This window comes from Paraburkholderia sp. BR10872, assembly GCF_040965835.1.
Lineage (GTDB): Bacteria > Pseudomonadota > Gammaproteobacteria > Burkholderiales > Burkholderiaceae > Paraburkholderia > Paraburkholderia nodosa_A.
In genome coordinates, this window is sequence record NZ_JBFRCN010000003.1 from 227,880 (window position 1) to 270,688 (window position 42,809).

Below are 42,809 nucleotides of genomic sequence, written 5' to 3' on the forward strand. Positions count from 1 at the left end.
ACGCGCTCACCCAGATCGACACGATGCTGTCCGCACGTTGCCCGCCATAGGTGCGCGCGCCGCGCTGCGCCCCTGCGAAGCCCGCGATCAGCGTCATGAGTGCCATGAGCGGCAGCACGACGTACCAGCGGTTGAACGCGAACACCCAGCCGAGCACGTAGCCGATCGCAAGCAGCTGCACGACGGTGCGCACGGCGGCCCACGCCAGCTTGCGTTCGAGATCGAGCTTGAGCAGCACGGAGACCGCGCCGTTGACGAACACGAGCAGCGCCGCAATGGCGACGTCGCCGATGCCGAGGTTCTGCAGCACGCCCGGGCTCATTGTGCGGCTCCCTGTGTGAATGCCGCGCGCGTGGCGGGTTCTTCGAGCACACCTGCGCGCATCGTCAGATGCCGTGCGCCTACGCGCTGTGCCTGGGCGGGATCGTGCGAGACCCAGACCGTGGCGCGCGCCGTGCGCGCTTCGTCGAACCAGCCCGCGACGAGTGCTTCGACGGCGCGCGCCGATTCGGGGTCGAGAGACGCGGTCGGCTCGTCGAGCAGCAGCGCTTCGGGGTCGAGCTGGAGCACGCGCACGAGCGCCACGATCTGCGCTTCGCCGCCCGAAAGCTCGGAGGTGTCGCGCGCGAGGAAGTCGCTGGAACGGCCGGTGGCGGCGAAGAGCGCGCCGACGCGTGCCGGGTCGAATCGCGCGTCGCGGTATACCGCTAGCGTATAGGGGTAGCGCAGATTGTCCTCGACGCTGCCGTCCAGCAGCGCGGGCCGCTGCCGCAGGTACGCAATATGCCGCCGATAGTGGACAATGCGCCCGCGAGTGACCGGTTCGCCGTGCCAGCGCACGTCGCCGCCGTCGAGCGGGTCGAGCAGCGCGAGCGCGCGCAGGAACACACTCTTGCCGGAGCCGGACGGTCCCGTCAGCACGGCGCGCTCGCCCGCTTGCAGGGCGAAATCGGTGGGCTGCAGCAGCCACTGGCCGCGTTGCGCATCGCGCCGGGCGACCCGGTGCGCCTCGACGAGCGGCGCGCCATCAGTTTGGGGCGGGGGAAGCGGGTTGTGCTTGAGCATCGAAAGATTGCAAACAGGGTCGGCATACAGGTCGTGCGAGGCAGACATGCCGATGTAACCGGGCACGCTGACTGCTCTTGCGGTATTGCAACATAGCAGGCCATACAACAACGCATAACGTGGAGTACGCATGACGTCATCGCAGCCCAAGCCTTTCCGCCTTGGCCGCACGCTCGCCAGGATCATCGCATGGCTCGCCGCGGTTGTCGTCGTGTTGATTGTCGTGCTCGTCGTTTTCATCCTGACGTTCGACTGGAACCACGCCAAACCCTACGTGAACGAGAAGGTCACCGAGGCCATTGGGCGGCCGTTCGCAATCGAAGGCGACCTCAAGGTAGGCTGGCAGCGGCCGCCCGGCGAAACGGGCTGGCGCGCGTGGGTGCCCTGGCCGCGTTTTTCCGCCACGCAGATCCAGATTGCCAATCCCGACTGGACCAGGTCCCCGCAGTTCGCCACGATCGACGAGATCGACTTCGAGGTGGCCGTGCTGCCGCTGCTCGCGCACGACATCGTGATTCCGGCGATCAATCTCGTGAATCCGTCGATCGACGTCGAGCGCCTCGTCGACGGGCGCAACAACTGGACCTTCAAGCTGCCCGCCTCGAGCGGGCCGTCGACGTGGCGGCTCGACCTGCACGACATCACGTTCGCGAGCGGCAATATCGCCGTGAGCGACCAGCAGACGAAAACCGACGTGAAGATCGGGGTGAGCCTGCTCGGCCACGGCATCCCGATCGGCAAGGTGATGGAGGAGCAGGCAGCGGCGTCGCGCCGGGGCTCCGAGCAGGTCATCGGACGTGCGGGCGCGAACCGGCTGACCCAGCAGGTCAACAAGGAGCAGGCTTCGGAGGCGGCGGCCGCCAGCGCCGCCAGCGCGGCCAGCGAGGCGAGCGGAGCGGCGGCTTCGGGCGTGCCGGCGGCCGCGAGTGTTGCCGGCGCAACCACGGGTACGTCGAGCGCAACAAGCGCGCCCGCAGCCGGCTCCCAGTCGCTCGCCGCGAGCGGCGCCAGCGGCGCTGTGGTGGGCTCGGGCGCGGCGCCCGCGCAGCCGCCCGTGAAACAGCCGTTTTACGCGATCGGCTGGACGATCAAGGGCACGTATGGCAAGACGGCGCTTTCGGGCGATGGCAAACTCGGCGGCGTGCTCGCCCTGCAGGACGCGAAGCGACCGTTCCCGATCCAGGCCGACGTGCGCGTGGGCGACATGCACATCGCGCTGGTCGGCACGGTCACCGACCCGATGCATCTGGCCGCCGTCGATCTGCGCCTGTGGCTGCAGGGGCAAAGCCTGGCGCATCTCTACAACCTCACCGGCGTGACGTTGCCCGAAACGCCGCCGTATGCCACCGAAGGCCGCTTCGTCGGCAATTTCAAGCGCGGTGCGAGCGTGTTCCGCTATGAGAACTTCACGGGCCGCGTCGGCGGCAGCGATCTGAACGGCACGGTGGTCTACGAACAACGCACGCCACGGCCGTTTTTGTCCGGTCAGCTGGTGTCGAACCTGCTGCAGTTCTCGGATCTCGCGCCGATCATCGGCGCCGACAGCAAAGCGAGCAAGGAAAAGCGCGGCGACACCGTGACCCAACCGGCCGATCGCGTGATTCCGGTCGAGCCGTTCCGCACCGACCGCTGGAACGCCATCGACGCCGACGTCAAGTTCACGGGCCGGCGCATCATCAAGCAGGGCAGCCTGCCGGTTCAGGATCTCTACACGCACGTCATGATGACGAACGGCGTGCTCGTGCTCGACCCGCTGCAGTTCGGCGTGGCAGGCGGCACGTTCGGCACGCGGCTGAACCTGGACGGCGGCGGCGCGCCGCTCAAGGCGCGCGGCACGCTGGAGGTGCGCCACCTGAAGCTCAAGCAGCTTTTCCCGAATTTCAAGACGATGCAGTCGGCGCTCGGCGAGATCAACGGCGACGCCTCGCTCACGGCGACCGGCAACTCGCCGGCGGCGCTCGCTGCGACCTCGAACGGCGAGGTGAAGCTGCTCGTCACGCAGGGCACGATCAGTATGCTGCTCATGGAGGCGGCGGGCCTGAACGTGGCGAACGTGGTCTACGAAAAGCTGTTCGGCTCGCGGGACGTGAAAATCAACTGCGCCGCGGCCGATTTCGTCGCCACCAACGGCGTGCTCGATCCGCGCGTGTTCGCTCTCGACACCGACGACGCCGTGATCGACATCGACGGCCCGATCGATCTGCGCGACGAGTCGATGAACATGAAGGTCCATCCGCATACCAAGGGCTTTCGCGTTTTCACGCTGCGCTCGCCGCTCTACGTGAAGGGCACCTTCAAGAACCCGCACGTGGGCGTGGATGCGACGGCGCTTGCGCTGCGCGGCGGGGCGATGATCGGGCTCGGGCTGATCAACCCGTTCGCTGCACTGATTCCGCTCATCGCGCCGAGCAACAACAAGCCGCTGCCGTGCGACACGCTGTTCGCGCAGATGCATCAGCATCCCGTGGCGCCGCCGCCGGGCCAGAAAATGCACGCGCTGCCGAAGCCCGACCTCGGCAGCGCCGGCACGGGCGCGAGCGCCGCTGCTGATAAGGGCGATAAGGGCGCGAAAGCGGGGCCGGCCACGCGCAACGCGCCGTCGCCCGCCTCGGCGGGTAAGCCGACGCAAGGGCAGGAGCCGCTCTACAAGGGAAGCTGACTCAGGAGGCTTAGGCGGAAAACCACTGCGCCGGGTCAATCGACCGGCGCAGTGGCATGGTGAATTTCGTTGGTAGCGCGCCCTAGCGCAACGAGCGCGGTGCGGTGTCGCCGGCGGCGTCCTGGCGGCGCGTCACGCGCCGTGTGGTCATGGTCGGACGCGCTGCGCCGAACTCGGGCAGGACCCGGCCGCGCGCGCGGCTCGCGAACACCAGAAAGCCGAAGCCGTCCGCCTCGTACCAGTAACCGCCGTTTTCGAGGCCTTCGATCGGCTGCTCGAGCGCGTGAGCGATCGATTCGATGCAGCGCTTGCGCAACTCGCTCGTGCCCGGATAGGGCGGCTGCGCACCGCGCACGCTGCACAGGAGCACGTCGAGCCCCGGCAGGATATGCGCATAGAGCACGGGCTCGTCCTGCGCGCGCGCACGCGCGATCTTGGTATCGAGTTGGCCGAACGGTTTGAAATGACTCAGCACGGCGAGAAATGACTCATCGCCGTCTGCCTTGACGCGTTTGCGCTTTTTCGGGAAGGACATAAAAATTCGCCTGAAAAAGGTGGATTGCAGTACACGCAGCGTTCCCATGCGACCACTCCCGGACTGGTGCGCCGCACGTCGATCCTTTATAGCACACGGATTTGCAGTGTTCATGAGGATAGAGATGGGGACGGTCCGCTTTGACGGCGCGCGGACCGCCTGAAGCGATCCGGCCTGCGCGGCGCGGTTTGCTGCCCCTGTTTCAAAACCCTCATCGCGTTCGCAAACGCCATGCCGGATCGCACGTCGCGCTCATGTAGATATCCCGGCGCTCTCTCGCTTGTCTCCGTCTCAATAATAGACCTGTGTGTGCGCTCGGTGTGGCGAATTGCCGCAAAAAAGCGGGTTTTCCACGACGGGAGGTGTGGGGTGTCACATACATTGTCATCCTGAAAAATCGCGCAGATAATGTTGCGGTTCTGGTGCCCGCGGTTGCCCCAGGGCGTCCTCAGCCAACTGGCATCGCGAGGGCGCACTCGGCGCGAGTACTTGCAAAACGCATTGCAAAAAGCATGGCGAAAAGCACGGCGCGCCGCCCGGACCCGCCACCGAACCGGACCGACATGAAACTCTTCGCCAAGGGGCTCTTGCTGATCGCGATTCCGAGCATCGTCGAACTGGCGCTGCTCGGCGTCGTGTTCGACACACAGGGAAAGGCCGCGCTCGCGGCCAAACGCGCCGAGAACACGCAGCAAATCCTTTGGCAAGCCAACAGTCTCGTCGACCCGTTGCTGCGCGAAGCCGCGCGCGTGCGCACCGGCATCGTGCTCGAAGACCCTTCCTTCATCGATCGTCACGCCGTCTGGACCGAGTTCTCCGATCGCATCACGCTGCTCGTGCGCATGGTCGCCGACAATCCGCCCCAGCTCGCGCGCGTCGAGCGCATGCGCGACGCCGCCTATGCATGGCGCAAGGAAGCGGGTGATATCGCCGATGCGCTGCGCACGGGGCATAGCGCGCCGTTTGCGCGCGCGGCGGCCAACGGCATGCCGCCCGAGATCGAGACGGTGCGCGAGGTGCTGGGCGAGTTCATCGCCGAGGAGACGCGGCTCGACGAGGCCCGCGCGGCAATGCTGCGCGAGACGCGCGAGCGCCAGCAGGACGCGCTGATTTTCGCCGTGGTGGGCTCGATGCTGATCTGGGCGTTCACGGCCATGGCGTTTGCGCGCAACGTGGGTGCGCGCCTCGCCGCGCTCGGGGCGAACGCCGAGCGTCTGGGCGATGGGGCGCCGCTCGCGCCGCCGCTCTCCGGCGACGATGAAATCGCGGCGCTCGATGCGGTGCTGCATCAGACCAGCGCGCGTCTGCGCGTGGCCGAGCGCGAACAGACCGCGCTGAAGGCGCAGCTGCAGGCGCGCGCCGCGGATCTCGCGAGCGCCAACGAGCATTTGCGCCAGGAGAGTCAGGACAACGAGATGTTCATCTACAGCGTGTCCCACGATTTGCGCTCGCCGCTCGTGAACCTGCAGGGTTTTTCGAAGGAGCTGCAGGTATCGTGCGACGACTTGCGCACGCAGGTCGTCGCGGCGGGGCTGCCCGAGCACGAATATCGCGCGATGGCCGAAGTGCTCGACGGCGATGTCGACGAATCGCTGAAGTACCTGCGTCAGGCGGTGGCGCGCGCGGCGGCCATCATCGACGCGCTGCTACGCATCTCGCGCGCCGGACGCCTCGAATACCGCTGGCAGCGCGTCAACGTCGCGCGGCTCGTCGAGCGCGTGCTCGGTGGCCTCGCCGAGGAACGCACGAAGGCCGCGCGTATCGAAGTGGGCGAGTTGCCGCCCGCGTGGGGCGATCCCGCCGCGCTCGAGCAGATCTTCGGCAACCTCATCGAAAACGCGCTGCAGCATCTCGATACCGCGCGCCCGGGCCGGGTCGAGATCGGCGCGCTGGAGGCCGGCGCGCAATCCGCCGGCGAACCCGGCAAAAGCGCGGGAAAGGACCCCGGAAAATCAGCGGGCGGAGCGCCTGGCGAACGTACGCGGACTTATTTTGTGCGCGACAATGGCGTCGGTATCGCGCAGGCTTATCTGCCGAAGCTGTTCCGCGCCTTTCAGCGGCTGCACGGCGGAGAATCGCCCGGGCAGGGCACCGGCCTCGCGCTCGCCAGGCGGATTGCGGAGCGGCATGGCGGGCGCGTCTGGGTCGAATCGACTGAGGGCGCGGGCTCGACGTTCTTCGTCGCGCTGCCGGACCAGCCGTTGCGTACCACATAGCGGGTATTCTGGCCCGCTGCGCGGCAAGCTTTCAACAAGCCTTAAAAAATTCATGCAGGTCGTAGGAGAGTCGAGATGACGAACGGGGAACAGGTCAGCATCGTGCTGATCGAAGACGACGACGGGCACGCCACGCTGGTCGAGCGTAACCTGCGGCGTTCGGGGATCTCGAACGGTTTTCTGCGCTTTCGCGACGGCCAGGAGGCGCTCGATTATTTTTTCGGCACCCCTGGCGATCACCCGGCTGCGCACGCGAACTGGCCGTCGCGCGACACACTCGGCAATTTCGTCGTGCTGCTCGACCTGCGTATGCCGCGTGTGGACGGCTTCGAGGTGCTGCGGCGCCTGAAAGCGGAGCCCGCCACGGCGTCGGTGCCGGTGATCGTGCTCACGACCACCGACGACCCGCGCGAAATCGAACGCTGCTATGAGCTCGGTTGCAACGTGTACATCACGAAACCGGTCGAATATGACGCGTTCATCGAGGCCGTTCGCCGGCTCGGCTTCTTTCTCCAGGTCGTCAAGCTGCCGCCGGGACATCGCTTCGTTCAGCCCCGGCAGGGCGGCGCCCGATAACGCACTACGCATGCATCAAGCATGGATTCATCACGCATTGGCAATCGAATGGAACAACGGCGGCAAGAACGGCGGCAAACCGGACCCGTGCCCGAAGGGACGCTTCGCGCATGACTGAGGAACCCACGATGCTGGACGGCGCGCGCGTGCTCGTCGTCGACGACGACGAAGGCATCCTGCGCCTCGCACGCAAATCGCTGCTGCGCGCCGGGGCGCGCGTGGACACCTGCACAGGTGTCGGGGAGGCGCGCGCGCTGCTCGCCGTGCAAACGCCCGACGTGCTGGTGCTCGACTATCAGCTCGACGGCGCGGAAACGGGCCTTGACTTCTTCCGCCGTCTGCGTGCCGACGACGTGCGCGTGCCGGCCATTCTCGTGACCGGTTTCACCGACGAGTCCCGCGTGATCGCCGCATTGCGCGCGGGCGTCTCGGACGTGGTGCCGAAATCGGGTGACTACCTCGACTATCTGCCTGAAGCCGTCGCGCGCGTGCTATCGCAGGTCGCGCTGCAGCGCGCCTCCGACGAAGCGCTGCTCCTGCGCGACCGCGAAGAGCACTATCGCACGCTCTCCGAAGCCTTGCCGCACCTCGTGCTCACCTGCGGCGCGGACGGCAATTGCGACTTCGTCTCGAAGCAGTGGCTCGACTACACGGGTCTCGACGCGGGCCAGTCACACGGTCTCGCATGGCTCGACGCCGTGCATGCCGACGACCGCGAAGAGATTCGCCACACCTGGCTCAAGGCCGTGAGCAGCGGCGCCGCCGATTATCGCCACGAGTTGCGGATTCGCCGCCACGATGGCGCTTATCGATGGTTCGATGTCCGAATCGTTCCGATGCGCGACCCGCGCGGCGGCGTGAACAAATGGTTCGGCAGTTGCACCGACATCGACGCACAGCGTGAAGCGACCCAGGAGCGCGAGCGCCTGCTCGCCTCGGAGCAGGCCGCGCGGCAGACCGCCGAAGAAGCCAACCGCGCGAAAGACCGCTTCCTCGCCATGCTTTCGCACGAGCTGCGCACGCCGCTCACGCCGGTGCTCGCGGGCACGCGTCTGCTGGAGCAGATCCCGGGCCTGCCCGATGCGGCGCGCGCGGGCGTGCTGATGATCCGCCGCAATATCGAGCTCGAGGCGCGTCTGATCGACGACCTGCTCGATCTCACGCGCGTGGCCAACGGCAAGCTGAGCCTTGCGCTCGAGACCGTCGATGTCCACGAGGTGATCGAGGCCGTGCTCGAGCTCTTCCATAGCGAAATCCAGATCAAACAGCAGGACGTCCACGTCGATCTGCGCGCGCAGCAGCATTACGTGCGCGGCGACCGTGCGCGCCTGCAGCAGATGCTCTGGAACCTCGTGCGCAACGCCGCGAAGTTCACGCCAGACGGGGGCCACATCTACGTGCGCACGCGCGACGAGCGCATGCAGGTAGAGATTGAGGTCGAGGATACGGGCATCGGCATTGCGCCCGAGCAGATCGGCAAGCTCTTTCATGCCTTCGAGCAGGGCAGCCACAATCTCACGCGCCAGTTCGGCGGACTCGGTCTAGGCCTTGCCGTGACGCGGGCGCTGACCGAGGCGCACGGCGGTAACGTGAGCGCGAAGAGCCCCGGCGCGCATTGTGGCGCGACCTTCACGATCGTGCTGCCGACTGCGGCGCGAGGCGAAGGGACGGCCGCGACCGCCGAGCTGCGCGGGCGGCACCCGGTGGTCGCGATGAACATCCTGTTGATCGAAGATCACGAGGACACCGCCGAGGTCATGTCGCAACTGATGCGCGCGGGCGGCCACGAGGTGGCGGTGGCGGGCAGCGTGGCCGGCGCGCTCGCGCTCACGGCCAGCATGGCCTTTGACCTCGTGGTGAGCGATATCGGCCTGCCGGATGGCTCGGGCATCGACTTCATCCGGGCGTTTCGTGCGCAATCAACGGCGCCCGCCGTTGCGCTCACCGGCTTCGGCACCGACGACGACGTGCGACGCAGCGTGGAAGCGGGCTTTACCGCGCACCTCACGAAGCCCGTCAACTTCGAGCAGCTCGAACGGCTCATTGAAGAGGCCGCAGCGGCGCGCAGCGCGGCGGCCGAGTCCGATTCCGCCGCGCCTCGTCCCTGACGCTGTCTCGATCCGGGCACAAAAAAGCCCGCGCGACCTTGCGGCGGCGCGGGCTTTTGTCTGGGCGCTCGTGCGGGCTTAGCGCGGATTGTTCTGCAACGAATCGCGGATCTCGCGCAGCAGCAGCACGTCTTCCGGCGTGGGCGGCGGCTCGGCGGGCGCGGCGGCTTGCGGCTGGCGCAGCTTGTTGATGAACTTCACCATCAGAAAGATGATGAACGCGAGAATGACGAAGTTGATCACCGCGGTAATGAACGAGCCATAGCCGAACACGGCCACGCCCGCGGTCTGCAGATCCTTGTACGACTCGGGGTTGCCTTTGTAGCTGGCCGGAATATGGCCGAGCCGAACGAACATGTTCGAGAAGTCGAGGCCGCCCGTGATCACGCCGATGACCGGCATGATGAGGTCTTTCACGATCGAGTTGACAATGCTCGAGAACGCACCGCCGATGATCACACCGACGGCGAGATCCATCACGTTGCCTTTGACGGCGAATTCCTTGAACTCCTGGACGATGCTCATGAGCGGGCTCTCCCTGAATGGTGCAGCACGGGGCTGGGGGCAATACGGCGTATTGGCGCAATCATAGCGAACGCATCCGTATCGCGGTAGCAATTTGACATTCCCTGACCTTTTGACGGGGACCGGCGACGGAGTCCCGGCGAACGCATGCGGCGTGCCCACCGCGCGTGCGCTGAGTTAGCGCGCAAGCGAGATCTGCTGGTGAAAGGTCGCTGGATCGGTGTTGGTGCCACACAGCAGCACGCCGACGCGTTTGCCTTGCAGCGTGTCGCGCAGCGGCCCGAGCAAGCCCGCCGTGGCGGTGGCGCAAGCAGGCTCGACGGCGAGTTTGAGTTGCTCGAAGAGCACGCGCATCGCGCTGCGCAAGGCGTCGTCGGAGACCGTAACGACGCGCTCGAGATGACGGCGGCACAGCGTATAGCTGTATTGCTCCGCATGCGGCGCCATGAGCGAGTCGGCGATCGAGTGCATGTGGGTCAGGCGCACCGTATGGTTCGCGGCGAAGCTGCGCGCCATCACGTCCGCGCCCTCGGGCTCGACGCCATACACGTGCACGCGCGGATTCGCGAGCCGCAGCGCGGTGGCGACGCCCGCTGCGAGCCCGCCGCCGCCGATCGGCACGACGACCGCGTCGAGATCGGGCGCCTGGGTGGCCCATTCGTAGCCGAGCGTGGCCGTGCCGAGCACCGTGCGATAGCCGTTGAAGGGATGCACGAAATAGCGTCCCTCGTCGGTCTCGATACGGCGCACGATCTCGAACGCCTCGCTGCTGTTGCCCGCCACGACGATTTCTGCGCCAAAGCGCTTGCACTGCGCGACGCGTGCCGCGCTCGCGGAGCGAAAGAGCACGACCTTCGCGCTGATGCCAAGGCGCATCGCCGCGTACGCCACTGCAATTGCGTGATTGCCGCCCGAAACGCACGTGACGCCCGCGTTGCGTTGCGCGGCGTCGAGGGCAAGCAGATGCGTGAATGCGCCGCGCACCTTGAAGGTGCCGCTCGACTGCAGCAGCTCGAACTTGAAGTTCACGAGTGTCGCTTCGAGCGTGGACAGATCGTGGCGGTCGAATACCGGCGTGCGCAGCACCCACGGCGCGAGCGCGAAATGCTGCGAGGCGATCTCGTCGAGCGTGGGGATCGCCTCACCGTCGATCGTGTGACTGGTGGGCAGCGGCGCGGCGGTGGACATGATGGTGCGCGTCCGACGTGGTTACTGTGCCAGGGCTTCGACGGACATGCCGTGCACGAGCTTGCGCAGGAAACCTTCGCAGGCCGCGAGCTGTTCGAGCGAGACGTATTCGTTCGGCTTGTGCGCCTGCTGGATGTCGCCGGGGCCGCACACCACGCTCGGAATGCCCGCGCGTGCGAACAGGCCCGCCTCGGTGCCATAGGCCACCTTGCGTCGCGCCTGATCGGCAGTGAGCGCGCGCACGAGCTGCGTGATCGCGGCCTGCTCGGTGGCGTCGAGGCCGGGGGCGGCGGCGATCTTCGTGAACTCGATTGCGCCCACCGCGTGCTCGCGCTGCATCTTCGGCACCAGCGTTTCGCGTGCGTACTGCTCGATGCGCGCGAAGATCGTGTCGGGGTCGAGCGTCGGCAGATTGCGGAACTCGAACGCGAAGCGGCATTCGGCGGGCACCGTGTTGATCGCGTTGCCGCCTTCGATCGTGCTCGTCTGCGCGGTCGTGAACGGCACGTCGTAAAGCTCGTCGAACGGACCGTTCGCGCGGAACTCGTCGGCCATGTCGCGGATGTAGCAGATGAGGCGCGCCGCGTACTCGATCGCGTTCAGGCCGCGCGGCGTGAGCGACGAATGAGCGGCCTGCCCGCGCACGCAGCACTGGTACGCGTTGATACCCTTGTGCGCGACGATGGGGCGCATGCTCGTGGGCTCGCCCACGATGCAGCCTTCAGGCTTCACGCCGCGCTTCACGAGTTCTTCGATCATGAGCGGCGCGCCTACGCAGCCTACTTCCTCGTCGAACGAGAGCGCGAGGTGCAAGGGCTTGGCAAGCTTCGTCTGCTGGATCTCAGGCAGGAGCGTGAGCGCCGCGCCGATGAAACCCTTCATGTCGCAGGTGCCGCGGCCATAGAGCAGCCCGTCGCGAATCTCGGGCTTGAATGGGTCGCTGTCCCATTTCTGGCCGTCCACGGGCACCACGTCGGTGTGCCCGGAGAGCACGATGCCGCCGTTCGTTTCGCCGTTGTGCGCGGGGATCGTGGCGAACAGGTTGGCCCATTTGCCGTCGCGGCCATAGGTGAGCGTCGATTCGATGCCGCGCGCGCGCAGATCGTCGCGCACGGTCTCGATCAGGCCGAGATTCGGATGGCGGCTGACCGTATCCATCGAAACCAGACGGGTGACCCAGGCAAGCGAGGCGGGAAGGGAGGCGGAAGGCGTGGACGACTGCGCTGTTTCAGCGGCGAGGGACATGTTGGACTCCAGCTTGCTTGTATTCTTCATCTTACCCAAAAAGAATACGGCAAGCCAAAGCCGCGAGCCGTATGGCGTCCCACGCAGCGGGCAACTGCGCTGCGCATGGCGCGCTGCAGCATGACGTGAAAACGCCCGCGCAGAGGGCAATCCGCGCGGGCGTCCGAAGATGATGAAAAGGCGTTCAGCGCGATGCGCCAGCGCGATTGGGCGCACCGAGCGCGCGCAACGTTTCCTTCACGGTCGCAACACGTACCGCGAGATCGGGGCTGCGCGTTTCGATGCGCAGCTTGTCCTGCCCCGCGAGCTTGATGTGCTTGTGCTTCTGCACCATCTCGATGATGCGCATGGCGTCCACGGGCGGATTCGGCACGAACTGCAGGCCGATGACCGCTTCGCCCGCATCGATCTTCGTGATGCCGAGGGGCTTGGCCGCCAGACGCAGACGGTGCGTTTCGATCAGCGCATGCGCTTGCGCGGGCATCTTGCCGAACCGGTCGATCAGCTCTTCCTGAATGCCGTCGATCGAATCGTCGTGCTCGCAGTTCGCGAGCCGCTTGTAGAGCGACAGGCGCTCCTGCACGTCGCCGCAATAGTCGGCGGGCAAGATGGCGGGCGCGTGCAGGTTGATCTCGGTGGTCGCCGCGAGCGGCGCGTTGAGATCGGGCTCGCGGCCGTCTTTCAGCGCCTTCACGGCGTCGTTGAGCATGTCCGTATACAGCTGGAAGCCGATCTCCTGGATCTCGCCCGACTGCTTGTCGCCGAGCACCTCGCCCGTGCCGCGAATCTCGAGGTCGTGCATCGCCAGATAGAAGCCCGAACCGAGTTCCTCCATCTGCTGAATGGCTTCGAGCCGGCGTTGCGCCTGCTTCGTGAGCCCTTGCGGATCGTGCACGAGCAAATACGCATACGCCTGGTGGTGCGAACGCCCGACACGGCCGCGCAGCTGGTGCAGCTGCGCGAGGCCGAACTTGTCGGAACGGTGGATGAGGATCGTGTTCGCCGTCGGCACGTCGATGCCGGTCTCGATGATCGTCGTGCAGAGCAGCACGTTCGCGCGTTGCGCCACGAAATCGCGCATCACGGCTTCGAGTTCGCGCTCGTGCATCTGGCCGTGCGCCACGGCGATGCGCGCTTCCGGCACGAGCGCTTCGAGCATCGCGCGGCGATTCTCGATGGTCTCGACCTCGTTGTGAAGGAAGTACACCTGACCGCCGCGCTTGAGTTCGCGCAGCATGGCCTCGCGAATCACGCTGTCTTCTTCGCGGCGCACGAACGTCTTGATGGCGAGGCGCTTTTGCGGCGCGGTCGCGATCACGGAGAAGTCGCGCAGGCCTTCGAGCGCCATGCCGAGCGTACGCGGAATCGGCGTGGCGGTGAGCGTGAGCACGTCGACTTCCGCGCGCAGGGCCTTGAGCGCCTCCTTCTGACGCACGCCGAAACGGTGTTCCTCGTCGATGATCACGAGCCCGAGGCGCTTGAACTGTACATCGGACGAAAGCAGCTTGTGCGTGCCGATCACGATATCGACGCTGCCGTCGTTGATCTGCTGGATCGAGCCGCTCACTTCCTTGGCGGACTTGAAGCGCGACAGCTCGGCGATGCGCACGGGCCAGTCGGCGAAGCGGTCCGTGAAGGTCTGCGTGTGCTGCTCGGCGAGCAGCGTGGTGGGCGAGAGAATTGCCACCTGCTTGCCGCCCATCACGGCGATGAACGCCGCGCGCAATGCCACTTCCGTCTTGCCGAAGCCCACGTCGCCGCAGACGAGGCGGTCCATCGGCTTGCCGCTCGTCATGTCGCCGATGACCGCGGCGATCGCGGCGGCCTGGTCCGGCGTTTCCTCGAAACCGAAACTCTCCGCGAACTTGACATAGTCTCGCGGCTCGAGCGCGAACGCGTGGCCCTCGCGCGCGGCGCGGCGTGCGTAGAGGTTCAGGAGTTCGGCGGCCGTGTCGCGGATCTGCTGCGCGGCCTTGCGGCGCGCCTTTTCCCACTGGCCCGAACCGAGCGCATGCAGCGGCGCGCTATCGGGATCGGCGCCGCTGTAGCGCGAAATCACATGCAGTTGCGATACCGGCACGTAGAGCTTGCTGCCGTTCGCGTATTCGAGGTGCAGGAACTCGGTGTCGCCTTCGCCGAGGTCCATCGTCACCAGACCGTGATAACGGCCGATGCCATGCTGCGCATGGACCACCGGATCGCCCACTTTCAGCTCGGAAAGGTCGCGCACCATCGAATCGACGTTGCTCGCCTGTTCCTGGCGACGGCGCCCGGCGCGGCGCGCGAGCGGGCCGTAAAGCTCGGTCTCGGTGATGACCGCGAGTTCCTCGCCCGGCAGCGAGAAGCCCGTGGAGAGGGGCGCGACGCCCATCGTGAAACGCTCGTCGCCGGTGAGCCAGTCCTCGAAGCTGTCCGCGCCCGCGGGGCGCAGATGGTTGTCGGCGAGCAGCTGCGCGATGGTTTCGCGCCGGCCCGCCGATTCCACCGCGAACAGCACGCGGTTCTTCGTCGTTTCGAGGTACGTGCGCAGCGACGCGAGCGGGTCGTCGGCGTGACGGTCGATCGCGAGGTTCGGCAGCGCCGTGGCCCAGCCGCCCGCGCTCGTGGCGGGCAGCACGAGACGTGCGAACGGCTTCGCGAACGTAAAGAAGTCCTCGTCGGTCAGGAAGAGTCGCTGCGGCTCCAGGATCGGCCGCTCGCGGTCATGCGAGAGGAAGTTGTGGCGCTGCTTCGTGTCGTTCGTGAAGCGGCGGATCGAGGCGTCGAGGTCGCCCGAGAACACCAGCTGCGCGTTTTCCGGCAGGTAGTGGAAGAGCGTGGCCGTTTCTTCGAAAAAGAGCGGCAGGTAGTATTCGATGCCCGCTGACGGCACGCCGTTGCCCATGTCCTTGTAGATCGTCGCGCGGCTCGGGTCGCCCTCGAACACCTCGCGCCAGCGGCTGCGAAACGCCGTGCGCGCGGCTTCGTCGAACGGGAACTCGCGACCCGGCAGCAGGCGCACGTCCTTGACGGGATAGAGGCTGCGCTGGCTGTCCGGATCGAACGCGCGGATCGAGTCGACCTGGTCGTCGAAGAGGTCGATGCGGTAGGGCAGCGGCGAGCCCATCGGAAAGAGGTCGATGAGCGAGCCGCGCACGCAATATTCGCCCGGGCGCACCACCTGGCTCACGTGCTCGTAGCCCGCGAGCGTGAGCTGCGACTTGAGCTTCGCTTCGTCGAGGCGTTCGCCCTGCGAGAACGAGAACGTATACGCCGCGAGGAACGAGGCGGGCGGCATGCGGTAGAGCGCCGTGGTGGCCGGCACGATGAGAATGTCGCAGCGGCCTTCGCCGAGATCGTGCAGCGTCGCAAGGCGCTCGGAAACGAGGTCCTGATGCGGCGAGAACGTGTCGTACGGCAGCGTTTCCCAGTCGGGCAACAGGCGCACGCGCGCCTCGGGCGCGAAGAACGGAATCTCCTGGGCGAGGCGCTGCGCGTCCACGGCGCTCGCGCAGATCACGGCCAGCAGCGGCGCACGGGCGGCGCTGGCGCGCGCGGCCTCGCGGTAGCGGGCGATCAGGAGCGCGTCGGACGAGCCGTGCGTGCCATCGAACGCGTAGCGCTGCCCCGGCTTGACGACGGCAACGGGGGACGGGGATTGCGAGGAAGCGGCGATATCGGACATGGGCAACAGGGTGGCCGACGTTTGTGTCGGCGCTTGTGTCGGGTATGGTGGCCAGTTCAGTTCGGGGCACGGTGCAACACCGGGATATGGGGGCCGGTTTGCGGTCTTCAAGTGAATTCGGCGCGCTTTTCCTTACGTTGCGCGGGCATTCCAGGGCCTTTTTGCGGGCGTCCGGCGTGCGGGCAAGGGACCTATTATAAAATCCGTCCTTTAATTTGACTCATGCGGCTCGCGACACCGTGACTTCACGCCTCTTTGCCCTGATTCCGTGCGCCGGTACCGGCAGCCGGTCGGGCTCGGCCATGCCGAAACAATATCGAATCGTTGCCGGACGCGACCTCCTGCACTATACGCTTGCCGCTTTTGACGCCTGCAACGAATTCTCGCAGACGCTCGTGGTGATTTCTCCCGACGATAACCACTTCGACGCCCGGCGCTTCGGCGGCCTGCGCTTTGCCGTGCGCCGCTGCGGCGGCGCCTCGCGCCAGGCTACGGTCTATAACGGCCTCGCCGCGCTCGCCGAATTCGGCGCAACCGACGACGACTGGGTGCTCGTGCACGACGCCGCGCGTCCCGGCATCACGCCGGCGCTGATCCGCGCGCTCGTCGAATCGCTCAAGGACGACCCCGTGGGCGGCATCATGGCGCTGCCGGTGGCCGACACGCTCAAGCGCGTCGCGCCGAAGGACCCCGCGGCGCCCGGCGCGCATATCGCGCGCACCGAATCGCGCGACGGCCTCTGGCAGGCCCAGACCCCGCAGATGTTCCGCATCGGCATGCTGCGCACGGCCATCGAGCGCGCGCAGCAGGACGGCCACGATCTCACTGACGAAGCGAGCGCGATCGAGTGGCTCGGCCACGCGCCGCGACTCGTGCAGGGCAGCCTGCGCAACTTCAAGGTGACGTACCCCGAAGATTTCGCGCTCGCCGAAGCGATCCTCAGCCGGCCCGCGGAGTAAGCGCGCCGCAATCCCTTTACCCGGAACCCCAAACATGGACATCAGAATCGGACAAGGCTACGACGTGCACGCGCTGGTGCCGGGCCGCCCGCTCGTGCTCGGCGGCGTGACGATCCCCTACGATCGCGGCCTGCTTGGCCACTCGGACGCCGACGTGCTGCTGCACGCCATCACCGACGCGCTGTTCGGCGCCGCCGCGCTCGGCGACATTGGCCGCCATTTCCCCGATACCGACAAGCAGTTCTACGGCGCGAACAGCCGCGTGCTGCTGCGCGAATGTCTGCGCCGCGTGCAGGAGGCGGGCTTCACCCTCATGAACGTCGATACCACGGTGATCGCACAGGCGCCCAAGCTCGCGCCGCACATCGAATCGATGCGCAAGACGATCGCCGAAGACCTGAACCTGCCGGTCGAGCGCGTCAACGTGAAAGCGAAGACGAATGAAAAGCTCGGCTATCTCGGCCGCAGCGAAGGGATCGAAGCGCAGGCGGCGGTACTGCTGCTGCGCGCATGAGCGGTTATTCAACCGTCGTTTTGAAGGGTTGAACGGCGCGAGCAGGACCCGTGCCTGCTCCGCACCTGACGGCGATGATTGCAGCTGCAATCATCGCCGTTGCTTTTCTTGCCGATTAATTTCCGTTTTTTTCGTCCCATACTGAACCGGTATCCGGAAGTGGGGAGGACGATGGCGGGAGTTGAAAGACGCGTGAAAGGCCTCGATGGCCTGCGGGCGCTGGCAGTGGTGCTCGTGTTCCTCTCGCACAAGGCCCACGTCGACGCGGTCGATGCGGGCAAGATCGGCGTCTGGCTGTTCTTTCTGATCAGCGGCTATCTGATCATCGGTGAGTTGCATCGCAATCGGGTCCGCATCGAGCAGCACGGCGCGCGCACGGCCGCGCTGCTGTACGTCTTTTTCATGAAGCGCACGCTGCGCATTTTTCCCGTGTATTACCTGCTGCTCGTGGCGCTCACCATCGCGCATGCGAGCTTCTATCAGCGCGATGTCGATCTCGGGCTAGCCTGGCATTTCGTATTCCTCTCCAATTACTGGATCGGCGTAGTGCACGACGGTTGGCCCGGCACCGTGTCGCATTTCTGGAGCCTCGCGGTCGAGCAGCAGTTCTATCTCGTCGCGCCGTTTGCGCTGCTGTTCGTGCGCGCGTCGCGCCATCTCGCGCTCTGCGCGGTGGTCATCGCGGCGGCGGCGTGCGCGCATCTCGCGCTCTACGAAGCAGGGGCGATCGCGCCGCTCATCTACGCATTCTCGCCGTGGAATTTCGCCATGCTTGCGCTCGGTGGCGCACTGGCGATCGGCGGCGCGCGCGTGCCTTTACGCCCGGGGGTGTTGAGCGCGTTGTGGTTCGTCGGGGCGTGTGCGGCGGTTGCCGGCTTCGCGCTGGCGCGCGCCGATTGTGCTGACTGCGCCGAAGGCGTGACGAGCGTGACGATGCTGCCGGGCTGCTTCGACATCGGGCTCGCGCTTTCGCTCGGCGCGCTGTTCCTGTGGCTCGTGCGCCGACAGGACAGCGTACTGGTCGCAGCGCTGGAACTGCGGCCGCTCGCATATCTCGGCACGATCAGCTACGGCTTCTATCTGTTTCACAACCTCGTGCCGGCGCGCCTTGGCATGGCGCCGGGGCTCTATGCGAGGCTCCATGTGCCCGATATTGCTCAGCCGGCCCTCGCGCTCGTGTTGCAGTTCGCGCTGGCCGTGTTGCTCGCCCATCTGTCGTGGCAGGTGCTGGAAAAGCGCGTGCTCGAGTGGAAGCGGCCGCTCGAAACGGCCATACGCAACCGCCTGCCCACCCGCACCGCCGCGAGCCAGACGTGATGCGCCACGGCGCGAGACCTAGAGCGTTCCGCCGCCGACTTCGCGCCCGTCCGGACACAGCTCGCCGGTCTGCAACCCATCGAGCACGCGCAGCACTTCTTCGGCGCTGCGCCCGACGTTCAGGTTGTTCACCGTGACATGCTGGATCGTGTTGTCGGGATCGACGATGAACGTCGCGCGCAGCGCCACGCCCGCTTCCTTGTCGCGTATGCCGAGCTGATCGATGAGTTCGCCCTTCACGTCGCCGAACGAATAGTGATTGAGGCGATCGAGCGTCTTGTCCTCGCGTCGCCAGGCGAGCTTCACATATTCGTTATCGCAGCTGCCGCCCATCACGACCGTTTCGCGGTCATCGAATTCCTTGATGAGCCGTGCGAACGCGACGATCTCGGTGGGGCAAACGAGCGTGAAATCCTTGGGGTAGAAGTAGATGACCTTCCACTTGTTGGCGAAGGTCTGCTCGGTGATCTCGGTGAACGCTGACTCTCCGTTTTCTTCGGGATGGTTGAAGCCGGGCTTCGCGGCCGTGACGGTAAAGGCTTCGAGTTTGTCGCCGACGGTTTTCATGGCGGAGGTCCTCAGACGAGAGACGGGCCGGGCGGCCCGCTTTGACGCCACGCGCTGCGTGGCGTGCCCAGGAAAACGATTGTCGCAGGTGCGGGCGGCGCGTGGTGCGACGGTGCGCCGCCGCCGGGCCTCGATCAGGAGGGGACGAGCCTCAGGCGCCCTTGGCGAGCGGGAACTCGATCGTCACTTCGAGGCCCGGGCCCGGCAGCCGGTTGCGCAGGCGCAGCGCGCCGCGATAGCGGCCCACGAGGCGCTGCACGATGGCCATGCCGAGTCCCGTGCCGTTGGCCTGCGTGCGGGCCGTATCGACGCGGTAAAACGGCCGCGTGACGAGCGGGAGTTGATCCTCGGGAATGCCCGGGCCTTCGTCGACCACCGAGAGCTCGACGCGCGAATGCGAGACGCGCGTTTCGAGCATGATGTGCGGAATGCCGTCGGTTTCGCTCGCGCCGTACTTGCGCGCGTTCTCGATCAGGTTGCCCACGACGCGGCGCATGTCGGTGTCGTCGGCTTCGATCATGGCCGAGGGCGCGAGTCGCGTGATGAGACGCACGCCGTCTTCGCTTGCCATGCGCGCGGCCATCTCGCCGGCAATGACCGAGAGGTCGACGCGCTCGGGCATGCGCTGGGTGGGCCGAGCGTAATCGAGGAAGCGGCCGATGATCATGTCCATCTGCTCGATGTCGTCGATCATCGCGTCCTTGGTGGCCTGGTCGGACGGACTCATCTCCGTCTCGAGGCGCAGGCGCGCGAGCGGCGTGCGCAAATCGTGCGAGATGCCCGCGAGCATCAGCGCGCGGTCGGCCTCCAGCTGCTCGAGGTCGCGCACCATCTGGTTGAACGAGCGATTGGTTTCGGCCGCGACACCCATGCCGCTCTCAGGCAAGGGCGCAGGCGGCTGCCCCGAGCCCAGCATGCGCGCCGACATGGCGAGCCGCGCGAATGGCCGGTTCACGAGACTCGTGATGAAGGCCGCCCCGAAAAGCGATAGCGCAAGCGCCGAGACGCCCCATCCGACCCACTGCAAACCGGTGACGTTGTCGAGCTGGTCGCGGTCGAGCGCGACCCAGTAGTCGTCTTCGTCGATCTTGAAGCTGATCCACACGCCCGGAATGTCGTTCACGGACTGCGCGATCACGGTGTCGTCGCCAAGACGGCCGCGGATGTCGTGCTCGATCAGGCGATTGAGCGACTCATCGGGCTGGAGCTTGTATTTGTCGGTGGTTTCGCGCGGGTACACGCGCACGCCCTCGTTACTCTCGAGATCCTGCAGCAGTGCGCGGCGCAGATCGGGATCGGAGTAGAGGAGTGCGGTGCGCGTGAGCTTCACGATCGCGACGAGCTGGAGCGCCACGCGCTGCGCGCGCGGCTCCCGTTCGATCACGCGAAAGCTCTGGAACCACGCGGCGAGACTGACCGCGATGAGAAGGGCGATCAGCAGGAAGGTGCGCCAGAACAGATCGCCGAACGCGAGCGTGAGCAAACGCCGGTCAATCCGCATGGGCCCTTCCCGTTTCAACAGAGGCAGTGCAGACAACGAGACACCATTCAGGATCACGCGGCGCCGTCGGGAATGAACACATACCCGAGGCCCCAGACCGTTTGAATGAAACGCGGGCTGCCCGGATCGGGTTCGATGAGCTTGCGCAGGCGCGAGATCTGCACGTCGAGGCTGCGGTCGAACACTTCGTATTCACGGCCGCGCGCCAGTTCCATGAGCTTTTCGCGCGAGAGCGGCTGGCGCGGATGACGCGCGAACACCTTGAGCACCGAGAATTCGCCCGTGGTGAGCGGAATTTCCTGGCCGGCCTTGGTGAGCGTGCGCGTGGCGAGGTTCAACGCGAATTCACCGAACTCGAACACTTCGGTGGTTTCCGAGGGCGCGCCCGGCAGTTCGGACGGCGCCTGACGGCGCAGCACCGCGTGAATGCGGGCGACGAGTTCGCGCGGGTTGAAAGGCTTGGGCAGATAGTCGTCGGCACCCATTTCGAGGCCGACGATGCGATCCACGTCCTCGCCCTTGGCGGTGAGCATGATGATGGGCGTGCGGTCGTTGCTACCGCGCAGGCGGCGGCAGATCGACAGGCCGTCTTCGCCTGGCAGCATGAGGTCGAGCACCAGCAGGTCGAAACGCTCGCGCACCCACAGCTTGTTCATGGCGGGGGCGTTTTCGGCCACATAGACGTTGAAGCCTTGCTCGCCGAGGTAGCGGCGCAGCAGGTCCCGCAGTCGGGGATCGTCATCGACAACGAGAATTTTGGACGGGTTTTTGGTTTCCATGCCTGGCATCTTAGCGCGATTGGATAGTGGTGCGAGTTTGCACCAATTATCAGGTTACAGTCAGTTACAAAATTTACCCGTGCTGTGCCACGACCGCAAGCACCGACAGATAGACTTCTTTACGGAAAGCGGCAGTTCGGTAGATACTTCATTCGACTTTAAAATTCATGCCCGCGCCGAGCCGGGTTCGCACATGTATTCGAGGTAGCCGTTTGCCGCGTCAAGAAGGGAACAAAACGATGGGAGGGGTCAGGCCGACAATGCGCCACACCATGCTTGCACTGGCGCTAGCCGGTGGCGTGGCGGCTGCACTGGAGTCGGTGCCGGCCCGGGCCCAGCCCTCCGCAGACCGCTACGAGAACTCGCAGTCTTCCGCTCGCTCGCCGTTCGGCAAATCGTCGATGCGGCGCGTACGCAGCGACACGATCCCGCGCCCCGCGTCGGACATCAACCAGCGTCCCGCGGTTCCCCCCGATCTCGATCAGCGTCGCCGCGACGGCCATATGACGCCTGATGAGCGGCGCCTCCTGCGCCAGCACATCGAAGACGCCGTGCGCGAACTGTACAAGCGCTAATACCGCTGAGGCGGTGTAAATGCCGCTCTGCTGCGAAAGTGCCGCAATAACGTTTACGCGATTTTCTTTTCGCACCTCATGCACGCCTTTCTCACGCCTTTCATGATTTTACCGCCTTCGAAGCGCGCATTCGCGCACTTGCACCGCCGAAACGCGCTGAAAAATACCGTAGCAATTGCACTGTCAACATCCGTTTCGTCGCAGCCGTTAAGCCGGTACCTTTAATGATTGCGCCGGCGGTTTCGTCGTGCGCCCATTCATCATGAGCGACTCCAGACGGTCGAAGGCAAGCGCGCAGTCCGCCGCCCGCGCAGCGGCGCCCGACGACGGCGCGGATGCACTGCTCGATGCCGACGACGCCCGCCATCTTCTCGTGCGCACGGGCTTCGCGCCGCGCGAGAGCGAAGTCGAGCCTTACGTGGGGCTCTCGCGAGAGCAGGCTGTCGCGCGGCTCGTCGGCAACGCGCGCCGCGAGGCGCTCACGCCGCTGCCCGCGTGGACCGCCGAAGTCCCGCCGAGTCGGGCACAGCGCAACGCGTGGACCCCTGAAGAGCGCCAGCAAGCGCAGCGCCAGCGCGGTGCGCGCTATGACGAATTGCGCGCATGGTGGCTGCGCGAAATGCTCGTCACGCCTTCGCCGCTGACCGAGCGCATGACGCTCTTCTGGCACAACCACTTCACCTCGGGTCAGGACAAAGTCGGCGAGCCGCAGTTGATGGCCGCGCAAAACGCGCTGTTGCGGCGCGATGCGCTGGGCAGTTTCGCGAGCATGCTGCATGCGGTCGCGAAGGACCCCGCGATGCTGCTTTACCTCGACGGCGCGAGCAATCGCAAGGGCCGGCCCAACGAGAATTTCGCGCGTGAAGTGATGGAGCTGTTCACGCTGGGCGAAGGACAGTACGCGCAGCGCGACGTTGCCGAAGCGGCGCGCGCCTACACGGGTTGGAGTCTCGATCCCGACACTCAGGCGTTCGTCTGGCGCGCCGATTTGCACGACGACGGCGAGAAGACCGTGCTGGGACGCAGCGGTCCGTTCGACGGCGACCAGGTGCTCGACATCCTGCTCATGCAGCCGCAAACTGCCAGGTATGTGTCGGCGAGGCTTTGGCGCGAGTTCATCTCCGCGACGCCCGACGATGCGCAGGTTGCAAGCGTCGCCGATCGTTTTCGCGCAAGTGGCTATGAAGTCGGCGCTGCGCTTCGCGCGCTTCTCGTCACTCCCGCGTTCTGGGATGAACGCAATCGGGGCGTGCTCGTGAGTTCGCCGGTGGAGTTCATCGTCGGCACGCTGCGGCGCTTCGATGTGGCCTATGGCGATACGCTGCCGTTCGCGCGCCGCTCGGCCGCGTTGGGCGAGAACCTGTTCTATCCGCCGAACGTGAAGGGGTGGCCCGGCGGGGCATCGTGGATCAATAGCTCGACGCTGCTCGCGCGCAAGCAGTTCGTCGAGCAGCTGTTTCGTGCGACGGAAGCAGGGCGGCCGCATGCTTCGGCCGCAGCGGCCAGGATCGCCGCAAGCATGCCGCAAAACATGCAGAACGCGCCGAACGCGATGCGGCGTGACGCGTTGCAAGGCGGCATGCGCTTCGATCTGGATGGCTGGCTCTCGCGCTACGGTCTCACCGCCGATGCCACGCCAGGCTTGTCCGCGCAGTTGCAAATGCAGCATGCAGTCCTGCCGCTGGCGCCCGTCGATGCGATTGCAGTTGGCAGCCGTGCGGGTTCGTATCTCCAGGCACTGCTGATGGATCCGGTGTATCAGTTGAAGTGAAGCAATGAATACGAATAGCCGAATCCCTGGCGGCAATGTGCGCCGCCGCACTGACGAGCGAGGCAAGCCATGAAGCGACGCGACTTTCTTGCAGCCGGTGCGACGGCCGCCGCGGTGGCGGGTACTACGCTATGGCTGCCTCGCGCTGCGCGCGCGCAAGGCACGGTGTCCATGCATGCGGGCACGGCGAGCGGCTACGAGAACCTGCTGATTCTCGTCGAGCTCAAGGGCGGCAACGACGGCCTCAACACCGTCGTGCCGTTTGCCGATCCGCTCTACTACAGCTACCGGCAAACGATCGGCGTGCCGCGCGCACAGGCGATTCAACTGGACGAGCGCACGGCGCTGCATCCGGCGCTCGCGCCGCTCATGCCGATGTGGCGCGCGCACGAGCTCGCGATCGTGCAGGGCGTGAGCTACCCGCAGCCCAATCTTTCGCATTTTCGATCGATCGAGATCTGGGACACGGCTTCGCGCTCCAACGAATATCTGCGCGAGGGCTGGCTCACGCGCGCGTTTGCACGCGAGCCGGTGCCGTCCGGATTCGCCGCCGATGCGCTCGTGCTCGGCAGCGCCGAGATGGGGCCGCTCTCGAACGGCGCGCGCGCCATCGCGCTCGTCAATCCGGCACAGTTCGCACGCGCTTCGCGCCTCGTGACACCGGTCTCGCTCAAGGAACGCAATCCCGCGCTCGCGCATATCCTCGATGTCGAGAACGACATCGTGCATGCCGCCGATGCGCTGCGGCCCCGCCCGGGCAATTACGCGCTGAAGACTGCGTTTCCGCCAGGCGCGTTCGGCACCTCGATCAAAACGGCCATGCAGGCGCTCGCCTCGAGCGACACCCCGCAAGGTACGCCGATGGCGGGGCGCGGTGTCGCGGTGATTCGTCTGACGCTGAACGGCTTCGACACGCATCAGAACCAGCCGCAGCGTCACGCCGACTTGCTGCGCCAGTTCGCGACGGGCATGGCGGCGATGCGCTCGGCGCTCGCAGAACTCGGGCGTTGGGACCGCACGCTCATCGTGACGTATGCGGAATTCGGGCGGCGGGTGCGCGAGAATCAAAGCCGCGGCACCGATCACGGTACGGCTTCGGCGCACTTCGTCGCGGGCGGGCGGGTGGCGGGCGGGCTCTATGGCCAGGCGCCGCAACTCACGCGGCTCGACGGCAACGGCAATCTGCCGGTGGGCGTCGATTTCAGGCAGATCTATGCGACCGTGCTAGGCCCGTGGTGGGGCCTCGACGCACAGACCGTGCTGCAGCAGCGCTTCGAGCCGCTGCCCTTGCTGCGCGCGTAGCGCGGGCGTCAACCGCGCCGCGCGGCGCGCCAGGCGATCCAGAGCTTGCGCACTGGCGTGAGCACGATCTGCTGATGCAGCACCTGGTAGCCTTCGCGCTCGACTTCGTCGAGCAACGCGAGTTCGAGCGCAGCGAGCGCACGCAAGGTGCGCTGGTCGCGCCGTGCCGAAGCGGGAATCGCGTCGAGCGCTGCCTGAACCGATTCGCGCGCACGCGAGGTCTCGAACTGCATCAGCTCGGTGAACTCCGCGCTATAGCGCCGGTTGATGAGATCGGCGGCGGTGACGTTGTAGCGCTGCAGTTCGTCGATGGGCACGTAGATGCGGCCATGGCGCGCGTCGTTGCCGATTTCCGGCACGAACTGCGCGAGCATCAGCGCGTTGCCGAGCGGCGCGGCCCAGCGTGCAGCGTTCTCGCGGTCCTCGTCGGTGCGCGCGCTCAGTTGCGCGACGAGGGAGGCGAACGTGCCACCCACGCCCTGCATATAGCGGCGCAGGTTCGGCAGATCGAGATAACGCGCCTGCTCGAAGTCCATCTCGAAGCCGGCGAGCAGCGCCTGCAGATCGGGATAGACGGCGCTCGCATTGCCGAGATGCGCGGCGAGCGCCTGGGTGACCGGATGCGCGGGTTTGCCCGCGGCGAGCGCGGCCAGTTCCTTTTGCCACCAGGCGAGCTTCGTGCGGCCGACGGTGGGATCGCTCGTCTCTTTCGCGGTTTCCTCGAGTTCGCGGCGCAGTGCGAAGAGGGCGGTCAGGAGCGGCTGGCGCGCAGCGCGGGCCTGACGCAGCGCATAGTAAGTGCTCGAACCAGGGGGAGCCGCCTTTTGCAGGCAGTAGTCGTCGAAGTTCACGGCGTTCGGAGATGTGGGGCGAAGCGGCTTGCGCGGCGGCCAGCGCGCGCCGCGACGGTAGAGCCGCGATTCTAGCATCGGCGCGGCTTTCGGCCGGCCCTGGAGGGCGCCCCGGCGCGTGGGTCGATGCGCTGTCGTGCCCCGTCGTGCACTGTTTTCGGGATGCAGACAAGCGCCAGTCAATCGGTTAGAATCTCGCGCTTGCGCTTTCTGACGCTTAGCTGGAATCGCGCAGCCGGCCCATAATGAAGCATCGCTGCCGGCGGGCGCAGTCAGAAAGCAGGCTGTATTGCGGGCGAGGTGGACAACACCGCGCCCGGCGTCTCACGAGGACTCGATCAGTCGGCATGTCGCACAGGGTTGTATCGCACGCGTTGTTGGCAGCGGTCCTGCCGGGCGCAAGAAGACAAGCGCAAAGAATTCGCGTGAGTGGCGAAATTGGTAGACGCACCAGGTTTAGGTCCTGACGCCCGCAAGGGTGTGCCGGTTCGAGTCCGGCCTCACGCACCAAAGTAAAAAGGCCATGTACCTTCCGGTACATGGCCTTTTTGTTTGTGCGCGGCATGGGCGCGTTCTACGCGAAGCACTCGCGATGGCGGCTTGACTCTGGCCGCCATCTGTTTGACTTATTGCCTCTGCTTGTTCGGACTGCCTTACGGTTCGGTCTGCATGGCTTCGATCACCTTGTCGAGCGCACGTGCGAGTGCGTCGCGTTCCTTGTCGTCGAGGCTCGCGAAGAGGTCGACATTCCACTTGCGCGCGATGGGCATGACCTTGCGATACAGCGCGCGTCCGTCGGTTGTGAGCGAAACGAGCACGAGGCGTCCATCCTCCTCGCTCGTGTCGCGCTGCATGAGGCCGCGGCGCATCAGCGCCTCGGCTGCACGGCTTGCCTGGCTCTTGTCGAGATTTGCGTGACGCGCAAGCTCCATCACGGAAAACGGGCCGAACGCCCCCACAGCTGCAATGAGCCGAGCCTCCGGAAGTGTGATGCCGAGCTTCGCCTGGTAGCGTTCGCTCGCGCCACGTTCGGAGAGTTTGTTCAGGACATGCAGCCGATAGGTGAGGAATTGTTCGAGTCCGGCTTTGCTTGCCTTCATGGGAGTCCTGGTCTGGTCGCTTGGGAAGGGCGCGACACGTGTCGCGATTCCATGATTGTTGCCCCATCTTGCGCGCCGGTCAACGCATCCTAACCCTTGTCCAGCGCATCCGGTGCGGTGCACGAATCTATTAATCGCTTACTGTGGAATGCGTGTCGCGCCGAGGGTCAAGAATCTGGCCGCGACCTGGCCACGCGGATGCGGGCGACGAAGCCGGGGCGGCGGGCCCCGGCCGGTCTGCCCGGATCTTAGTTGGATGTACGCGCAGCGTATTTGAGGCGGGCGAGCTGCTCGGCTTCGTTGGCGAGCAGGCGCGCGGCGTCGCGAATCGCGGTTTCGAGCGTGATGGGGCCCGGCGCGGGCGAGAAGCAGCCGCCGCTGAAATGTTCCGCGAGCCGCGGCAGGGCGGCTGCATCCACGGCGCCCGAGAGCAGCGTGGCCGGCACGCCCACGGCCGCGGCGCGGCGGCAGGCGATGAACGGCGCCTTGCCGTGCAGCGTTTGCACGTCGGAGCGGCCTTCGCCGGTGATGAGCCAGTCCGCGCGATCGAGCGCTTCGTCCAGACCGATGGTGCGCGCAACGACCTCGGCGCCGGGCTCGAAGCTCGCGCCGAGCATGCGCAGCGCGAAACCCAGGCCGCCGGCCGCGCCGGAACCGGCTTCGTCGCGCACGCGACGGCCCAACGCCGCTTCGAGCAGATCGGCGAAACGGCCGAGCGCCGCGTCGATCGGTGCGACCTGCTCGGGCGTCACGCCTTTTTGCGGGCCGAACACGGCGGTTGCGCCATGCTCGCCCGTAAGGGGATTGTCCACGTCCGACATACCGACGAACGATGCCTCGCGAAGCCGCGCGTCGAGCCCGGAAACGTCCACGCGCACTACGTGCACAAGCGCTTGCGGCGTGGGTTCGAGGGGCTTGCCGACGGCATCGAAGAGTTGCAGGCCGAGGCCCGCGAGCAGGCCCGCGCCGGCGTCGTTGGTGCTGCTGCCGCCGAGCGCCACGTAAAAGCGCCGCACGCCTTCGTCGAGCAGTGCGCGGATCGCCTCGCCCATGCCGCGCGTGCTGCGCGCGTCGACCGGCACGCCCATGCCCACGGGGTCCGTGATGCCGACGATCTCGGCCGTTTCGACGATCGCGCTGCCGTCGTGCAGCAGGCCCACCGCGGCGTCGCGCTTCGGCCCCGCGGCGCCTTCCACGGTGAGCACGCGGCGCTCGCCGCCCATCGACAGCATCGCGTCGAGCGTGCCTTCGCCGCCGTCGGCCATCGGGCGGATGCGGATGTCGGCGTCGGCGCGCACGCGGCGGATGCCCTCGGCGATCGCGGCGGCGACCCCGTCCGCGCTGAGCGAGCCTTTGAAAGAATCAGGAGCAATGACGATAACGGGAGCGTCAGGCGACGAATTCGGCATGGTGTCTCTGCTGGAAGAATTGTGTTGGGAGCGGCTGCGGCCGGTGGGGCGTCCGGCGCGAGCGTAAGCTTAACAGCCTCGCCGGGTGGGCTGGATAGCGGCGTTGCGATAGCGCGCATCGGAGTGCATTTGAGGCTCGCAGCGGCTCAAAAGCAGGTCGAAACCGGGTCAAAAACAGCCACATAGCACACTCAAACGGCAATTCCAGTGGGACCGGGAAATAGTTTGCTAAAATACTTGGCTCTTTTGACGCAACCGCACCGCAAGCCGCCCGTTTCGGCGCTGTTGAGCGGCGCACGAGGCGCCTGCGTTCAGCTCCAAAGCGGGTTGCTGGACCACATCGGATCCAGGCGGACCGCGGCTCGCAAAGACCACAGATTACTGATTCGCTCGAACAATTTTAGGACGATTGAAGCCATGGCTAACGTTGTTGAAAACCTCGGCAAGCTGGAACGCCGCGTGACGATTTCCCTGCCGAAGGACGCCGTGCAGAAAGAAATCGATTCGCGCATCCGTAAACTCGCGAAAAACGTGCGCATGCCGGGTTTCCGCCCGGGCAAGGTGCCGCTCAAGATGGTCACGCAGCAGTATTCGGGCCAGGTCGAAGCCGAAGTCCTGAGCGACAAGGTCGGCAAGGAATTCTTCGACATCAGCCGCGCCGAGAACCTGCGCGTCGCCGGCCAGCCGAGCTTCGCACCGAAGTCGGAAGCCGCTGAAGGCGACTACGCGTTCGACGCGACCTTCGAGGTCTACCCGGAAGTGAAGCTCGGCGACGTCGCGACGGCCGAAATCGAGCGCACGACCACGACCATCACCGAAGCGGAAATCGACCGCACGCTCGACATCCTGCGCAAGCAGCGCGTGCACTTCCACGCTCGCGGCGAAGCTGGCGAGCACGGTGACGGCGGCGCCGACACCGCAGCGAAGGAAGGCGACCGCGTGACGGTCGACTTCGTCGGCAAGATCGACGACGTCGCGTTCCAGGGCGGTACCGCGGAAGGCTTCGCGTTCGTGCTGGGCGAAGGCCGCATGCTGCCGGAATTCGAAAAGGCGGCAATCGGCCTGAAGAAGGGCGAGTCGCGCGAATTCGACCTCGCGTTCCCCGAGGACTATCACGGTAAGGACGTCGCCGGCAAGACGGCGAAGTTCACGATCACGATGCAGCAGATCGAGTGGCCGCACCTGCCGGAAATCGACGCTGAATTCGCCAGGTCGCTCGGCATCGCCGACGGCGACCTCGTGAAGATGCGCGCCGAAATCAAGGACAACCTCGAACGCGAAGCGAAGCGCCGCACCCAGTCGATCGTCAAGAACCAGGTGATGGACGCGCTCCTGAAGATCGCCGAACTCGACGTGCCGAACGCACTCGTCGAGCAGGATCAGGAACGCCTCGTCGAAATGGCGCGCGCCGACCTCGCGCAGCGTGGCGTGCCCAACGCCAAGGACGCACCGATCCCGGCCGAAATGTTCAAGGAACAAGCCGAGCGCCGCGTGAAGCTCGGCCTCGTGCTCGCCGAACTCGTGAAGGCCAACGGCCTCGAGGCGAAGCCGGAGCAGATCCGTGCTGAAGTCGACGAATTCGCGAAAAGCTATGAGGACCCGAAGGAGGTCGTGCGCTGGTATTATTCCAACCAGCAGCGTCTGGCCGAAATGGAAGCCTATGTCGTCGAATCGAACGTCGTCGACTTCGTGCTCGGCAAGGCCAAGGTGACGGACAAGCAAGTTAGCTTCGAAGAACTGGCAAGCGCGACGGCGCAGGCTTAAATCTGCCCGCTACGGCGTGCCGGCTGTCGGAGCGACCGACGGCCAGCACGCCGTTTTTGCATCCGCAGGTTTTAGCCATGCTGTCCGTGTGGTTGATTTAGCCGGGGTCCGTCGCCATACGGGTATATAGAAGAACTTTTCCAGACAAGGATGCATCGCATGACCATTCGCGCTCAATCGCTGGATACGTTGACCTCCCACTCGTCGCGGGACTTCGACCCGCAGGCGCTCGGCCTCGTGCCGATCGTCGTCGAAACGAGCGGCCGCGGCGAACGTTCCTACGACATCTACTCGCGCCTGCTCAAGGAGCGCGTGGTGTTCATGGTCGGCGAAGTGAACGACCAGACGGCCAACCTCGTGGTCGCCCAGCTGCTGTTCCTGGAAAGCGAAAATCCGGACAAGGACATCAGCCTGTACATCAACAGCCCGGGCGGCTCGGTGTCGGCCGGCATGGCGATCTACGACACGATGCAGTTCGTCAAGCCGGACGTTTCGACCCTTTGCATGGGCCTCGCGGCCAGCATGGGCGCGTTCCTGCTGGCGTCGGGCGCCAAGGGCAAGCGTTTCGCGCTGCCGAACTCGCGCGTGATGATTCACCAGCCGCTCGGCGGCGCGCGCGGCCAGGCTTCGGACATCGAAATCCAGGCTCGCGAAATCCTGTACCTGAAGGAGCGCCTGAACCAGTTGCTCGCGCACCATACCGGTCAGCCGGTCGAGCGCATTGCGCGCGACACGGATCGCGACAACTTCATGTCGGGTGACGACGCCCAGGCCTACGGTCTCGTCGATCAGGTCCTGCACAAGCGTCCTTGATCTGCGAGCGGTTTTGCGCGTCCGACCCTGCGAAGGGCGCGCAAGCCGTGACAACGGCACGTAAAGGAACAGCTCGGCCCCCGTACAAAAGGGGATAGCCGACGCCGCGCAGACCTTGTGAAATAATCGGCAAACGCGCTTCGCGGCCTGCGGCCCCCAACGCCGTCACAGCAAGCGGTTCACGCACCCTCCGGCCTCGCCGGGGGAAACGGCGTATCATGTAACAGAGTGTCCGGAGGCTCATTTATCCATGGCGGACAAGAAAGGTTCTAACAGCGAGAAGCTGTTGTATTGCTCGTTCTGCGGCAAGAGCCAGCATGAGGTGAAAAAGCTCATCGCTGGTCCGTCGGTATTCATCTGCGATGAATGCATCGACTTGTGCAACGAGATCATTCGCGACGAAGCCGCCGGTGCCGGCGTCGACGCGGCGCTGTCGCGCTCGGACCTGCCGAGCCCGCAGGAGATCCGCGACATCCTCGACCAGTACGTGATCGGGCAGGAGCGCGCGAAGAAGATTCTCGCAGTGGCGGTGTACAACCACTACAAGCGTCTGAAGCATCTCGACAAGAAGGACGACGTCGAACTCTCCAAGAGCAACATCCTGCTGATCGGGCCCACGGGTTCGGGCAAGACGCTGCTCGCGCAGACGCTCGCGCGCCTTCTGAACGTCCCGTTCGTGATCGCCGACGCCACCACGCTGACCGAAGCCGGTTACGTGGGCGAAGACGTCGAGAACATCATTCAGAAGCTGCTGCAGAACTGCAATTACGAGGTCGACAAGGCCCAGCGCGGCATCGTCTATATCGACGAAATCGACAAGATCAGCCGCAAGTCGGACAACCCGTCGATCACGCGCGACGTGTCCGGCGAGGGCGTGCAGCAGGCGCTGCTCAAACTCGTCGAGGGCACGATGGCTTCGGTGCCGCCGCAGGGCGGCCGCAAGCATCCGAACCAGGATTTCATCCAGGTCGACACGACCAATATCCTGTTCATTTGCGGCGGCGCGTTCGACGGTCTGGAAAAGGTCATCACCGACCGTACGGAAAAGACCGGCATTGGCTTCGGCGCGAGCGTGAAGAGCAAGCAGGAGCGCGACACAGGCGAAGTGCTGCGCGAAACGGAACCGGAAGACCTGATCAAGTTCGGCCTGATTCCCGAACTGATCGGCCGTCTGCCCGTGGTCGCCACGCTCGGCAAGCTCGACGAGGCCGCGCTCATGAAGATTCTGGTCGAGCCGAAGAACGCGCTCGTCAAGCAGTATCACAAGCTCTTCAACATGGAGCGCGTGGAGCTGGAAATTCGCCCGGCTGCGCTGCAGGCCGTCGCCCGCAAGGCGATCCGACGCAAGACGGGGGCTCGTGGCCTGCGCTCGATCCTGGAACAGGCATTGCTCGACGTGATGTACGAGCTGCCGGCCATGAAGGGCGTGAGCAAGGTCATCATCGACGACAACGTGATCGACGGCGACGGCAAACCGCTGCTGATCTACGAAGACGCTCCGAAGGTTGCAGGGTCGAACTGATGGTGGTGATCGGCTAAAGAGTTCCGGAAAAGGGCCGTTCATACAATGGGATGAACGGCTTTTTCGTTTAATCTTGTGGTCGATGGCGCACTATTTTGGAGTCACTGAACTTTTCCCACACGCGCGAGGCTTGCAATCGGTATCTCAGGCCTCAATTACCGAACAATTGATTCCACTCATGGGGAAATGAAATGTCAGGAACCCAACTCCTCCCGCCGGAACGCACCACGCTCCCGCTGCTGCCGCTGCGAGACGTCGTCGTCTTCCCGCATATGGTGATTCCCCTTTTCGTGGGCCGACCGAAATCGATCAAGGCCCTCGAAGCGGCTATGGAAGGCGGCAAGCACATCATGCTCGTCGCGCAGAAGACCGCCGCGAAGGATGAGCCGACCGAAAAAGACATGTATGAAGTAGGGTGTGTCGCCAACATCCTGCAAATGCTCAAGCTGCCCGACGGCACCGTGAAGGTGCTCGTGGAAGGCCTGCAGCGCGCGAAGACGCTTTCCATCGAAGAGCAGGAAACGCAGTTCTCGTGCGAAGTGATGCCGCTCGAACCGGACCACGCCGACAGCGCAGAAACCGAAGCGCTGCGCCGCGCGATCGTCTCGCAGTTCGACCAGTACGTGAAGCTCAACAAGAAGATCCCGCCTGAGATCCTGACGTCGCTGTCGGGCATCGACGAGGCCGGTCGTCTTGCTGACACCATCGCCGCGCATTTGCCGCTCAAGCTCGACCAGAAGCAGCACATCCTCGAGATGTTCCCGGTCGTGGAGCGTCTGGAACACCTGCTCGCGCAACTCGAAGCCGAAATCGACATTCTCCAGGTGGAGAAGCGCATTCGCGGCCGCGTGAAGCGCCAGATGGAAAAGAGCCAGCGCGAGTACTACCTGAACGAGCAGGTCAAGGCCATCCAGAAGGAACTGGGCGAAGGCGAAGAGGGTGCGGATCTCGAAGAACTCGAGAAGCGTATCACGGCTGCGCGCATGCCCAAGGAAGCCAAGAAGAAGGCCGACGCCGAGCTCAAGAAGCTCAAGCTGATGTCGCCGATGTCGGCGGAAGCGACCGTCGTGCGCAACTACATCGACACGCTGATCGGCCTGCCGTGGCGCAAGAAGAGCAAGGTCAACAACGACCTCTCGAATGCAGAAGCCGTTCTCGACGAAGACCACTTCGGTCTCGAGAAGGTGAAGGAACGCATTCTCGAGTATCTCGCGGTGCAACAGCGCGTGGACAAGGTCAAGGCGCCGATCCTGTGCCTCGTCGGGCCTCCGGGCGTCGGCAAGACCTCGCTCGGGCAGTCGATTGCGCGCGCAACGAACCGCAAGTTCGTGCGTATGGCGCTGGGCGGCGTGCGTGACGAAGCCGAGATTCGCGGTCACCGTCGTACGTACATCGGTTCGATGCCGGGCAAGATCCTGCAAAGCCTGACCAAGGTCGGCGTGCGCAATCCGCTCTTCCTGCTCGACGAAGTCGACAAGATGGGCATGGATTTCCGCGGCGATCCGTCGTCGGCGTTGCTTGAAGTGCTCGATCCGGAACAGAACCACACGTTCGCCGATCACTACATCGAAGTCGATTTCGACCTCTCCGATGTGATGTTCGTCGCCACGTCGAACTCGCTGAACATCCCGCCGCCGCTGCTCGACCGGATGGAAGTCATCCGTCTGTCCGGTTACACGGAAGACGAGAAGGTCAGCATCGCCCAGCGTTATCTCCTGCCGAAGCAGAAGAAGAACAACGGGCTGAAGCCGGGCGAGATCGAGGTGACCGAAGGCGCGATCCGCGACATCATTCGCTACTACACGCGTGAAGCGGGTGTGCGTTCGCTCGAGCGCGAAGTGTCGAAGATCTGCCGCAAGGTCGTGAAGATGCTGCTGCTGAAGAAGGCCGACAAGGCCGTCACGGTGGACAGCGCCAATCTCGACACCTTCCTCGGCGTGCGCAAGTACGACTTCGGTCTGGCCGCGAAGGAAAACCAGATCGGTCAGGTCACGGGTCTTGCGTGGACGGAAGTCGGCGGCGATCTGCTGACGATCGAAGCGGCGGTCATGCCCGGCAAGGGCAACGTGATCCGCACGGGTTCGCTCGGCGACGTCATGAAGGAATCGGTCGAAGCGGCACGCTCGGTGGTGCGTTCGCGATCGCGTCGTCTCGGTATCAAGGACGAGGCGTTCGAGAAGCAGGACATCCACATCCACGTGCCGGAAGGCGCGACGCCGAAGGACGGTCCGTCCGCAGGCGGTGCGATGACGACGGCGCTCGTGTCGGTGCTCACGGGCATTCCGGTGCGTGCCGACGTGGCGATGACGGGCGAGATCACGCTGCGCGGCGAAGTGCTGCCGATCGGCGGGCTGAAGGAGAAGCTGCTCGCGGCGCATCGCGGTGGCATCAAGCTCGTGCTGATCCCGGAAGAGAACGTCAAGGATCTCACCGAGATTCCGGACAACGTGAAGAACTCGATCGAAATCGTGCCGGTCCGCTGGATCGACAAGGTGCTCGAACTCGCGCTCGAACGTGTGCCGCAGCCGCTGCCGGAAGAAGAAGTGAAGGCCGAGGACGCCAAAGCGCCCGTGGCCGAATCGAAGGACGCCGGCGCGACGGAAGTCGTCAAGCACTAAGCCTTCGGTACACCTTCAGTACGCCTTCGACAAGCCGCGCTCTGCGCGGCGCGTTGGACCCCAAAAAAGCCCGCGGCATGGTCCGCGGGCTTTTTGCTTGCGTCGCGATTCTTGACGTTGTGATGACAACCAGCGCTTTTTTCGGCCTTTTCCCACTTGTTCGAAGACTCCATCGAAAAATCCCTCGAATCCCGCGCCAAATCAGGCTCAACCCCGCTTGACACGGCATTTGCGGCCCCGTTAAATGAGCGGGCCCCGCGCTATGCCGGGGACGTCTATCCAACAAGTTGACCTTCTTTCTTACGTTTACCCAAACACATTCTCGGGGGCTGGAATGAATAAAACGGAACTGATTGACCATATTGCGCAACAAGCCGACATTTCGAAGGCGGCTGCGGGGCGCGCACTCGACGCCGTGATCGGCGGCGTCAAAGGCACGCTCAAGAAGGGCGGCTCGGTCACGCTCGTCGGCTTCGGCACGTTCGCCGTCGGCAAGCGTACGGCGCGCACGGGCCGCAATCCGCGGACTGGCGACGCGATCAAGATCAAGGCGGCGAAGGTGCCCAAATTTAGGCCTGGCAAAGCGCTGAAGGATGCGCTAAACTAGCGGGCTCGCTACCTGATGGGTAGCGCAGCAGAAGTCGCACTACAGGAAGCAGCGCAGGAAAGCATGAAGCTGGGTGCTTAGCTCAGTTGGTAGAGCGGCGCCCTTACAAGGCGTAGGTCGGGAGTTCGAGCCTCTCAGCACCCACCACAGCTTCAGTTCCGGTACGTAGCGCACCCGCACGGAGCGGTAGTTCAGTTGGTTAGAATACCGGCCTGTCACGCCGGGGGTCGCGGGTTCGAGTCCCGTCCGCTCCGCCAAGGATATCTCGACAAGAAGGCGAACTCCGGTTCGCCTTTTTTGTTGGCCGCTGTTGTAATATCGGGCGTTCCGTTTTTTGGCGCCCTCAACGTCTGGTCACGCATGCTCGACTTTTTCCGCAATCACAAACGCCTGATGATGTTCATGCTGCTCCTGGTCGTCCTGCCAGGGCTGGGCTTCGTCGGTATTCAAGGTTTCCGCGGCTTCTTCGATGAAAGCGCGAACGTCGCGAGCGTCAACGGGCACAAGATCACGCGTGTCGAATACGACAACGCCGCGCGCCAGCAGCTCGACCAGGCCCGCCAGGTCCTTGGCGCGCAATTCGATGCGAGCATGTTCGACACGCCCCAGCACCGCAAGGACATCCTCGACGGTCTGATCCAGCAGCGCGTGCTCGTGGACGAAACGCAGCGCCTGCACCTGACCGCCTCGGACGACGCCGTGCGCCGCGCGCTGCTCTCCGACCCGGTGATCTCGTCGCTCAAGAATCCTGACGGTTCGATCAACCTCGACCAGTACAAGCAGCTGCTCGCCATGCAGGGTATGACGCCGGAGCAGTACGACGAGCGCGTGCGCTATAGCCTCGCCATGCAGCAACTGCCGGCGTCGATCATCAGCAGCGCGTTCACGCCGAAGGCGCTCGCGCAGCAGCTCACGGGCCTCTCGGAGCAACAGCGCGAAGTGCAGGGCCTCGCGTTCCACACGAGCGACTATGCGCCCAAGGTCCAGCCGACCGACGCGCAATTGCAGGCGTACTACGACGCGAACAAGAACGCGTTCGCCACGCCGGCGACGGCGCAGATCCAGTATCTCGTGCTCTCCGCGGCGACGGTTGCCGCCGGCGTGCAGCCGAGCGACGCCGATCTCAAGAAGTACTACGACGACAACATCGCGCACTACCGCACGCAGGAAGAAGTGCGCGCGAGCCACATCCTGATTACGGTGCCGAAGGACGCGAGCGCCGACGTGCGCAACGCCGCGAAGCAGAAGGCCGAATCGATCCTCGCCGAAGTGAAGGCGCATCCGGACCAGTTCGCGCAGATCGCGCAGAAGGAATCGCAGGACCCGGGTTCGGCCTCGAAGGGCGGCGACCTCGGCTACTTCGGCCCAGGCATGATCGCGGGCGGCCAGGCGTTCGACGCCGCGGTCTTCAAGCTCAAGAAGGACGAGATCAGCGACGTGATCCAGTCGGACTTCGGCTATCACATCGTCAAGGTCACGGACCTGAAGCCGGCGGTCACGAAGCCGTTCGACGACGTGAAGGCGCAGATCACGAACGACGTGAAGACGCAGCAAGCCGCGAAGCTGCTCGCCGACGCGAGCGATGGCTTTACGTCGGTGGTCTACGAGCAGGCCAAGAGCCTGCAGCCGGCCGCGGACAAGTACAAGCTGACGATCCAGACGGCGACGGTCACGCCGAAGCCGAATGCAGCGCTGCCGCCGGACAGCCCGCTGAACAACCAGAAGTTCCTCGACGCGGTATTCGCGAGCGACTCGGTGAACCAGCACAACAACACCCAGGCGATCGACGTCGGCAACAACACGCTGATCTCGGCTCACGTGACGAACTACCAGCCGGCCGCCGTGCCCGCGTTCGCCGCGGTCAAGGACGCGGTGCGCCGGAAGGTGGTCGCGCAGCAGGCCGCCGACATCGCGCACAAGGACGGCGAGGCGAAGCTCGCGGAGCTGCAGAAGTCGAAATCCACCGACGGTTTCTCGTCGGCGCTCAAGGTGTCGCGCAACGACGCACAGGGCCTGCCGCCCGGCGCGCTGTCCGCCGTCTTCAAGGCCGATGCGCAGAAGCTGCCCGCTTACGTGGGCGTGGACCTCGGCAACGACGGCTATGCGATCTACCGCGTGAACAGCGTGACCAACGGTGCGGCCGCAGAAGGCCCGCGTCTGGCCGCCGCGCAGCAGCAGTTGGCCCAGGTGGACGGCCAGTCGCAGGTGCAGGCGTACCTCGACGCGCTGCGCGAGCGCGCGAAGGTGAAGCTCTACGGCTCGCTCAGCTCGGCCAGCCAGTCGGGCGACGGCGACAACGCCCAGTAAGCCCGATCCGCGTATCCGCCCGCCGGCGTCGAGAGCCGGCGCAAAAAAAGCCCCGCGAGACATCGCGGGGCTTTTTGCGTTCTGGCGAGCGCGAAATCAGAGGCAGGCGCTGATGTCGCTGGTGGCGTCCCCACCGGCGCCGCCGCCTGAGCGGAAGCCGACCCACGTCTTCGCGCTGGCGCTCCATGCCGGGCGCACCGTTGCGGCTGCGCCGTTAGGCGGCTGCTGGCCAGGGACGTAGACGTCGACAGCCTGGCCGTTGGCGAGCACGGACTGCGAGACGACTTGCTGTTGCGACTTGTCGGCCCATTTTTGCGCGATGCATTGGGCAACCGTCGCAGGCGGTTGCTGGCTCGTGCCGACGGACTGTGCTCCGCTCGGCATTGGCTGATTGGCGCAGGCAGCAAGGGCTGCCGTAACGACAATGAGAGGTAAATATTTCATGCTTCTTCCCTCCAGTCAGGGTCGGTCGGATTCAGACAGCGAAACTTCGCGGGCTCGCGTGTCTGACGCAAACGGTGGCCAATGGCGGGACGCGGTTGCCCGCCGCCACGCTGGCCGAGAGGCTCGAGCGGCTTGAACGCGCCGAGGGCGGGGCCCTGGGAATGGGCGCCCGGTGAGGACGCCCGCGCGTTTGTCCCGCTGCCGCCTCAGCGCCGCACGCCGCTGCCTAGCAGCGGCTTGAGCGTTGGCCACACGTTATCGAGCAGCAAAGGCTGTGCCTGCTGCGTGGGATGGATCTGATCGGCCTGGAAGAGTTCGGGCTTGTCGGCGAGACCGGCGAGCAGAAAGGGCACGAGCGGCACGTTCAGTTCTTTCGCCAGCCGCTCGTAGATGGCGTGGAAGTCACGCGTATAGTCGACCCCGTAGTTGGGCGGCACGTACATGCCGATGAGCACGGGTTTCGCACCGCCCTTGCGGATCTGCGCGACGGTGGCGCGCAGATTGCTCTCGGTCGTCGTGAGCGGTACGCCGCGCAGTGCGTCGTTTGCGCCGAGTTCGACGATCACGATTGCGGGCTTGATGCGCTGCATGACGAGCGGCAGGCGCGTGAGTCCCCCGCTGGTCGTGTCCCCGCTGATGCTCGCATTCGCAACGTTATAATCGATTCGCTCGCTGGCGAGCCGCTGGCGCAGCAGGGCCACCCAGCCCGTATCGCGCGGCAGGCCGTATTCGGCCGAAAGGCTGTCGCCGAGCACGACGATGTTCGGCTTCGCCGTTGCGGCGGGGTTTGTCGCCGCGTTGGCAGTAGAGACGGGCGTGGCAGCGAGCGCGGTGCCGGTCGTGCCGCATAAGGCGCCCAGCAACGCAGCAGCGGTCAAGGTGGCGATAGCGGCAAGCGCGCTGAAGCGGGACCAAGCGCGGGAAAGGGCGGCGCGCCGCGCGGCGCGCTTCTGGTTCACGGCTAACCTGTGCGTCATCATGTGCGAATGAATAGCGATCCAGTCATCGAAGTACGGGGTTTGACCAAGCGGGTCACCGACGCGACCGGCGAACTGACGATCCTCGACGGCATCGACCTCACCATGCAGGCGGGCGGGAGCGTGGCGATCGTCGGCGCTTCCGGGTCCGGCAAGTCGACGCTGCTCGGCCTGCTGGCCGGCCTCGACAGCGCGAGCGCGGGTTCGGTGCGCCTGCTAGGCCATGAGCTTACCGGCATGGCCGAAGATCAGCGCGCGGCGCTGCGCAACGGCTCGGTGGGCTTCGTGTTCCAGTCGTTCCAGCTGATGCCGCATCTCACCGCTCTGGAGAACGTCGCGCTGCCGCTCGAACTGCAGGGCGGCATGTCGACGCGTGACGCGTTCTCCCGCGCGCGCACGCTGCTCGAGCGTGTGGGTCTTGCCGAGCGCACGGGCCACTATCCGAAGCTGCTCTCGGGCGGCGAGCAGCAGCGCGTGGCGCTCGCCCGCGCATTCGTGACGCGCCCCGCGGTGCTGTTCGCCGACGAGCCCACTGGCAGCCTCGACGCCGCCACCGGCCACGCCGTTATCGACCTGATGTTCGAACTCAATCGCTCGAACGGGGCGACGCTCGTGCTCGTCACCCACGACGTCGATCTCGCGCAGCGCTGCGACGCCATCATCACGATCGAAGCGGGCCACCGCGTGCCCAACGCGCCGCATGGCGCGGCATCCTCGCGCAACGCGAGCAATGTCGAAGCCGGGCGTTAACGTCTGTCCGGTGAACGGCGTGCGCAGTGCATGCGCACGCCGCTTCTGCCCGATTTAGCGCTTGAGCGCCGCACGGGCGCGCGCGATCAGCGCGGCCGTGGACGAATCGTGCGGCTTCACATCGGCGCTTGCCGCGTTCAAGTCCGCTTCCACCACCTTGCCGAGGATCTTGCCGAGTTCCACGCCCCACTGGTCGAACGGGTTGATGTCCCACACGGAAGCCTGCACCAGCACCTTGTGCTCATAGAGCGCGATCAGCGCGCCAAGCGAGCGGGCCGTGAGCGCATCGACGAGCAGCGTCGTGGTCGGGCGGTTGCCGGGGAACATGATGTGCGGCACGAGCTCGGGCTTGTCCGGGCCGGCAATCTTCTTCGCTTCTTCCTCGGTGCGGCCAAGCATCATCGCCTCGCTCTGCGCAAAGCAGTTTGCGAGCAGCTTCGGATGATGGTCGGCCAGCGGATGCTCGGGCGTGAGTACGGCGATGAAGTCGATCGGCACGATCGTCGTGCCCTGGTGCAGCATCTGGAAGAACGCGTGCTGGCCGTTCGTGCCGGGCTCGCCCCAGGTGATCGCCGAGGTCGCGTAATCGACGAACTTGCCGTCGAGGCGCGCCGACTTGCCGTTGCTCTCCATTTCGAGCTGCTGGAGATACGAAGGCAGGAAGTGCAGCGCTTCGGAGTAGGGCGCAACGAGATAGCTCTGCGAACCGAAGAAGTTGCGATACCAGATGCCGATCATGCCGAGCAGCACGGGCAGGTTCTTCTCCAGCGGCGCTTCGCGGAAGTGCTTGTCCATGTCGTGCGCGCCGGCGAGCAGTTCGTCGAACTGCTGCGGTCCGATGGCGATCATGATCGAGAGGCCCACGGCCGACCACAACGAATAGCGGCCGCCAACCCAGTCCCACATCTCGAACACGTTTTCTTTGGCGATGCCGAACTTCACGACTTCGGCCGGATTGGCCGAGACGCCCACGAAGTGCTTCGCGAGTTCGCCTTGCGGGCAGCCGTGCTTGACGAACCAGTCGCGCATCGACAGCGCGTTGGTCATGGTTTCGAGCGTCGTGAACGTCTTCGAGACGATGATCGCCAGCGTTTCTTCCGGATCGATGTCTTCGATCGTGCGCCACAGGTCCGCGCCGTCGACGTTCGAGACGAAGTGCGAGGTGATCTCGGGCAGTTCGAGATGCTTGAGCGCGTGCACGACCATTTTCGGCCCGAGGTCCGAGCCGCCGATGCCGATATTCACGATATGGCGGATGCGCTTGCCCGTGTAGCCGGTCCATGCGCCGCTGCGCACGGCGTCGGCGAACTTCGCCATCTTCGCGCGTTCGGCGGCGATCTGGGCGTGGTACGGGGCGTCGGCTTCGGTGGCGCGCAAGGCGGTGTGCAGCGCCGCGCGGCCTTCAGTCGGATTGACGGCTTCGCCCTTGAACATCGCATCGCGGCGCGCTTCTACGCCGGCCTCGCGAGCGAGCTGCACGAGCAGCTTGAGCGTGGCGTCGGTGATGCGGTTCTTCGAGAAGTCGGCGCCGAGACTGGCGCCTGCGAACGTGAAGCGTTCGGCGCGCGACGGCGCAGGGTCGTTGGCGGGGGCGAACCAGTCGCGCAGCTTTTCGTCGCGGATCTGTTCGTAATGCGTCTGTAGCGCGGACCAGGCGGGGAGCGGATTCGTCATGTTCGTCTAGCGAGGGATCACGAATGGAGGGCGGCAGGTGCGGTTCGCCGGTCTGGCCGAACGCGCGCTTCGCGCGCCGCGGGCAAGCACGGGCCGCCTCCGGTAGAAGACGGCGTGCGGAGGATCAGTATAGCGGCCTCGCGCGACACTGCGCAGCGTTGTGGATGCCTGCGGCTGTGCCGGGAGCGGGAGGTAGGGCCAGCGTCGCCGTGAAGCAAGCCGCGTGCCGTGCGACCGGACGCGCGGCATGCGGCTTCAGGCGGCATAAGACGGCGCGTAAAAGAGCCGGTTCATGAGCTTGCGCACCGCTGGCGCGAGTTCGCCTGCCGTGAGGCCCGCGGGGCCGTCGCCTTGTGCGCACAGCGTGTCGGCGGCGAGGCCGTGCAGGTAGACGCCCGCGAGCGCCGCTTCATAGGGCGGCACGCGCTGGGCCAGCAGCGCGCCGATCATGCCGCCGAGCACGTCGCCGGTGCCGCCCGTGGCGAGGCCCGCGTTGCCGGTGGGATTGACGGCGACGCGGCCGTCGGGCGCGGCGACCACGGTGCCGCTGCCCTTGAGCACGGCAACCGCCGCGTAGCAGGCCGCAAGTGTTCGCGCAGCGGCGAGGCGGTCGCGCTGCACCGCGGCGGTGTCGCAGCCGAGCAGGCGCGCCGCTTCCAGCGGATGCGGCGTGAGCACGCAAGGCGCGCCGCGCGCGGTCGCCGACTGCGCGACGTGCGCCGCGAGCGCCTCGTCGCGCGCGACGAGATTGAGCGCATCGGCATCGAGGAGCACGGGGGCGTGAAGGCGCAGGATGGCGTCCACGAGCTGGCGCGCCGACGCGCTGCCGCCCATGCCGCAGCCCGCCGCGACGGCGTCCATCGCGCCGAGCGAGAGCCTGGCCGCCGCGTGCAGCATGAGTTCGGGG

Annotated in this window: 34 protein-coding genes and 3 tRNA genes (1 of these 37 only partly in view); 20 read left to right on the plus strand and 17 right to left on the minus strand. The window is 65.5% G+C overall.

Features of this window, described 5'->3' with window-relative positions:
- Window positions 1-322 carry the beginning of an iron export ABC transporter permease subunit FetB gene (gene fetB, locus AB4Y43_RS04510; protein ID WP_342945708.1) on the minus strand. It extends 491 nt beyond the left edge of the window, so only the first 322 of its 813 coding nucleotides appear in the window; the start codon lies at window positions 320-322; its stop codon lies beyond the left edge, outside the window.
- Entirely contained in the window at window positions 319-1,065 is a 747-nt protein-coding gene (locus AB4Y43_RS04515; protein WP_342946002.1) for an ATP-binding cassette domain-containing protein, read from the minus strand. Before AB4Y43_RS04515 ends, fetB begins: the two co-directional genes overlap by 4 nt.
- Window positions 1,066-1,195: 130 nt before the next feature.
- Between AB4Y43_RS04515 and AB4Y43_RS04520 the strand changes: the two genes are divergently transcribed.
- Complete coding sequence (locus tag AB4Y43_RS04520) at window positions 1,196-3,724, plus strand: AsmA family protein (protein ID WP_368727117.1); 2,529 nt, start codon at window positions 1,196-1,198, stop codon at window positions 3,722-3,724.
- Between the two features lie 82 nt (window positions 3,725-3,806).
- On the opposite strand, the gene AB4Y43_RS04525 is transcribed toward AB4Y43_RS04520, so the two are convergent.
- Window positions 3,807-4,307: a hypothetical protein gene (locus AB4Y43_RS04525; RefSeq protein WP_028206958.1), complete on the minus strand. Its 501-nt coding sequence runs from the start codon at window positions 4,305-4,307 to the stop codon at window positions 3,807-3,809.
- A 515-nt stretch (window positions 4,308-4,822) separates the two neighbouring features.
- Here AB4Y43_RS04525 and AB4Y43_RS04530 point away from each other — a divergent pair.
- The 3 genes from AB4Y43_RS04530 to AB4Y43_RS04540 all read left to right on the plus strand — a co-directional run bounded on the left by AB4Y43_RS04530 (window position 4,823) and on the right by AB4Y43_RS04540 (window position 9,159).
- Window positions 4,823-6,475 carry an ATP-binding protein gene (locus AB4Y43_RS04530; RefSeq protein ID WP_368727131.1) on the plus strand — a complete coding sequence of 551 codons (1,653 nt, stop codon included), beginning with the start codon at window positions 4,823-4,825 and terminating at the stop codon, window positions 6,473-6,475.
- Window positions 6,476-6,550: 75 nt separating this feature from the next.
- Window positions 6,551-7,051: a response regulator gene (locus AB4Y43_RS04535; protein WP_368727118.1), complete on the plus strand. Its 501-nt coding sequence runs from the start codon at window positions 6,551-6,553 to the stop codon at window positions 7,049-7,051.
- A 110-nt stretch (window positions 7,052-7,161) separates the two neighbouring features.
- The gene (locus AB4Y43_RS04540) at window positions 7,162-9,159 is read left to right on the plus strand and encodes a response regulator (RefSeq protein WP_368727119.1); all 1,998 of its coding nucleotides are present in this window, start codon (window positions 7,162-7,164) and stop codon (window positions 9,157-9,159) included.
- Between the two features lie 78 nt (window positions 9,160-9,237).
- Here the strand turns inward: AB4Y43_RS04540 and mscL are convergent, their stop codons facing one another.
- The 4 genes from mscL to mfd form a co-directional block, all read right to left on the minus strand.
- Window positions 9,238-9,684 carry a large conductance mechanosensitive channel protein MscL gene (gene mscL / locus AB4Y43_RS04545; protein WP_069268109.1) on the minus strand — a complete coding sequence of 149 codons (447 nt, stop codon included), beginning with the start codon at window positions 9,682-9,684 and terminating at the stop codon, window positions 9,238-9,240.
- A 177-nt stretch (window positions 9,685-9,861) separates the two neighbouring features.
- Complete coding sequence (locus AB4Y43_RS04550) at window positions 9,862-10,872, minus strand: threonine/serine dehydratase (protein ID WP_368727120.1); 1,011 nt, start codon at window positions 10,870-10,872, stop codon at window positions 9,862-9,864.
- Between the two features lie 21 nt (window positions 10,873-10,893).
- Window positions 10,894-12,117: an acetylornithine deacetylase gene (gene argE / locus AB4Y43_RS04555; protein WP_368616234.1), complete on the minus strand. Its 1,224-nt coding sequence runs from the start codon at window positions 12,115-12,117 to the stop codon at window positions 10,894-10,896.
- Window positions 12,118-12,301: 184 nt separating this feature from the next.
- Window positions 12,302-15,781 carry a transcription-repair coupling factor gene (mfd, locus tag AB4Y43_RS04560; RefSeq protein ID WP_342945713.1) on the minus strand — a complete coding sequence of 1,160 codons (3,480 nt, stop codon included), beginning with the start codon at window positions 15,779-15,781 and terminating at the stop codon, window positions 12,302-12,304.
- A 239-nt stretch (window positions 15,782-16,020) separates the two neighbouring features.
- Here mfd and ispD point away from each other — a divergent pair, with 239 nt between their 5' ends.
- The 3 genes from ispD to AB4Y43_RS04575 all read left to right on the plus strand — a co-directional run bounded on the left by ispD (window position 16,021) and on the right by AB4Y43_RS04575 (window position 18,571).
- On the plus strand, window positions 16,021-16,740 hold the full coding sequence (gene ispD / locus AB4Y43_RS04565; RefSeq protein ID WP_069268106.1) for a 2-C-methyl-D-erythritol 4-phosphate cytidylyltransferase: 720 nt from the start codon (window positions 16,021-16,023) through the stop codon (window positions 16,738-16,740).
- Window positions 16,741-16,774: 34 nt separating this feature from the next.
- On the plus strand, window positions 16,775-17,254 hold the full coding sequence (ispF, locus tag AB4Y43_RS04570; protein WP_069268105.1) for a 2-C-methyl-D-erythritol 2,4-cyclodiphosphate synthase: 480 nt from the start codon (window positions 16,775-16,777) through the stop codon (window positions 17,252-17,254).
- A 192-nt stretch (window positions 17,255-17,446) separates the two neighbouring features.
- The gene (locus AB4Y43_RS04575) at window positions 17,447-18,571 is read left to right on the plus strand and encodes an acyltransferase family protein (RefSeq protein ID WP_368727121.1); all 1,125 of its coding nucleotides are present in this window, start codon (window positions 17,447-17,449) and stop codon (window positions 18,569-18,571) included.
- Between the two features lie 18 nt (window positions 18,572-18,589).
- On the opposite strand, the gene AB4Y43_RS04580 is transcribed toward AB4Y43_RS04575, so the two are convergent.
- The 3 genes from AB4Y43_RS04580 to ompR all read right to left on the minus strand — a co-directional run bounded on the left by AB4Y43_RS04580 (window position 18,590) and on the right by ompR (window position 21,418).
- On the minus strand, window positions 18,590-19,138 hold the full coding sequence (locus tag AB4Y43_RS04580) for a peroxiredoxin (protein ID WP_069268103.1): 549 nt from the start codon (window positions 19,136-19,138) through the stop codon (window positions 18,590-18,592).
- Between the two features lie 151 nt (window positions 19,139-19,289).
- Window positions 19,290-20,639: an ATP-binding protein gene (locus AB4Y43_RS04585; RefSeq protein WP_069268102.1), complete on the minus strand. Its 1,350-nt coding sequence runs from the start codon at window positions 20,637-20,639 to the stop codon at window positions 19,290-19,292.
- Window positions 20,640-20,692: 53 nt separating this feature from the next.
- Window positions 20,693-21,418, minus strand: coding sequence for a two-component system response regulator OmpR (gene ompR / locus AB4Y43_RS04590; protein WP_035514479.1), 726 nt, complete (start codon window positions 21,416-21,418; stop codon window positions 20,693-20,695).
- Between the two features lie 260 nt (window positions 21,419-21,678).
- Here ompR and AB4Y43_RS04595 point away from each other — a divergent pair, with 260 nt between their 5' ends.
- The 3 genes from AB4Y43_RS04595 (at window position 21,679) to AB4Y43_RS04605 (ending at window position 25,066) form a co-directional block, all read left to right on the plus strand.
- Window positions 21,679-21,993 (plus strand): hypothetical protein, encoded by a 315-nt coding sequence (locus AB4Y43_RS04595; RefSeq protein WP_069268101.1) that lies wholly within the window; start codon window positions 21,679-21,681, stop codon window positions 21,991-21,993.
- A gap of 262 nt (window positions 21,994-22,255) precedes the next feature.
- The gene (locus tag AB4Y43_RS04600; protein ID WP_368727122.1) at window positions 22,256-23,764 is read left to right on the plus strand and encodes a DUF1800 family protein; all 1,509 of its coding nucleotides are present in this window, start codon (window positions 22,256-22,258) and stop codon (window positions 23,762-23,764) included.
- A gap of 69 nt (window positions 23,765-23,833) precedes the next feature.
- Window positions 23,834-25,066, plus strand: a complete 1,233-nt coding sequence (locus AB4Y43_RS04605) for a DUF1501 domain-containing protein (RefSeq protein ID WP_368727123.1) — start codon at window positions 23,834-23,836, stop codon at window positions 25,064-25,066.
- 8 nt (window positions 25,067-25,074) lie between these two features.
- Here the strand turns inward: AB4Y43_RS04605 and AB4Y43_RS04610 are convergent, their stop codons facing one another.
- Complete coding sequence (locus AB4Y43_RS04610; RefSeq protein ID WP_368727132.1) at window positions 25,075-25,917, minus strand: squalene/phytoene synthase family protein; 843 nt, start codon at window positions 25,915-25,917, stop codon at window positions 25,075-25,077.
- A 423-nt stretch (window positions 25,918-26,340) separates the two neighbouring features.
- Here AB4Y43_RS04610 and AB4Y43_RS04615 point away from each other — a divergent pair.
- Window positions 26,341-26,427 (plus strand) — tRNA-Leu (locus tag AB4Y43_RS04615).
- Between the two features lie 143 nt (window positions 26,428-26,570).
- Here AB4Y43_RS04615 and AB4Y43_RS04620 read toward each other — a convergent pair.
- A complete protein-coding gene (locus AB4Y43_RS04620) occupies window positions 26,571-27,017 on the minus strand; it encodes a MarR family winged helix-turn-helix transcriptional regulator (protein WP_069268099.1) in 447 nt (148 codons plus the stop codon).
- Between the two features lie 248 nt (window positions 27,018-27,265).
- Window positions 27,266-28,426, minus strand: coding sequence for a glycerate kinase (locus tag AB4Y43_RS04625; RefSeq protein ID WP_368727124.1), 1,161 nt, complete (start codon window positions 28,424-28,426; stop codon window positions 27,266-27,268).
- 417 nt (window positions 28,427-28,843) lie between these two features.
- Here AB4Y43_RS04625 and tig point away from each other — a divergent pair, with 417 nt between their 5' ends.
- The 8 genes from tig to AB4Y43_RS04665 all read left to right on the plus strand — a co-directional run bounded on the left by tig (window position 28,844) and on the right by AB4Y43_RS04665 (window position 38,057).
- A complete protein-coding gene (gene tig / locus AB4Y43_RS04630; RefSeq protein WP_069268097.1) occupies window positions 28,844-30,190 on the plus strand; it encodes a trigger factor in 1,347 nt (448 codons plus the stop codon).
- A 159-nt stretch (window positions 30,191-30,349) separates the two neighbouring features.
- Window positions 30,350-31,003 carry an ATP-dependent Clp endopeptidase proteolytic subunit ClpP gene (clpP, locus tag AB4Y43_RS04635; protein WP_069268096.1) on the plus strand — a complete coding sequence of 218 codons (654 nt, stop codon included), beginning with the start codon at window positions 30,350-30,352 and terminating at the stop codon, window positions 31,001-31,003.
- A gap of 250 nt (window positions 31,004-31,253) precedes the next feature.
- Window positions 31,254-32,525 (plus strand): ATP-dependent Clp protease ATP-binding subunit ClpX, encoded by a 1,272-nt coding sequence (clpX, locus tag AB4Y43_RS04640; RefSeq protein ID WP_028216418.1) that lies wholly within the window; start codon window positions 31,254-31,256, stop codon window positions 32,523-32,525.
- A gap of 191 nt (window positions 32,526-32,716) precedes the next feature.
- Window positions 32,717-35,143, plus strand: a complete 2,427-nt coding sequence (gene lon, locus AB4Y43_RS04645) for an endopeptidase La (protein WP_069268095.1) — start codon at window positions 32,717-32,719, stop codon at window positions 35,141-35,143.
- A 262-nt stretch (window positions 35,144-35,405) separates the two neighbouring features.
- A complete protein-coding gene (locus AB4Y43_RS04650; RefSeq protein WP_368727133.1) occupies window positions 35,406-35,750 on the plus strand; it encodes an HU family DNA-binding protein in 345 nt (114 codons plus the stop codon).
- A gap of 71 nt (window positions 35,751-35,821) precedes the next feature.
- Window positions 35,822-35,897, plus strand: a tRNA-Val gene (locus AB4Y43_RS04655).
- Window positions 35,898-35,930: 33 nt separating this feature from the next.
- Window positions 35,931-36,007 (plus strand) — tRNA-Asp (locus tag AB4Y43_RS04660).
- A gap of 103 nt (window positions 36,008-36,110) precedes the next feature.
- Window positions 36,111-38,057: a SurA N-terminal domain-containing protein gene (locus AB4Y43_RS04665; protein ID WP_368685858.1), complete on the plus strand. Its 1,947-nt coding sequence runs from the start codon at window positions 36,111-36,113 to the stop codon at window positions 38,055-38,057.
- A 96-nt stretch (window positions 38,058-38,153) separates the two neighbouring features.
- Here AB4Y43_RS04665 and AB4Y43_RS04670 read toward each other — a convergent pair whose 3' ends face one another.
- Entirely contained in the window at window positions 38,154-38,501 is a 348-nt protein-coding gene (locus tag AB4Y43_RS04670) for a hypothetical protein (protein WP_028206982.1), read from the minus strand.
- 206 nt (window positions 38,502-38,707) lie between these two features.
- The gene (locus AB4Y43_RS04675) at window positions 38,708-39,364 is read right to left on the minus strand and encodes an arylesterase (RefSeq protein ID WP_069268129.1); all 657 of its coding nucleotides are present in this window, start codon (window positions 39,362-39,364) and stop codon (window positions 38,708-38,710) included.
- Window positions 39,365-39,481: 117 nt separating this feature from the next.
- Between AB4Y43_RS04675 and AB4Y43_RS04680 the strand changes: the two genes are divergently transcribed.
- Window positions 39,482-40,228 carry an ABC transporter ATP-binding protein gene (locus tag AB4Y43_RS04680; protein WP_368727125.1) on the plus strand — a complete coding sequence of 249 codons (747 nt, stop codon included), beginning with the start codon at window positions 39,482-39,484 and terminating at the stop codon, window positions 40,226-40,228.
- Between the two features lie 54 nt (window positions 40,229-40,282).
- Here the strand turns inward: AB4Y43_RS04680 and pgi are convergent, their stop codons facing one another.
- Window positions 40,283-41,902 carry a glucose-6-phosphate isomerase gene (pgi, locus tag AB4Y43_RS04685; protein WP_368727126.1) on the minus strand — a complete coding sequence of 540 codons (1,620 nt, stop codon included), beginning with the start codon at window positions 41,900-41,902 and terminating at the stop codon, window positions 40,283-40,285.
- 255 nt (window positions 41,903-42,157) lie between these two features.
- The coding region (locus AB4Y43_RS04690) for an NAD(P)H-hydrate dehydratase (protein ID WP_368727127.1) at window positions 42,158-42,809 on the minus strand (652 nt) is incomplete at its 5' end.

Bases quoted from the DNA above. Each gene is read 5' to 3' on its own strand.
- AB4Y43_RS04515 (WP_342946002.1), bottom strand. From the start codon at position 1,065: ATGCTCAAGCACAACCCGCTTCCCCCGCCCCAAACTGATGGCGCGCCG.
- AB4Y43_RS04520 (WP_368727117.1), top strand. From the start codon at position 1,196: ATGACGTCATCGCAGCCCAAGCCTTTCCGCCTTGGCCGCACGCTCGCC.
- AB4Y43_RS04525 (WP_028206958.1), bottom strand. From the start codon at position 4,307: ATGGGAACGCTGCGTGTACTGCAATCCACCTTTTTCAGGCGAATTTTT.
- AB4Y43_RS04530 (WP_368727131.1), top strand. From the start codon at position 4,823: ATGAAACTCTTCGCCAAGGGGCTCTTGCTGATCGCGATTCCGAGCATC.
- AB4Y43_RS04535 (WP_368727118.1), top strand. From the start codon at position 6,551: ATGACGAACGGGGAACAGGTCAGCATCGTGCTGATCGAAGACGACGAC.
- AB4Y43_RS04540 (WP_368727119.1), top strand. From the start codon at position 7,162: ATGACTGAGGAACCCACGATGCTGGACGGCGCGCGCGTGCTCGTCGTC.
- mscL (WP_069268109.1), bottom strand. From the start codon at position 9,684: ATGAGCATCGTCCAGGAGTTCAAGGAATTCGCCGTCAAAGGCAACGTG.
- AB4Y43_RS04550 (WP_368727120.1), bottom strand. From the start codon at position 10,872: ATGTCCACCGCCGCGCCGCTGCCCACCAGTCACACGATCGACGGTGAG.
- argE (WP_368616234.1), bottom strand. From the start codon at position 12,117: ATGTCCCTCGCCGCTGAAACAGCGCAGTCGTCCACGCCTTCCGCCTCC.
- mfd (WP_342945713.1), bottom strand. From the start codon at position 15,781: ATGTCCGATATCGCCGCTTCCTCGCAATCCCCGTCCCCCGTTGCCGTC.
- ispF (WP_069268105.1), top strand. From the start codon at position 16,775: ATGGACATCAGAATCGGACAAGGCTACGACGTGCACGCGCTGGTGCCG.
- AB4Y43_RS04580 (WP_069268103.1), bottom strand. From the start codon at position 19,138: ATGAAAACCGTCGGCGACAAACTCGAAGCCTTTACCGTCACGGCCGCG.
- AB4Y43_RS04585 (WP_069268102.1), bottom strand. From the start codon at position 20,639: ATGCGGATTGACCGGCGTTTGCTCACGCTCGCGTTCGGCGATCTGTTC.
- ompR (WP_035514479.1), bottom strand. From the start codon at position 21,418: ATGGAAACCAAAAACCCGTCCAAAATTCTCGTTGTCGATGACGATCCC.
- AB4Y43_RS04595 (WP_069268101.1), top strand. From the start codon at position 21,679: ATGCGCCACACCATGCTTGCACTGGCGCTAGCCGGTGGCGTGGCGGCT.
- AB4Y43_RS04600 (WP_368727122.1), top strand. From the start codon at position 22,256: ATGAGCGACTCCAGACGGTCGAAGGCAAGCGCGCAGTCCGCCGCCCGC.
- AB4Y43_RS04605 (WP_368727123.1), top strand. From the start codon at position 23,834: ATGAAGCGACGCGACTTTCTTGCAGCCGGTGCGACGGCCGCCGCGGTG.
- AB4Y43_RS04620 (WP_069268099.1), bottom strand. From the start codon at position 27,017: ATGAAGGCAAGCAAAGCCGGACTCGAACAATTCCTCACCTATCGGCTG.
- AB4Y43_RS04625 (WP_368727124.1), bottom strand. From the start codon at position 28,426: ATGCCGAATTCGTCGCCTGACGCTCCCGTTATCGTCATTGCTCCTGAT.
- tig (WP_069268097.1), top strand. From the start codon at position 28,844: ATGGCTAACGTTGTTGAAAACCTCGGCAAGCTGGAACGCCGCGTGACG.
- clpP (WP_069268096.1), top strand. From the start codon at position 30,350: ATGACCATTCGCGCTCAATCGCTGGATACGTTGACCTCCCACTCGTCG.
- clpX (WP_028216418.1), top strand. From the start codon at position 31,254: ATGGCGGACAAGAAAGGTTCTAACAGCGAGAAGCTGTTGTATTGCTCG.
- lon (WP_069268095.1), top strand. From the start codon at position 32,717: ATGTCAGGAACCCAACTCCTCCCGCCGGAACGCACCACGCTCCCGCTG.
- AB4Y43_RS04650 (WP_368727133.1), top strand. From the start codon at position 35,406: ATGCCGGGGACGTCTATCCAACAAGTTGACCTTCTTTCTTACGTTTAC.
- AB4Y43_RS04665 (WP_368685858.1), top strand. From the start codon at position 36,111: ATGCTCGACTTTTTCCGCAATCACAAACGCCTGATGATGTTCATGCTG.
- AB4Y43_RS04670 (WP_028206982.1), bottom strand. From the start codon at position 38,501: ATGAAATATTTACCTCTCATTGTCGTTACGGCAGCCCTTGCTGCCTGC.
- pgi (WP_368727126.1), bottom strand. From the start codon at position 41,902: ATGACGAATCCGCTCCCCGCCTGGTCCGCGCTACAGACGCATTACGAA.